At 63.0% G+C, this 54,243-nt stretch carries 61 protein-coding genes and 2 pseudogenes (1 of these 63 only partly in view); 32 read left to right on the top strand and 31 right to left on the bottom strand.

All coding sequences use genetic code 11. The annotated features are described in order from the left end of the window. The 4 genes from chrA to K288_RS0126905 all read right to left on the bottom strand — a co-directional run. Positions 1–69: the beginning of a chromate efflux transporter gene (gene chrA / locus K288_RS0126920; protein ID WP_051334739.1), read on the bottom strand. Its footprint begins 1,164 nt before the window's first position; 69 of the gene's 1,233 nt are visible here — the first part of the coding sequence; it begins with the start codon at positions 67–69; its stop codon lies off the left edge, out of view. A gap of 384 nt (positions 70–453) precedes the next feature. Then, positions 454–1,002, bottom strand: a complete 549-nt coding sequence (locus tag K288_RS0126915; protein ID WP_244443265.1) for a nucleoside deaminase — start codon at positions 1,000–1,002, stop codon at positions 454–456. A 337-nt stretch (positions 1,003–1,339) separates the two neighbouring features. Beyond that, entirely contained in the window at positions 1,340–1,543 is a 204-nt protein-coding gene (locus K288_RS46645) for a hypothetical protein (protein WP_043160778.1), read from the bottom strand. Positions 1,544–1,695: 152 nt separating this feature from the next. Beyond that, the gene (locus K288_RS0126905; RefSeq protein WP_027582363.1) at positions 1,696–3,174 is read right to left on the bottom strand and encodes a YdiU family protein; all 1,479 of its coding nucleotides are present in this window, start codon (positions 3,172–3,174) and stop codon (positions 1,696–1,698) included. Between the two features lie 191 nt (positions 3,175–3,365). Here K288_RS0126905 and aspS point away from each other — a divergent pair, with 191 nt between their 5' ends. After that, the gene (gene aspS / locus K288_RS0126900; RefSeq protein WP_027582362.1) at positions 3,366–5,141 is read left to right on the top strand and encodes an aspartate--tRNA ligase; all 1,776 of its coding nucleotides are present in this window, start codon (positions 3,366–3,368) and stop codon (positions 5,139–5,141) included. A 104-nt stretch (positions 5,142–5,245) separates the two neighbouring features. Here the strand turns inward: aspS and K288_RS0126895 are convergent, their stop codons facing one another. Continuing rightward, entirely contained in the window at positions 5,246–7,222 is a 1,977-nt protein-coding gene (locus tag K288_RS0126895) for a hypothetical protein (RefSeq protein ID WP_027582361.1), read from the bottom strand. A gap of 243 nt (positions 7,223–7,465) precedes the next feature. Between K288_RS0126895 and K288_RS0126890 the strand changes: the two genes are divergently transcribed. Next, the gene (locus K288_RS0126890) at positions 7,466–9,775 is read left to right on the top strand and encodes an NADP-dependent malic enzyme (RefSeq protein ID WP_027582360.1); all 2,310 of its coding nucleotides are present in this window, start codon (positions 7,466–7,468) and stop codon (positions 9,773–9,775) included. 135 nt (positions 9,776–9,910) lie between these two features. After that, positions 9,911–10,363 carry a DoxX family protein gene (locus tag K288_RS0126880; RefSeq protein ID WP_027582359.1) on the top strand — a complete coding sequence of 151 codons (453 nt, stop codon included), beginning with the start codon at positions 9,911–9,913 and terminating at the stop codon, positions 10,361–10,363. Positions 10,364–10,468: 105 nt separating this feature from the next. On the opposite strand, the gene K288_RS0126875 is transcribed toward K288_RS0126880, so the two are convergent. The 4 genes and pseudogenes from K288_RS0126875 to K288_RS0126860 form a co-directional block, all read right to left on the bottom strand. Then, positions 10,469–11,029, bottom strand: a complete 561-nt coding sequence (locus K288_RS0126875; protein WP_027582358.1) for a dihydrofolate reductase — start codon at positions 11,027–11,029, stop codon at positions 10,469–10,471. Positions 11,030–11,043: 14 nt separating this feature from the next. Next, positions 11,044–12,045, bottom strand: coding sequence for a polysaccharide deacetylase family protein (locus K288_RS0126870; protein WP_027582357.1), 1,002 nt, complete (start codon positions 12,043–12,045; stop codon positions 11,044–11,046). A gap of 146 nt (positions 12,046–12,191) precedes the next feature. Then, a pseudogene (locus tag K288_RS46640) lies at positions 12,192–12,783 on the bottom strand (glutathione peroxidase). 85 nt (positions 12,784–12,868) lie between these two features. Next, complete coding sequence (locus K288_RS0126860; protein WP_051334738.1) at positions 12,869–14,575, bottom strand: L,D-transpeptidase family protein; 1,707 nt, start codon at positions 14,573–14,575, stop codon at positions 12,869–12,871. A 229-nt stretch (positions 14,576–14,804) separates the two neighbouring features. On the opposite strand from K288_RS0126860, the gene K288_RS0126855 reads away from it, so the two are divergent. Then, entirely contained in the window at positions 14,805–15,353 is a 549-nt protein-coding gene (locus K288_RS0126855; RefSeq protein ID WP_043160776.1) for a CreA family protein, read from the top strand. 12 nt (positions 15,354–15,365) lie between these two features. Here the strand turns inward: K288_RS0126855 and K288_RS46635 are convergent, their stop codons facing one another. After that, a complete protein-coding gene (locus tag K288_RS46635) occupies positions 15,366–15,581 on the bottom strand; it encodes a hypothetical protein (RefSeq protein ID WP_043160774.1) in 216 nt (71 codons plus the stop codon). Positions 15,582–16,032: 451 nt separating this feature from the next. Here K288_RS46635 and K288_RS54225 point away from each other — a divergent pair, with 451 nt between their 5' ends. Then, positions 16,033–16,194, top strand: coding sequence for a hypothetical protein (locus K288_RS54225; protein WP_201449727.1), 162 nt, complete (start codon positions 16,033–16,035; stop codon positions 16,192–16,194). Between the two features lie 36 nt (positions 16,195–16,230). Beyond that, positions 16,231–16,644, top strand: coding sequence for a hypothetical protein (locus K288_RS0126840; protein WP_051334736.1), 414 nt, complete (start codon positions 16,231–16,233; stop codon positions 16,642–16,644). A gap of 6 nt (positions 16,645–16,650) precedes the next feature. Here the strand turns inward: K288_RS0126840 and K288_RS0126835 are convergent, their stop codons facing one another. The 3 genes and pseudogenes from K288_RS0126835 to K288_RS46630 all read right to left on the bottom strand — a co-directional run bounded on the left by K288_RS0126835 (position 16,651) and on the right by K288_RS46630 (position 18,629). Further along, positions 16,651–16,902: a DUF6719 family protein gene (locus K288_RS0126835; protein WP_043160790.1), complete on the bottom strand. Its 252-nt coding sequence runs from the start codon at positions 16,900–16,902 to the stop codon at positions 16,651–16,653. A 19-nt stretch (positions 16,903–16,921) separates the two neighbouring features. Continuing rightward, positions 16,922–17,074, bottom strand: coding sequence for a hypothetical protein (locus tag K288_RS54220; RefSeq protein WP_201449726.1), 153 nt, complete (start codon positions 17,072–17,074; stop codon positions 16,922–16,924). A 56-nt stretch (positions 17,075–17,130) separates the two neighbouring features. Continuing rightward, positions 17,131–18,629 (bottom strand): annotated as a pseudogene (locus K288_RS46630) (PLP-dependent aminotransferase family protein). 75 nt (positions 18,630–18,704) lie between these two features. Between K288_RS46630 and K288_RS0126820 the strand changes: the two are divergent. Both K288_RS0126820 and K288_RS0126815 read left to right on the top strand, forming a co-directional pair. After that, positions 18,705–19,427, top strand: coding sequence for a pyridoxamine 5'-phosphate oxidase family protein (locus K288_RS0126820; protein ID WP_027582352.1), 723 nt, complete (start codon positions 18,705–18,707; stop codon positions 19,425–19,427). Positions 19,428–19,498: 71 nt separating this feature from the next. Continuing rightward, the gene (locus K288_RS0126815) at positions 19,499–20,776 is read left to right on the top strand and encodes an ArgE/DapE family deacylase (protein WP_027582351.1); all 1,278 of its coding nucleotides are present in this window, start codon (positions 19,499–19,501) and stop codon (positions 20,774–20,776) included. An 88-nt stretch (positions 20,777–20,864) separates the two neighbouring features. Here the strand turns inward: K288_RS0126815 and K288_RS0126810 are convergent, their stop codons facing one another. Further along, positions 20,865–21,653, bottom strand: coding sequence for a cobalamin-binding protein (locus K288_RS0126810; RefSeq protein WP_027582350.1), 789 nt, complete (start codon positions 21,651–21,653; stop codon positions 20,865–20,867). Positions 21,654–21,773: 120 nt separating this feature from the next. Here K288_RS0126810 and K288_RS0126805 point away from each other — a divergent pair, with 120 nt between their 5' ends. Beyond that, entirely contained in the window at positions 21,774–22,172 is a 399-nt protein-coding gene (locus tag K288_RS0126805; protein WP_027582349.1) for a PaaI family thioesterase, read from the top strand. A gap of 158 nt (positions 22,173–22,330) precedes the next feature. Further along, positions 22,331–22,945, top strand: coding sequence for a GNAT family N-acetyltransferase (locus tag K288_RS0126800; RefSeq protein ID WP_027582348.1), 615 nt, complete (start codon positions 22,331–22,333; stop codon positions 22,943–22,945). A gap of 38 nt (positions 22,946–22,983) precedes the next feature. On the opposite strand, the gene K288_RS0126795 is transcribed toward K288_RS0126800, so the two are convergent. Together K288_RS0126795 and K288_RS0126790 are read right to left on the bottom strand one after the other, a co-directional pair. Further along, the gene (locus tag K288_RS0126795; RefSeq protein WP_027582347.1) at positions 22,984–23,286 is read right to left on the bottom strand and encodes a hypothetical protein; all 303 of its coding nucleotides are present in this window, start codon (positions 23,284–23,286) and stop codon (positions 22,984–22,986) included. A 277-nt stretch (positions 23,287–23,563) separates the two neighbouring features. Beyond that, entirely contained in the window at positions 23,564–24,259 is a 696-nt protein-coding gene (locus tag K288_RS0126790) for a DUF2161 family putative PD-(D/E)XK-type phosphodiesterase (RefSeq protein ID WP_027582346.1), read from the bottom strand. A 191-nt stretch (positions 24,260–24,450) separates the two neighbouring features. On the opposite strand from K288_RS0126790, the gene K288_RS0126785 reads away from it, so the two are divergent. Then, positions 24,451–25,158: a hypothetical protein gene (locus K288_RS0126785; RefSeq protein ID WP_027582345.1), complete on the top strand. Its 708-nt coding sequence runs from the start codon at positions 24,451–24,453 to the stop codon at positions 25,156–25,158. A gap of 115 nt (positions 25,159–25,273) precedes the next feature. Here K288_RS0126785 and fabG read toward each other — a convergent pair whose 3' ends face one another. Continuing rightward, positions 25,274–25,954: a 3-oxoacyl-ACP reductase FabG gene (gene fabG / locus K288_RS0126780; RefSeq protein WP_027582344.1), complete on the bottom strand. Its 681-nt coding sequence runs from the start codon at positions 25,952–25,954 to the stop codon at positions 25,274–25,276. Positions 25,955–26,117: 163 nt separating this feature from the next. Here fabG and K288_RS0126775 point away from each other — a divergent pair, with 163 nt between their 5' ends. Both K288_RS0126775 and K288_RS0126770 read left to right on the top strand, forming a co-directional pair. Further along, positions 26,118–26,792 carry an SGNH/GDSL hydrolase family protein gene (locus K288_RS0126775; RefSeq protein WP_244443264.1) on the top strand — a complete coding sequence of 225 codons (675 nt, stop codon included), beginning with the start codon at positions 26,118–26,120 and terminating at the stop codon, positions 26,790–26,792. Positions 26,793–26,898: 106 nt separating this feature from the next. Then, the gene (locus K288_RS0126770; RefSeq protein WP_027582342.1) at positions 26,899–27,096 is read left to right on the top strand and encodes a hypothetical protein; all 198 of its coding nucleotides are present in this window, start codon (positions 26,899–26,901) and stop codon (positions 27,094–27,096) included. Positions 27,097–27,191: 95 nt separating this feature from the next. Here the strand turns inward: K288_RS0126770 and K288_RS0126765 are convergent, their stop codons facing one another. Beyond that, on the bottom strand, positions 27,192–27,941 hold the full coding sequence (locus K288_RS0126765; RefSeq protein WP_027582341.1) for a tyrosine-protein phosphatase: 750 nt from the start codon (positions 27,939–27,941) through the stop codon (positions 27,192–27,194). 100 nt (positions 27,942–28,041) lie between these two features. On the opposite strand from K288_RS0126765, the gene K288_RS0126760 reads away from it, so the two are divergent. Then, complete coding sequence (locus K288_RS0126760; protein WP_027582340.1) at positions 28,042–28,356, top strand: MliC family protein; 315 nt, start codon at positions 28,042–28,044, stop codon at positions 28,354–28,356. Positions 28,357–28,446: 90 nt separating this feature from the next. Here K288_RS0126760 and K288_RS0126755 read toward each other — a convergent pair whose 3' ends face one another. Beyond that, positions 28,447–28,647 carry a DUF2735 domain-containing protein gene (locus tag K288_RS0126755; RefSeq protein ID WP_027582339.1) on the bottom strand — a complete coding sequence of 67 codons (201 nt, stop codon included), beginning with the start codon at positions 28,645–28,647 and terminating at the stop codon, positions 28,447–28,449. Positions 28,648–29,195: 548 nt separating this feature from the next. Between K288_RS0126755 and K288_RS0126750 the strand changes: the two genes are divergently transcribed. The 6 genes from K288_RS0126750 to K288_RS0126725 all read left to right on the top strand — a co-directional run bounded on the left by K288_RS0126750 (position 29,196) and on the right by K288_RS0126725 (position 35,230). Next, positions 29,196–30,230, top strand: coding sequence for a glutamine synthetase beta-grasp domain-containing protein (locus K288_RS0126750; protein WP_027582338.1), 1,035 nt, complete (start codon positions 29,196–29,198; stop codon positions 30,228–30,230). A gap of 266 nt (positions 30,231–30,496) precedes the next feature. Further along, entirely contained in the window at positions 30,497–31,141 is a 645-nt protein-coding gene (locus K288_RS0126745) for a GrlR family regulatory protein (RefSeq protein WP_051334741.1), read from the top strand. A 5-nt stretch (positions 31,142–31,146) separates the two neighbouring features. Continuing rightward, complete coding sequence (locus K288_RS0126740; protein ID WP_027582336.1) at positions 31,147–31,824, top strand: substrate-binding domain-containing protein; 678 nt, start codon at positions 31,147–31,149, stop codon at positions 31,822–31,824. A gap of 32 nt (positions 31,825–31,856) precedes the next feature. Beyond that, positions 31,857–32,681, top strand: a complete 825-nt coding sequence (locus K288_RS0126735; protein WP_027582335.1) for a tetratricopeptide repeat protein — start codon at positions 31,857–31,859, stop codon at positions 32,679–32,681. Positions 32,682–32,844: 163 nt separating this feature from the next. Next, positions 32,845–33,321 (top strand): hypothetical protein, encoded by a 477-nt coding sequence (locus K288_RS0126730; protein WP_027582334.1) that lies wholly within the window; start codon positions 32,845–32,847, stop codon positions 33,319–33,321. Between the two features lie 286 nt (positions 33,322–33,607). Beyond that, positions 33,608–35,230, top strand: a complete 1,623-nt coding sequence (locus tag K288_RS0126725; protein ID WP_027582333.1) for an ABC-F family ATP-binding cassette domain-containing protein — start codon at positions 33,608–33,610, stop codon at positions 35,228–35,230. 22 nt (positions 35,231–35,252) lie between these two features. On the opposite strand, the gene K288_RS0126720 is transcribed toward K288_RS0126725, so the two are convergent. Genes K288_RS0126720 through K288_RS0126705 form a run of 4 tightly spaced genes read right to left on the bottom strand, consistent with a single transcriptional unit; the run spans position 35,253 to position 37,899 of the window. Then, complete coding sequence (locus tag K288_RS0126720; RefSeq protein WP_027582332.1) at positions 35,253–36,302, bottom strand: HD domain-containing phosphohydrolase; 1,050 nt, start codon at positions 36,300–36,302, stop codon at positions 35,253–35,255. Positions 36,303–36,326: 24 nt separating this feature from the next. After that, complete coding sequence (locus K288_RS0126715; RefSeq protein ID WP_027582331.1) at positions 36,327–36,518, bottom strand: hypothetical protein; 192 nt, start codon at positions 36,516–36,518, stop codon at positions 36,327–36,329. A 38-nt stretch (positions 36,519–36,556) separates the two neighbouring features. Then, the gene (locus tag K288_RS0126710; RefSeq protein WP_027582330.1) at positions 36,557–36,859 is read right to left on the bottom strand and encodes a PilZ domain-containing protein; all 303 of its coding nucleotides are present in this window, start codon (positions 36,857–36,859) and stop codon (positions 36,557–36,559) included. After that, a complete protein-coding gene (locus tag K288_RS0126705; protein WP_160169002.1) occupies positions 36,859–37,899 on the bottom strand; it encodes a DUF2336 domain-containing protein in 1,041 nt (346 codons plus the stop codon). The genes K288_RS0126710 and K288_RS0126705 overlap by 1 nt, the downstream gene beginning before the upstream one ends. 395 nt (positions 37,900–38,294) lie before the next feature. Here K288_RS0126705 and K288_RS0126700 point away from each other — a divergent pair, with 395 nt between their 5' ends. Further along, the gene (locus K288_RS0126700) at positions 38,295–39,239 is read left to right on the top strand and encodes an AraC family transcriptional regulator (RefSeq protein ID WP_027582328.1); all 945 of its coding nucleotides are present in this window, start codon (positions 38,295–38,297) and stop codon (positions 39,237–39,239) included. An 18-nt stretch (positions 39,240–39,257) separates the two neighbouring features. On the opposite strand, the gene K288_RS0126695 is transcribed toward K288_RS0126700, so the two are convergent. Together K288_RS0126695 and K288_RS0126690 are read right to left on the bottom strand one after the other, a co-directional pair. Further along, on the bottom strand, positions 39,258–39,506 hold the full coding sequence (locus K288_RS0126695; protein ID WP_027582327.1) for a hypothetical protein: 249 nt from the start codon (positions 39,504–39,506) through the stop codon (positions 39,258–39,260). Between the two features lie 111 nt (positions 39,507–39,617). Further along, a complete protein-coding gene (locus tag K288_RS0126690) occupies positions 39,618–41,702 on the bottom strand; it encodes a methyl-accepting chemotaxis protein (RefSeq protein WP_027582326.1) in 2,085 nt (694 codons plus the stop codon). A 98-nt stretch (positions 41,703–41,800) separates the two neighbouring features. Here K288_RS0126690 and K288_RS0126685 point away from each other — a divergent pair, with 98 nt between their 5' ends. After that, complete coding sequence (locus K288_RS0126685) at positions 41,801–42,391, top strand: NAD(P)H-dependent oxidoreductase (protein WP_027582325.1); 591 nt, start codon at positions 41,801–41,803, stop codon at positions 42,389–42,391. Between the two features lie 28 nt (positions 42,392–42,419). Here the strand turns inward: K288_RS0126685 and K288_RS0126680 are convergent, their stop codons facing one another. Continuing rightward, positions 42,420–42,674 (bottom strand): hypothetical protein, encoded by a 255-nt coding sequence (locus K288_RS0126680; RefSeq protein ID WP_027582324.1) that lies wholly within the window; start codon positions 42,672–42,674, stop codon positions 42,420–42,422. A gap of 208 nt (positions 42,675–42,882) precedes the next feature. Here K288_RS0126680 and K288_RS0126675 point away from each other — a divergent pair, with 208 nt between their 5' ends. Further along, the gene (locus K288_RS0126675; RefSeq protein ID WP_027582323.1) at positions 42,883–43,068 is read left to right on the top strand and encodes a hypothetical protein; all 186 of its coding nucleotides are present in this window, start codon (positions 42,883–42,885) and stop codon (positions 43,066–43,068) included. A 4-nt stretch (positions 43,069–43,072) separates the two neighbouring features. Here K288_RS0126675 and K288_RS0126670 read toward each other — a convergent pair whose 3' ends face one another. Both K288_RS0126670 and K288_RS0126665 read right to left on the bottom strand, forming a co-directional pair. Beyond that, on the bottom strand, positions 43,073–44,056 hold the full coding sequence (locus K288_RS0126670; RefSeq protein ID WP_027582322.1) for a hypothetical protein: 984 nt from the start codon (positions 44,054–44,056) through the stop codon (positions 43,073–43,075). Between the two features lie 198 nt (positions 44,057–44,254). Next, positions 44,255–44,635: a hypothetical protein gene (locus K288_RS0126665; RefSeq protein WP_027582321.1), complete on the bottom strand. Its 381-nt coding sequence runs from the start codon at positions 44,633–44,635 to the stop codon at positions 44,255–44,257. Between the two features lie 174 nt (positions 44,636–44,809). Here K288_RS0126665 and K288_RS0126660 point away from each other — a divergent pair, with 174 nt between their 5' ends. Next, positions 44,810–45,466, top strand: coding sequence for a L,D-transpeptidase (locus K288_RS0126660; RefSeq protein ID WP_051334735.1), 657 nt, complete (start codon positions 44,810–44,812; stop codon positions 45,464–45,466). A gap of 287 nt (positions 45,467–45,753) precedes the next feature. Continuing rightward, positions 45,754–46,335, top strand: coding sequence for a septal ring lytic transglycosylase RlpA family protein (locus K288_RS0126655; protein ID WP_051334734.1), 582 nt, complete (start codon positions 45,754–45,756; stop codon positions 46,333–46,335). Positions 46,336–46,775: 440 nt separating this feature from the next. Here K288_RS0126655 and K288_RS0126650 read toward each other — a convergent pair whose 3' ends face one another. Beyond that, the gene (locus K288_RS0126650) at positions 46,776–47,027 is read right to left on the bottom strand and encodes a hypothetical protein (protein WP_027582318.1); all 252 of its coding nucleotides are present in this window, start codon (positions 47,025–47,027) and stop codon (positions 46,776–46,778) included. Between the two features lie 27 nt (positions 47,028–47,054). Between K288_RS0126650 and K288_RS46625 the strand changes: the two genes are divergently transcribed. The 4 genes from K288_RS46625 (at position 47,055) to K288_RS0126620 (ending at position 49,985) form a co-directional block, all read left to right on the top strand. Continuing rightward, positions 47,055–48,200 carry a PepSY-associated TM helix domain-containing protein gene (locus K288_RS46625; protein ID WP_051334733.1) on the top strand — a complete coding sequence of 382 codons (1,146 nt, stop codon included), beginning with the start codon at positions 47,055–47,057 and terminating at the stop codon, positions 48,198–48,200. Between the two features lie 122 nt (positions 48,201–48,322). Further along, positions 48,323–48,682, top strand: a complete 360-nt coding sequence (locus tag K288_RS46620) for a hypothetical protein (RefSeq protein WP_051334732.1) — start codon at positions 48,323–48,325, stop codon at positions 48,680–48,682. A 304-nt stretch (positions 48,683–48,986) separates the two neighbouring features. Then, positions 48,987–49,154 (top strand): hypothetical protein, encoded by a 168-nt coding sequence (locus K288_RS54215; RefSeq protein ID WP_201449725.1) that lies wholly within the window; start codon positions 48,987–48,989, stop codon positions 49,152–49,154. A 591-nt stretch (positions 49,155–49,745) separates the two neighbouring features. Continuing rightward, entirely contained in the window at positions 49,746–49,985 is a 240-nt protein-coding gene (locus K288_RS0126620; protein ID WP_027582316.1) for a hypothetical protein, read from the top strand. Positions 49,986–50,125: 140 nt separating this feature from the next. On the opposite strand, the gene K288_RS0126615 is transcribed toward K288_RS0126620, so the two are convergent. After that, positions 50,126–50,368, bottom strand: a complete 243-nt coding sequence (locus tag K288_RS0126615) for a hypothetical protein (protein WP_027582315.1) — start codon at positions 50,366–50,368, stop codon at positions 50,126–50,128. A 450-nt stretch (positions 50,369–50,818) separates the two neighbouring features. Beyond that, a complete protein-coding gene (locus tag K288_RS46615) occupies positions 50,819–51,676 on the bottom strand; it encodes a DUF2306 domain-containing protein (protein ID WP_244443263.1) in 858 nt (285 codons plus the stop codon). 210 nt (positions 51,677–51,886) lie between these two features. Between K288_RS46615 and K288_RS0126605 the strand changes: the two genes are divergently transcribed. The 3 genes from K288_RS0126605 (at position 51,887) to K288_RS0126595 (ending at position 54,032) form a co-directional block, all read left to right on the top strand. Beyond that, complete coding sequence (locus tag K288_RS0126605; RefSeq protein WP_244443262.1) at positions 51,887–52,066, top strand: hypothetical protein; 180 nt, start codon at positions 51,887–51,889, stop codon at positions 52,064–52,066. Between the two features lie 174 nt (positions 52,067–52,240). Then, positions 52,241–53,497: a phosphoglycerate dehydrogenase gene (gene serA / locus K288_RS0126600; RefSeq protein WP_027582313.1), complete on the top strand. Its 1,257-nt coding sequence runs from the start codon at positions 52,241–52,243 to the stop codon at positions 53,495–53,497. 256 nt (positions 53,498–53,753) lie between these two features. Further along, positions 53,754–54,032: a hypothetical protein gene (locus K288_RS0126595; RefSeq protein ID WP_027582312.1), complete on the top strand. Its 279-nt coding sequence runs from the start codon at positions 53,754–53,756 to the stop codon at positions 54,030–54,032. Positions 54,033–54,243: the final 211 nt, after the last annotated feature.

The following is a 54,243-nucleotide window of genomic DNA, read 5'->3' as shown; positions in this document are numbered from 1 at the left end:
TTCGAGCGGCGAGCCCGCGCGCGGGCGCGAAGGTCTTGCCTCGCTGTCTGGGATTCGCTCAATGTTCATCGCCCGGAATTCCCATCAGCGGAGCTGAAATTCGCTCGAACCGTATCTGTTGTATCGGAGCATAATCGGACGTGACGCGACAACAAGCTTCCGCGATGTTCAATTCAGCCCGCGGCGAAACGCTTGCCACAGTTGCGTCAGATCAATAGCGCGTGAGCCCGCTGCGCTAAAGTGTGGATGTAGCCGAACAGCTTGGCGGCCAGGTTGTTGAGGTTATGGGGCTCGGACTCCTAGGCACACCGGGCCCCACCTTAAGATTTGATATTTGTGGTTTGCAGGATGGGTAGAGCGAAGCGAAACCCATCGCGGCGGAGCAAGCGGCGCGAATGATGGGTTTCGCTTCGCTCTACCTATTCTACGACTGTCGATGGCGATGGATCTTCGCTACTTGAACAACGCCATCGCCTCGTCTGCCAGCACGCCGCCGGTGATCGAGATTGGAGCAAACGGCGCCTTGGCCGCGACCTCGGCGCTCGACAGCATGATCTGATCGATCTTGGTCGCGAGCTGCATCACCGACGCGGCAAACACCAGTCGCTCGACGTGGCACCAGAGGATCGCGCCCATGCACATCGCACAAGGTTCGCCCGATGTGTAGAGCGTGCTGCCGCGCAGGGCGGCTGGACCGTGCGCCGCGAGGCACTTGCGGATTGCGTCCATCTCGCCGTGCGCGGTTGGATCCTGGTTCGTCCGTCCCAGATTGCGTCCACGCGCCATGACCGCGCCGTCGCGCACGATGACCGCGCCGAATGGAAAATCGGCTAGGCGTGCCTCCTCGATTGCCATCCGCATGAATGTCACGTCCTCGGCGGTAGGCGGGCCCGCCAATTGAGCATTGGCCGCCATCGGCAAGATGGCCGTGCAGGCGAGCCCGGCAATGAAGCAGCGCCGATTGGCAAGCCCGACGGGGGTGCACTCGCATTGGCAGGTCATGGTCACGATCTCCTGTTCGGCCGCCCGATCGAGCCATTACAGAAACGATCGCTTACCGAGCTTGCAGGTGCGCGGCCAGCCTTTTGGCAGGCACCGCCCCGCGCACGAGCGCCAAGTCTGTTTAGCCCCGATAGCGGTGCGAGAGCGGACAATCTGGGACCGCTGCTTTAGGCCAGAGGCGGACATTAGGAGCACCTCCGATGGCATCGCGACAAGCGCAATCGGAGGATCGGTTAAGCAGTCGGCGATCAATCGTTCGTCAGCGGGCCGCGAGGGCCCACCATCAGCTCCTCGCTGGGAATGGTGGGCACGCTGCGCTTTGGACGCTTTGCAGCACTCAGGCGGTATGGCCACCCGGATCGGCGTTCGTCGGCGTCTTCTTGGCCCGTTGGGGCGTCATTCTTGCCGGGTCCGGCTGCCCGGGCACCCCGCGCGGCCCGAATTGCTGCCTTTGAAGATCGTCCTCGGAGAATTCAGGCTCGACGCCGTTCGGCTCGATGCGCTTCAAAGGAGTTCCCGGATCGTGGTTGCGCTCGTTCATGCCATGCTCCCTCGCTGGCAGGTCAGAGTCCGGCCAACGATCGGAGCGGCGAATTGTTGCTAACGCGTAGGGCGGATTACGCCTTGCGCTTGGACGCGTGGAGATAGCGCGAATCGTGAGCGGCTAATCCGCCCTGCGCAGCTACGAACACTTCACGTTCCGCAGAAGGTTTGCAGCACGCGCTGATCGGGCAGCGGCGGATCGGCGTAGGCGGCGTATTGCGGCTGGTCGTCGTAGGGCTTTGACAGCACCGTCAACAGTTCTTCGAACGGTGCGTAGTTGTCGTCATTCGTGGCGGCCGCGATCGCCGCCTCGACGCGGTGATTGCGCGGGACGAAGGCGGGGTTGACGGCGTGCATGGCGGACTGCCGCTCGGACGGCGTTTGCGGCTCGAGGGCGATGCGCTCGCGCCAGCGCTTGGCCCATTCGTCAAAGGCGGTGGGATCCATGAACTGCGCCCGGACGTTCTCGTCGCCTGATGCATCCAGCGCGGCGTCGCCGAGGCGGCGGAAGGTGAGGGTGAAGTCGGCCTGGTTTTTCGCCATGGCATCCAGGAGGCCCTCAATCAGCGCCTCGTCGCCATCGCGTTCGGTGAACAGGCCGATCTTCCGGCGCAGGCCGGCTGCATAGGCCGCGCTGAACTTCTCGGAGAAATCGCCGAGGATGAGTTGCGCCTGTTCGATCGCCTTCTCCTGGTCGTCGGAGAACAGCGGCAGCAGGCATTCGGCCAAGCGCGTCAGGTTCCAGAGCGCGATCCGCGGCTGGTTGCCATAGGCGTAGCGGCCCATCTCGTCGATCGAGGAGTAGACCTGCGCAGGGTTGTAGTCGTCCATGAAGGCGCACGGACCGTAGTCGATGGTCTCGCCTGATATCGAGGTGTTGTCGGTGTTCATCACGCCGTGGATGAAGCCGACCAGGAGCCAGCGTGCGATGAGCTCAGCCTGGCGGGCGACGACGCCTTCGAGCAGCGCGTGATAGGGGCGGTCAGCTTTTGCGATGTCCGGATAGTGCCTGTTGATCACATGATCAGCCAGCGCACGCACGCCATCGGTATCGCCCCGGGCGGCGAAGAACTGGAAGGTGCCGACGCGGACATGGCTCGCCGCCACGCGCGTCAGCACGGCGCCGGGTAGTGCCGTCTCGCGCACCACATGCTCGCCTGTGATGACAGCGGCGAGCGAGCGCGTGGTCGGAATGCCCAGCGCGAACATCGCTTCGCTGACGATATATTCGCGCAGGACCGGGCCGAGCGCCGCCCGGCCGTCGCCGCGGCGGGAGAACGGGGTCGGGCCGGAACCCTTGAGCTGGATGTCGCGGCGCACGCCATCCCGGTCGATGACCTCGCCGAGCAGGATGGCGCGGCCGTCGCCGAGTTGCGGAACGAACTGGCCGAACTGGTGGCCGGCATAGGCCATCGCGATCGGGTCGGCGCCTTCGGGCAGGCGCTTGCCGGCGAGAATTTCGGCCCCTTCCGGGGTCTCCAGCAGGTCCGGATCAAGCCCGAGTTGAACCGCGAGCGGCCGGTTGAGCTTGATCAGGCGCGGGGCGGCAACCGGGGTGGGCGCAACACGGGCGAAAAAGTTCGCCGGCAGCGCCGCATAGGTGTTCTGAAAGGGGAAATGCACCGTCATCGCCTAAAGATAGGCTCAGGCTTCAAATAGGCAAACACTTCGCGCTATCTGGCCGAAAATGTCCGGTTCGGGCGCAAATCAGGGCGTTCCCTTGGTTGCCGCACCTCGCGGCCTCGGGTAAACCCACCGCAAATTCGGGCAGGCCCGTTGGCCGCCCGATTCGAACCCTCCGACATCTGTTTGGGAAGTCCATGCATCGCTACCGGTCACATACATGCGGCGCGCTCCGCGAGAGCCACATTGGCGAGACGGTCCGCCTTTCCGGCTGGGTCCATCGCGTTCGCGACCATGGCGGTGTGCTGTTCATCGACCTGCGCGACCATTACGGCATCACCCAATGCGTGGCGGACCCGGACTCGGCCGCGTTCCACGATGCCGAAAAGCTGCGCTCCGAATGGGTGGTGCGGACGGACGGGAAGGTCCGCCGCCGCCCCGAGGGCACCGACAATCCGGAACTTCCGACCGGGCAGGTCGAGATCTATGTCAGCGAGATCGAGGTGCTCGGCCCCGCCGCCGAGCTGCCGCTGCCGGTATTCGGCGAGCAGGAATATCCTGAAGACATAAGGCTTAAGTACCGTTTCCTCGACTTGCGTCGCGAGAAGCTGCACCAGAACATCATGACCCGCGGCGCGATCGTCGATTCCATGCGCAAGCGGATGAAGGAGCAGGGCTTCTTCGAATTCCAGACGCCGATCCTCACCGCATCCTCGCCGGAGGGCGCGCGCGACTTCCTGGTGCCCTCCCGCATCCATCCCGGCAAATTCTACGCGCTGCCGCAGGCGCCGCAGCAGTACAAGCAATTGATCATGATGTCGGGCTTCGATCGCTATTTCCAGATCGCGCCCTGTTTCCGCGACGAGGACCCGCGCGCCGACCGCCTGCCAGGCGAGTTCTACCAGCTCGACGTCGAAATGAGTTTTGTGACCCAGGACGACGTATTCGCGGCGATGGAGCCGGTGATAACGGGCGTGTTCGAGGATTTTGCCAACGGCAAGCCGGTGACCAAGAACTGGCCGCGGATTCCGTTTGCGGAGGCGATCCGCAAATACGGCACTGACAAGCCGGACCTTCGCAACCCGATCGTGATGCAGGAGGTCTCCGAGCATTTCCGCGGCTCCGGCTTCAAGGTGTTCGCGCGGATGCTGGAGGACCCGAAGAACCAGGTGTGGGCGATCCCGGCCAAGGGCGGCGGCAGCCGTGCCTTCGCCGACCGCATGAACTCCTGGGCCCAGGGCGAGGGGCAGCCGGGTCTCGGCTACATCTTCTGGCGCGAAGGCGGTGAGGGCGCAGGCCCGCTTGCGAACAACATCGGCGCTGAACGGACCGCTGCGGTCCGTGAACAGCTCGGCCTGCAGGAAGGCGATGCCGCGTTCTTCGTCGCCGGTGAGCCCGACAAGTTCTGGAAGTTCTCAGGCCTTGCGCGGACCAAGCTCGGCGAGGAATTGAACCTGATCGACAAGGACCGGTTCGAGCTCGCCTGGATCGTCGATTTCCCGATGTACGAGTACAACGAGGAAGACAAGAAGGTCGACTTCTCGCACAACCCGTTCTCGATGCCGCAGGGTGGATTGGAGGCGCTGCAAACGCAGGACCCCCTGACGATCAAGGCGTTCCAGTACGACATCGCCTGCAACGGCTACGAGATCGCCTCCGGCGGCATTCGTAACCACAAGCCGGAAGCGATGGTGAAGGCGTTCCAGATCGCGGGCTATGGCGAAGAGGACGTGGTCGAGCGCTTCGGCGGCATGTACCGGGCTTTCCAGTACGGCGCGCCGCCGCATGGCGGCATGGCCGCGGGGCTCGATCGCATCGTGATGCTGCTCTGCGGCACGACGAATTTGCGCGAGATCTCGCTGTTCCCGATGAACCAGCAGGCCGTCGATCTCCTGATGGGCGCGCCGTCGGAAGCCACGACGAAGCAGCTCCGCGAGCTCCACATCAGGGTCAACCTGCCGAACAAAGGGTAGGTGCGTAGCCCGGGTGGAGCGCCAGCGTAACCCGGGGCCGCCCGCAAACTCTGACGCAGATGTCCCGGGTTGCGCGTTCCGCTCCACCCGGGCTACGGCGGCACCTACAATCCCGTCGAGGCCTCGACGTGGAATTGCGCGAGCGCGATCAGCGGGTCGGTCTTGAGAAGCTGAACGAGTTGGAGCCCCGGCACCTTGCCGCGCGGCGTCAGCTTGATGATCAGCGTTTGTCCCGGGCTTTCGACAAAGCGGACCACGGCGTCCACCGCGGCGGCGGCATCGGGATTGGCGGCGATGGTTTGGCCAAACGCCTTGATCCGGTCGATGATGGCGCCTCTCGCATCCTCGCGACTGATGTTCTGGGCGCGGGCATATTGCGCAACCGCAACATCGACGCAGCCGCTGTCGCGCAAGGTGAGCTCGACGGCTCCTGCTTCGATCTGGGTTGCCTGGCTCGCTGCTTGCGCCGGATCGGAGGAGAACACGCCGCGGGGCACGTTGGCGAATGCAACCTGGGCCGACGCCTTCAGCAGATTGCCGATTTCGAGGTTTGCGGGCGCGAACACAAAGGCGCCTGACTGTTCGGTCCAGCCCGCGCCGAGATCGATGTCGATGGCCGCCCGGTCGAGGCCTGCCGCAACAAGCGGCTGCATCGCCGGATCAGTCGCATCAATCGGGACATTCAGCTTCGCCACCAGATGCGCCTTGCTTGGGACGGGACCGATGAACTGGCCCCAGCCCAGGCTGATGGTGTCGATGTTGATGAGCTTGTTGGTGTCGCGGAAGGGCGTGGCGGCGCCTTTGACCTCGAGGCCTTCGAACACTCGGAACAGGCCGAAGAGTTCGTCTGGCGTGGCCCTTGGCTCGGCGTTGGCGCGCGCTGCGAAGCGCATCAGTTGCGGGATGTCGAAGGAATTCAACGCAAACCGGTCGAACCTGAACGGCCCCTTTGGCGTCTCGACCTCCAGGCCCTCTAGCGCCAATTGGCCGCGGCCGTTTTCCAGATTGGCGTGGATCGCCGCCAGCTTGAAGGGTCCTTGCGGCGTCCGCATCACGTGTCCGCGCAATTCCGCATTGCCGATGCGAATGCCCTCATAGAAGCCTGCCATCTTCTCCATGATCTCGCGCGCCTTCGCCTGGGTCGGAGGGCCGGCGCCCGGCTGCGGCACCAGCGCAAGGATCGGCGCCAGTTGCAGCTTTGACGGCCGCACTGCGATATCGTCGACCATGATGCTGTCGATCTGCGCCCGCACGCCCTGGTCGGTAGCAAACACATAGGGGCCGGCCGAGACTTGCCGGTAGACGCGGTGATAGGTGTCGTCGCTCGATTTCTCGGGATCGAGCACGGTGCCCGCCGCCGCGGCATCGAAATCATGGGCGACGAGATTGGAGAGAGTGCCGGTCAATTTCTCGCGCTTGCCCGCTTGCGGCGTGTTCACCGTGAAGGTGAACCCGTCCGCCTTGGTGCTGGCGACCTTGCCGTCCCTGATGTCCTGCAGCGCTATGCCCGAATAGGCGAATTCGCCGCCACCAAGCGTCGCCGCGCCGCCATTGATCGTGCCGGTCACCGAGGGGACCGTGACCGATGAGGCCGCAACGGTCGTGAACTGCTGGAGCGCAAAGCGATAGATGTCGAGCAGGGATTCCGAGGCCGGCAGTTGCGCCGGGTTGGAAGGGCCGGAATAATCCTTCACCGTGAAGAGCGGCACCTTGTAGGTAACCTTGGCCTGGACCTTGTCGGTCACCTCGGTTGCCAGCTCGATGTCGGCCAGTTCGATGCTGTCGGCCGCGATGCGGGCACGGTCGGGCTGACGGACGCCGGTGGCGATCAGGCTCGCGATCTTCAGCCGCGCCGGTGGCTGCGCCGCCGATTCGGCCACGATGTCCACGACCGTGACGGTGCGCGCCAGCATGTCCACCGTCACCTTGCCGTGGCTGGCCTTGCCGCCGGCGGCGCGGACCTGCGCGAACGCCGTCTCGATGCCGCTGGTCATGCGATGCTGCACGTAGAGATTGAAGCCGAGCAGGCCGGCGGCGGCGACCACGACCGCAGCGATCAGGCCGATCAAGATCCGTATCATCCACTCAGCTCCGAATTTACGATCATGCGGGGGACAAATTGCCATGTTCTCATGGGCATGACCTGGGACGAAAAGGCCGGTATGGCTTCAAATATTGCGCGGACGGCGGCTGTTGACGGGGGTGCGATCCGATGTTGCATGAAGGGGGCTCGGCGTGCTTCACATCCGGCTCGACCTGCTGGACAACTGGCCTTGTTCGACCCGCACAGAATAAGAGCGTGAGGCCGGAAACGCGAGAGCACGATGTCATCCTCTTCTGAAGATCTCCATTCCGCGGCGCTGGCCTATCACCGGCTGCCGCGACCCGGCAAACTCGAGATACAGGCCATCAAGCCGCTCGCCAACCAGCGCGACCTCGCGCTCGCCTATTCGCCCGGCGTCGCCGCCGCCTGCACCGAGATCGCGAAGAACCCAGCGGAAGCCGCCTCGCTGACGGCGCGCGCGAATCTGGTCGCGGTGGTCAGTAACGGTACCGCAGTGCTTGGGCTTGGCAATATCGGCCCGCTGGCCTCGAAGCCGGTGATGGAAGGCAAGGCGGTGCTGTTCAAGAAGTTCGCCGGCATCGACGTGTTCGACATCGAGATCAAGGCCGACACCATCGAGCGCGTGGTCGAGACGGTGGCGGCGCTGGAGCCGACCTTCGGCGGCATCAATCTGGAGGACATCCGCGGGCCCGAATGCTTCGAGATCGAGGCGCAGCTCAAGGAGCGGATGAAGATCCCGGTCTTCCACGACGACCAGCACGGCACCGCGATCATCGTCGGGGCCGCGATCGTCAACGCGCTGCTGTTGAACGGCAAGAAGCTGTCCGAGGTCAAGATCGTCTGCTCCGGCGCGGGCGCGGCCGCGATCGCCTGCCTCAATCTCTTGGTGTCGATGGGAGCGCAGCGCAAAAATATCTGGGTCTGCGACATCGACGGTGTCGTGCATGAGGGGCGCAACACCTCGATGGACCGCTGGAAGGCAGTCTATGCCCAGAAGACGGATGCGCGGGTGCTGGCTGACGTGATCGGCGGCGCCGACATCTTCCTGGGCCTCTCGGCGCCGAACGTGCTGAAGCCGGAAATGGCAAAGCAGATGGCGGAGCAGCCGCTGATCATGGCGCTCGCCAACCCCGTGCCGGAGATCATGCCGGACGAGGCGCGGAAAGCGCGCCCCGACGCCATGATCTGCACGGGACGTTCGGACTTCCCGAACCAGGTCAACAACGTCCTGTGCTTTCCCTTCATCTTCCGCGGCGCGCTCGACGTCGGCGCGACCGCGATCAACGAGGCGATGAAGCACGCGGCGGTGGACGCGATCGCGCAGCTCGCGCGCGATCCGCCGTCGGACGCGGTCGCGTCGCGCTTCGACTCGGGTGAAACGCAGGGTTTCGGGCCGGGCCAGCTGATCCCAAGCCCGTTCGACCCGCGCCTGATCCTGCGGATCGCACCGGCGGTGGCGAGAGCGGCGATGGAATCGGGCGTGGCGTCGCGCCCGATCAAGAATTTCGACGAATATACCGCGCTGCTCGAGCGCTTCGCCTTCCGCTCCGGCCTCGTCATGAAGCCGATGTTCGCCAAGGCCAAGACGCAGCCGGTGCGCGTGATCTATGCCGAAGGCGAGGACGAGCGTGTGCTGCGCGCGACCCAGGTGGTGCTCGAAGAGAAGCTGGCACGGCCGATCCTGGTCGGGCGGCCCTCGGTGGTCGAAACCCGCATCAAGCGGTTCGGCCTCGCGATCAAGGCCGGCAAGGATTTCGACCTCATCAATCCCGAGGACGATCCGCGCTACCGCTCCTATGTGCAGTCCTATATCGACGTCGCCGGCCGGCGCGGCGTGACGCCGGATGCGGCGCGCACAGTGGTGCGCACCAACAACACCGTGATCGCGGCGCTCGCGGTGGTGCGCGGCGAGGCGGATGCCATGCTGTGCGGCGTCGAGGGCCGCTACATGAGCCATCTGCGCCATGTGCGCGAAATCATCGGCTTCCTGCCTGGAGTCAGCGACTATGCGGCGCTGGCGCTGATGATCTCGACCAAGGGAGCGCATTTCATCGCCGATACGCAGGTGCGGCCGAATCCCAGCCCGGAAGAACTCTCGGAGATGGCGTCGCTCGCGGCGATCCATGTCCAGCGCTTCAACTTCAAGCCCAGGGTCGCGTTCGTGTCGCACTCGGATTTCGGCAGCTACGACACCGAATCCTCGCGCAAGATGCGGCGCGCCACGCAGCTCCTCAAGGAGAAGCATCCGGAGATCGAAGCCGACGGCGAGATGCAGGGCGACACCGCGCTCTCGCGGGCGGTGCGCGACCTGGTGCTGCCGGGCTCGAAGCTGGAAGGCGAGGCCAACATCCTGATCATGCCGAATCTCGATGCGGCCAACATCGCCTACCAGATGATCAAGGCGTTGGGCGACGCGCTTCCGGTCGGTCCGATCCTGATCGGCCCGGCACGGCCGGCGCACATCCTCACGCCATCGGTGACGGCGCGCGGTGTGCTCAACATGACGGCGGTCGCAGCCGTCGAGGCGCAGGAGCGTGCAGGCCGCGCGCAGCCGACCTTGTTCGGCTAGAGCATGATCCGGAAAAGCGGAGGCCGGTTCATCGGATCATGATCTTGGCGGAGCCGGATTCGATTTGCTCGCGGCAGGCGGAACGACCATAATCGTTCCGCGCTTGGTTCATGACTGCGATCAATGGGGACGACCATGCCGGGGTTCATTGCTTTCGGGCGAGTCTTGTTCGCCGTGCTGTTCATCTATTCGGGAGCAAGCAAGCTGGTGGCGATCCAGGCGACCGCGGATTCCTTCGCAGCCAAGATCACCATTCCCGAGATTGCGGCGCCCTATGCGCACCAGCTCGAGACCATGGCGGCAATGCCGATCATGCAATTGATCGCGATTTCGGTCGGCGTGTTCGAAATCCTTGCCGGCGTGATGATCGCGCTGAACTGGCTGGTGCGCTTCTTCTCGATCCTGCTCATCATCCTCGTGGTCGGCGCGACCTTCTATTTCCACGATTTCTGGAATCAGCCGGCGCCGGACAACGCCCATACGCTGATGGAGGCGCTGAAGAACCTGTCGATCATCGGCGCGCTGTTCATCTTGGCGGGCTACGGGCGCACGCCGCGGAGCGCGGACGCTGCCTACGGCGATGCGTGAGAGACTTGTAGCCCGGGTGGAGCGGAACGCGTAACCCGGGACGGCGGTATCCGTATTTGCGAGCGGCCCCGGGTTACGCTGGCGCTTCACCCGGCTACGGCAGCCTCACGCTGTGGCGCGCCGCCACGGCGTGACGGTGACATCCTGATCCGGCTCCAGCAGCTTTGGCTCGCCGGGCTTCAATCCGTGGGATGCGAGGATCTGCTGCGGTGAGCGGGCAGGGACGCCGGGAAAACAAGGCTCCCCGTCCGGCAGCTTCACCCGCGACGCCTGTGACAGCCAGAACGTGTCATAGCGATCCATGAACATGTCGAACACCGAAGGACCGCCGATGATCGCGACGGTGCCGGAGGTGACCCCGGCTTCCGCGCTCGCCGTCTCGAACGAGGCGCCGGCGGGATTCCAGAGCGTGGCTTTCGGATTGGCGGGATCGGGCGCGGTGGCATGCACTCTGCGCGTCAGGATGATGCGTTTTCGCTGTGGCGAGTTCGGCTGGTCCTCGTAGGAATTGCGGCCATGCACGATCAGGTCGGCGCGGTCGAGGGCGGCGGAGAAGAATTTCTTGTCGCCCTCGAACTTCAATTCGCTCGGCATCACGTTCTCGGCGTTGGCCAGCCGGCCATCGGCGGAGACGATGACATAGCCTTCAAAACGCAACGCCGGCACGATAACTCGGGACGCTATTCGTTGACCGTCGTGACGACGCTGTTGACTGGCCGTGCGCTCACCGTCGGCAGCTTGGCGTCCTTGGTCAGCTCTTCCTCATATTGCGGCAGCACCTGCACCGGCGCCTTCGCTCGCATCGCCACCACCTTGTAGCCACCGGCCTTCAGCCGGCTCAGCAATTCGGGCAGCGCTTCCGCGGTATGCTTCTGGAAGTCGTGCATCAGGATGATGCCCTTCCCGAGCTTGTCGACCTTCTTCATCACGGTGTCGATCACCGTCTGCGGCTTGCTCGCCTTGAAGTCGAACGAGTCGAGGTCGCAGGAGAAGATGGCGATGTTGCGCGTGCCGAGATAGGTCACCATTTCCGGCGGATGCTGCAGCGCCGGGAAGCGGAAGAACGGCGAAGGCGAGACGCCGAGCGCCCACTTGACCGCAGCGAAGCCCTTCTCGATCTCGTCCTTGCGCTGGTCTTCAGTCAGCTTCTTGTTGTTCAGGTTGGCGTGCGACCAGGTGTGCGCGCCCACGGTGTGGCCGGCGTTGTAAACCTGCTTGAGAATCTCGGGATGGTAGGTCGCGTGCTTGCCGATCGGGAAGAAGATGCCGGTGGTGCATTCGTCCGCCAGCGCCTTTAGCACGGCGGGCGTATTGTTCGGCCACGGACCGTCGTCGAAGGTGAGGACCACCTCGTGGTCGCGCAGGAAGTCGAGCTGCTTGAAATGCTCGAATCCGAAGCCGGGTCCGCCTGTGGTGTCGATCTCGACCGTGCGTCCGACGCCGAGCGCGCTCGGATTGTTGCAGGCGGCACGCGCAGGCTGCGGTGGCTGTGCAGGAGCGGCGGCAGGAACCGGCGCGGGTGCCGCTTGCGGAGCAGCTGTCTGCTGCGCGGGCGCCGGAGCGGCGTTCGCGCCCTTGGCGACGGGAGCACCTTTGGCGGGAGGCGGAGTCTGCGACCAAGCCGCGGTGGATGAGAGTAGCGAAACCACGCCCGCAAAAATCAAACCTGCCGCAATGCGCATGGCTATGTTCCCTAGAGCTATCGTGCGGATGAAGGTATCCAGTACCCGCCCGAAACCGCCTCCTACCCCAACTAATAGTAGCCTAGATGGTCAGCCCCCGCCAATGCAACGGAGACCGGTATCCTGCACAGGTTTAATTGCTGACATCAGGCTGCCGCCAGTGCCCGGGCGATGGTGGTCTTGACCCTCGTGTCCTCCGGCGGAACCGACTCGGCGAAGACGTCAGCGATGTAGCCGTCGCGGCCGATCAGATATTTGTGGAAGTTCCAGCGCGGGACATCCTTCGGGCGCGCGTCGGCGGCCCATCGGTAGAAGGGATGCGCATTGGGGCCCTTCACCACGGCTTTGGCCGCCATTGGGAAGGTGACTCCATATTGGTGATGCGCGATATTGGTGATGCGCGGTCTCGGCGATCTCGGTTGCCCCGCCGGGCTCCTGGCTGCCGAAATCGTTGGAGGGGACGCCGATGATGACAAGGCCGCGGTCGCGGAACTCCATCCACAGGGCTTGCAGCCCCGCATATTGCGGGGTGAAGCCGCACAGCGAGGCGGTGTTGACGATCAGAAGGGGATGGCCGGCATGCTCGGCGAGGCGGATGTCACTGCCCTGCAGCGCCGGAAACGAGAAGGCATAGGCAGTAACCCGGCTCATCGCCGGCTCCGCCTGCAAGGTCCGGGAGCACGAAGGTTCGGCCAGTATCGCCACCGCGCCCGCGACAAAAAACCTGCGGCTGATCATAGCCATTTCCCTTGAGCATGAAGATTCCTGGAACAATAGCCCGACCGGATGGGAGCCAGCCTTCAACAAGCCGTTACGGGGATGCTCAGCGCAGCGGGATGATGAAGTCCGTGCCTTCGCCGGTTTCGCCCTGGTTGATGCCCTGGTCGGACACGATGATCGAACCGCCTGACGTGAGCGCCTCGTTGACGCGCGCCATCGCATCCTGCGGGATGGTGATGCGGTCGAGCGCTTCCGCCGGGCTGTTGGCGAGCGGCTGCGGCTTCACCTCGGCGGATGCAGCGCGGCGGCGCCGCGCCGGATAGGCATCCTCATCCAGACGCGCGGCTGTGCGGGCAGTCGGCAGCGAGACCACCGACCAGCGCAGGAGGTTGGGATCGCTCCTGTCCGCCTGGGCGGTGAAAACATGCGTGCCAAGCGGCCGGTCGCCAGGTGCGATCGCGATGGGCACCTCGAACAGCGGCGCAAAGTTCTGCCGCACGTAGAGCTTGGAATCCTTGCGGCTGATCAGGACGGCGATCTGGCCGGTCCGCTTCGGCTGATCGAGCTTTGCGGTGCCCGGCAAACGTGAAGTGTCCTTCTTGGCGTCGGCATCGGATGCATCGGCCGGCTTGGCGGGCTCGGTCGATTTCTCGGCAGCCGGCTCGGTCGATTTTATTGCGTCGGCCTTGGGCGCATCCTGCTTGACTGCTTCGGCGCTGGTCTCACCCTTCACGCGTTCACCGACGGGGGCTTCGGCTTTCGAAGCTTCCGTACTGGCGGTGGTCTCGGCCGAATTCTGTTCGGCGTCGGCGGATTTCGCTTCGCCGACCCTGCTGTCGTCCACACTGACGTCGGCAGCGCGAGCCGCGGCGAGCTTGGTAGACGCAGTTTCGGTTTCTGCCGTCGCTCCGTTCGTCACGACCTCGTCAGTTTTCGCGATGGTCGCGCCGGACAATGTGAGGGAGGGGCGGGTGGTCGGCACTGCACCACTGGCGTCCGCGGTATGGGTCTGCTCGTGCAGGGACGTTTGCAACTCGGCATGGCCCACAGTCGCGCGCAGCTCGATGCCGTTTTCGTTGACGGGCGTGATCTCAGCGCCCTTGTCACCCTTGACGCCGATCGGAGCATCCACCTTCGGCTCTTCCGCGACCGGCTGCGGGGCCACCTTTTGCGTGGCCAGCAGCGGATGCGAAAAAGCAGCGGGCGTGATCTCGCCAGGCGTGATGATGACGCGCGCGCCCATCTTGGTCCAATTCCACATCTTGATCGCGAATGCCATCGGCATCCGGATGCAGCCGTGCGACGCAGGATAGCCGGGCAGCACGCCGGCATGCATCGCGACACCTGACCAGGTGATCCGCTGCATGTAGGGCATCGGCGCGCCGCTATAGATGTTGGAGTGATGGAATTTGTGTTTCTGGATGACGCTGAAGACACCCATCGGGGTGGAGTGGCCCTTCATGCCGGTCGAGACCGGGCTCTCGGCAAACAGCCCGTTCGCGTCAAAGACGCGCATCTTTTGGTCGTGGATCGAGATCGTGATGATGAGGGGCGCCTGCGGCTTGGCGCCGGTCTCCTTTTCGGGGGCTGCGGCCTTTGCGGCGGGCTTGCGCGGCTTTTGTCGCCGCGGCTGAATCTGAATCTGGGGCTCGGGCCGATAGTAGGTGGGGTCGTTGTCACGCCAATAGTAGAGCGCGGCATCGGCCCGCGGCGCGGCGCCGAGCGTGCCCAGCGTCGCCAGAACAGCAATCTTCCAAACCCGTTCACTTGCAGCATGCAAAGTCGAAATCTGACGCTTAGTCACGCGCATAGTCCTTAAGAGCCCCAGTCCAATATTGGTTGGTTGTCGCAGACACGAAATACGTTCACCAGCGCAGGCCACTTTAACCGTTCTGTGATCGCAGTGCTTTTCGTCAAAAGCGTAGCAAAAAAGCCTCACAATAGGTTAAACCGTCCATCGCGCCTCTCATTGCGTGCAGTCTTTCCCCTGCAGCCTTTCGCCATACATAGGCCGCGCCAACATCGTTGCGGAGCCATTCATGCACGCCAAAGCCATCACTTTTCCTCAACTGCCTTGGAAGAGGCTGGCTTTGGCCACAGTCGTTCTGGCGCTGGGACTGGTGCAGGCGGCGGTCGCTGCCGACGAGCCCGACCTGATCTTCCGCCGCTCCACCGTGTTCAAATGGATTTCGCCCAACGACAAGCTGGCGACCTATGGCGTCGATGACCCCGAGGTCGAGGGCGTGGCCTGTCATTTCACAGTGCCGGAGAAGGGCGGCTTCAAGGGCTGGCTGGGAGTGGCGGAGGAAGTCTCAGACATTTCGCTGGCGTGCCGGCAGATCGGGCCGATCCGCTTCAAGGACAAGATGGGCCAGGGCGACGACATGTTCCGCCAGCGCCGGTCGCTGTTCTTCAAGAAGATGCAAATCGTTCGCGGGTGCGATGCCAAGCGAAACGTGCTCGTCTACATGGTCTATTCGGACAAGCTGATCGAAGGTTCGCCGAAGAACTCCACCTCTTCGGTGCCGATCATGCCGTGGGGCGCAGGCGATGCCGCTGTGCAGAAGTGCGGCGACTTCATCCAGTAATCGAAGAAAAAGCTAGAACTGCTGCTTTTTCAACTCGGATCCTCGCATGCTGGCCTGGAGGCGGGCTTGGGGATCGCGACAGCCCACGAGGCGCACGAGCTTCTGCGGCGCGCACTCATTGTCGCCCATGACGTGAGTGTCCTGCTGCGACATCGCTCCCGCCATCTGCTGCTGGCCGGGTTTGCGGGTCGCGGTTTCCTTGCCAACGTCGATGTTGCCATTACCCACGACTGCGATCCTTCGTTGGATTGGGAAAAAAGTTAACGCGCGACCATCAACAAAGGTTGCGAGATGTTCGACTGAGTCGGCGGAGCAAGTTGTTGGGTTCAGTTTGTTGCAGCGCTCCTAATGGCTAAAGATTAAGAACTCGCGATCTTTGATTGGGCGCGGTGGTTAACCTAGCGCCAAACCGAGCTTGCCGGCGTTGATCTATGTCATTCGCGCTGTGAATCATTTCTTCGCTGGTGGCGAGGCAGCGCCAGGGCGTGCTGGTGTACCAGAATTACGGTTACTGAAATCATTGAGTTTTTCGTCCCAATGTTTCGTCGTGCGGAGCCGACGAAACAATTCAACAGTGGAACGAAACCATTTTGAGCTTTTGGCGCAGATGTCCGGAAACAGGGCTTCGTTATCAACCGCAACGGGACGGCGGGGACGCTGGTAGACCGGAGACAGTCAAATGCGGACGATCAGCTTCATCCTCGCCTTTGCCTTTGTTCTGGCTGGACCCTTCATCGCCGGGACCTCCGCGAGTGACCTTCCGGGTATCGGCACCTTCTCGTATATCGGCTCGCTGATCGCAGGGACCGCGAGTCAGCCTATCGTCGTTGCCGCCAACTGAACGTCTTAAGGAAGTCTGCAAGAAAGCCGACGGTAAATGAACTGCAACCTCTTGCACACCTGTCTCGCCGTCATCGCAGCATCGATCGTTTCTGCCAGTTCGGCGCACGCGCAGGTGCCGACAACCCTTCAGACCCAGCCGGTGCAATTCCGCACCCTGTTCAAGGTGCTGCCGGACCCACGCGGTGAATTCGTGCGGCAGTGCGCGCCCCATATGCTCGGCCGCTGGGCGCATCCGGAAGCCGTCTGCGGCTGCCTACACGATTATGCCGCCGCCACCGTCGAGGACCCCGACCTGCGCGAAGCCCTGTTGCGCGGGATCAGCGAGACCGGCGTGCCGACGATCGAAACCGACTGGGTGCCGCCGTCAAAGCAATCCGAGATCGGTCCGACCTTCACCAAGATCGCCAAGCCGACGCTGCAGTGCATGTTCGATCCGGCGACGGAGTAAGCAGCGTCAACGCTTCTTGGTGCCGAGACGCGGGATGCATTTGCGCACGCGCGTCACGCCATGGCTCGTCATCTGCGAGCCTGAGACTTCCTTGATCTGGCCCGCGGGGCACGATCCGTCGTCGACCAGCACGCGCTGGCCCAGTCGCAAATCGACGATGTCCTGCTCGCGTCCCATCACCTGGGCTGACGCTGACAGTGGGGATGCAAGCCAGCCGAGCAGCGCGATGCAGCCGATGCGCAGGAGTTTTCTCGACATCATCAGCATCACTTGAAAATCACTTGCCTTGGATTTTCAGCCCGTCCGGGCCGACATTGATCTGGAAACCTTCAGGCTGCTTCTTGGCCTGGTAGAGCTGGTAGCCGAGCACGCCGACAACGACGACCAGCGCACCGATGATCAGATACAGGACGTTGCGATTGCCGGGCATCCGGTATCTCCGCCATGACGACTTTCGTTTTCAGCTTAATGAGACGCCTGCGATTCTCATAGAGCGGCGCGCGACATCGGCGCTTTGGTGATGCGGGATTTCGGCTTGCGGCTCTCGCGCATGGCGGCGAGCGAAGCCTTCGCCAGTCGTTCGGCCGATGCTTTCAGTTGCGGAAGGTCATGGCCGGCAAATCCCAACACGAAGCCGGGCAGGGGCGCGCGCGATGATAGGTCTCGGCGAGCAGCCAGCCGTCGACGCCGGCCGCGCTCCTGGCCTGCGACGCGACGAATGGTTCGGTCGACGGATCGAAGCGCGCCACCAGATGCAGACCCTGCGAGGGCACCGGCACCGACAGTTCTCCGTCTGATGCCGCCGACAGCGTCGAGGCCAGCACGTCGCGGGCTTCGCGGTAGAGCCTTCGCACCTTCTTCAGGTTGGCGGCGAAGGCGCCGGAGTTCAGCATGTCGGCGACGGCGCCTTCCATCAGCGTGCCGGGAAAGCGGTCGAGCGCGGCGCGCGCCGCTGTCACCGGACCGATCAGTTTCTCAGGCAGCGCGCAGTAGCCGATGCGCAATCCCGGAAACAGCGTCTTGGCAAACGTGCCCATGTAGATGACGCGGCGGAGATGATCGATGCCGGCGAGCGACAGCAGGGGAGCGCCGTCATATCGGAACTCGCTGTCGTAATCATCCTCGAACACGAAGGCATCGGCCGACTTGGCCCAGTCGAGCAGTTCCAGCCGGCGCGGCATCGACATCTGTACGCCGAGCGGAAACTGGTGCGACGGTGTCACATAGGCCGCACGCGCCGCCGGCGCGCGAGTCCCGCCGTTCGCCACGACCATGCCTGATCCATCGACCGGAACGGAAACCGCGCGATAGCCGCAATGCTCGATGGTTCGGCGGGCGATCGGATAGCCCGGGTCCTCGCACCAGACCTGGTCGCCCGGCTTCAGGATCGCGCTCGACACGATGCGCAACCCGTGCAGCGTTCCAGACGTCAGCATGATTTGCTCGGGGTCGCAGCGCAGGCCGCGCGCCGACAACAAGTGGTCGGCGATTGCGGCGCGCAGCTCGCGGCTGCCCCTGGGATCGCCGTAATGGAAATGCTCGGCGCTGAAGGCGCGCATCCGTCGGCCGACAAAGGCGCGGAAGCGCTGCAGGGCGCGGCTATCGATATGGGTGCAGCCAAGCGCCAGCGCGCCTCGCTGGGGCGCGTCGATGGTGATCTTCGGCTTCGGCGTCTCGCGGGCGCGCGCGGGGATCCGCGCCGCGACGAATGTCCCGGAGCCTGTGGTCGCCGCTGCGAACCCGTCGGCGATCAAACGCTCATAGGCGGTGACGACCGCGTTGCGGCGAAAGCCGGTCTGTCGTGCGAGCGTGCGCGAAGGCGGCAGCGGCTCGCCCGGCTTGACGATGCCGCCGAGGATGGCGTGGCAAAGCGCCTGATAGAGGCGCTGCTGGGCGGAGGCGCCTGGTGTGACGTGCGGTCCGGAAAGGTCGAGCGGCAGCTCGGCCTTGCGCGGCGATGCGGAATTGGTCGAAATTTTTCGCATGGAATTGGCACTATCGCAGACCAAATCCGGCGCTACAACTGCTTTGAAACGTTCAAAACCCCAACAGGAGCTGCCGTGAGCGAAGGTGCCGCCGCCTCATATCCGCTGTCACCGCGAAACCAGGTGAAGCGCCGCCACGATCGCGGCTTCTACGATCATGACACCGTTCACCGCATCCTTGACTCATCGATGCTGTGCCACGTCTCCTATGCGATCAACGGCCAGCCCTATTGCACGCCGACCTTCTTCTGGCGCGAGGGGACGAAGCTGTACTGGCACGGCAGCAGCGCGAGCCGCATGCTGAGGAACCAGTCCGCGGGCCAGAGGGTCTGTCTCACGGTCGCACATCTCGACAGCCTGGTGCTTGCGCGCTGCGGCTTCAATCATTCGGCCGACTATCGCGCCGTGATGGCATTCGGCGGCGCCTATCTCGTTACCGATCCGGACGAGAAGCAGCGGGCGCTGGTCGCGATGGTCGACCGCTTCTTTCCCGATCGGACCGCGAGCCTGCGGCAGAGCAATACGCAGGAGATCAAGGCGACCTCCTTCATCGCGATGGAGATCGAGGAGGCTTCGGCCAAGGTCCGCGCCAAAGGCGTCGCTGACGACGACGAGGATTACGAACTGCCGATCTATGCCGAGCGTATTCCGGTACGCACCGTGCTTGGCGCGCCGGAACCTTGCTCGCGGCTGCTCGACGGCGTGACGCGGCCGGCGTCACTCGATGGCTATTCGGAAGGCCGTCTGCTCGAAGAAGCGTTGCGAGATGCCTATTTTGTGCAGTACCCCGGTGGCTGAGATCACGCTATAGCGGTGCGGACCGAGCGCCCATATGCTTGATGATCGAACCTGGAGTCGGAGCCCGCCGCATGAATGCTGATACGCAACAAAGGATCCTGGACGCCGTTGATGCCGGCTTCGATGCGCAGCTTGCGACCACGAAGGAATTCGTCGCGATCCCGTCGACGCGCGGGGCGGAAGGTCCGTGCCAGGACATGATCGGCGATCTCCTGCGCGGACGCGGCTACGAGGTCGACGACTGGCATATCAATGTCGACGATCTGAAGGACCTGCGCGGCTTCGGCCCGATCGAGCATGATTTCTCCCGGGCGCGCACGGTGGTCGGCACCTACCGGCCGCCCAGCAACGGGGGCAAATCGCTGATCCTGCAGGGGCACTGCGACGTGGTGCCGACCGGCCCGCTCGATATGTGGGAGACGCCGCCATTCTCGCCCACCGTCAAGGACGGGCGGATGTATGGACGCGGCGCCTGCGACATGAAGTCGGGCACGATCGGCGCGCTCTATGCGCTGGATGCGATCAAGGCGGCAGGCTTGCGTCCGACGGGGCGGATCCACTTCCAGTCGGTGATCGAGGAGGAGAGCACCGGCGTCGGCGCGCTCTCGACCTTGCAGCGCGGCTATCGTGCCGATGCCTGCTTCATCCCGGAGCCCACCAATGGCCACATGATCCGCTCGCAGGTCGGTGTGATCTGGTTTCGCCTGAAGGTGCGCGGCTTCCCGGTGCATGTGTTCGAGGCCGGCGCCGGCTCGAACGCGATCGTGGCCGCGTATCATTTGATCCACGCTTTGGAGAAGCTCGAAGTCGAATGGAACGAGCGCGCCAAGGCCGACCGCCACTTCAAGGACGTCGTGCATCCCATCAACTTCAATCCCGGTATCATCAAGGGCGGCGACTGGGCCTCCAGCGTGCCGGCCTGGTGCGATGTCGATTGCCGCATCGCGGTGCTGCCGGGCTGGTCGATCGCGGAGTGCCAGAATGAGATTTTGGCCTGCGTCTCTGCGGCGGCGCGCGATCATCGCTTTCTCTCCAACAATCCGCCAGAGGTGCAGTGGTCGGGCTTCCTGTCGGAGGGCTATGAACTGGCCAATGCAGCCGAGCCGGAGGCGGCGTTCGCGCAGGCGTTTGGCGCGGTCTATGGCGGCACCGTGGAAGACCGTGCCTTCACCGCGCTCACCGATACCCGCTTCTATGGATTGAACTACAACATCCCGAGCCTGTGCTTTGGCGCCAGCGGCGCGGCGATGCACGGCTTCAACGAATATGTCGACCTGGAGTCGCTGCGCAAATCCACCAAGGCCACCGCACTGTTCATCGCGGAATGGTGCGGGGTGGAGAAGGTGTAAGGCGCCGTCGGCTGGCTGGGCAAAGCGCAGCGTGCCCACCTTCTCTTGCACCGGCCGTGAATGGTGGGCACGCTTCGCTTTGCCTACCCTACGAATTGGGCGGCCACAGCGCTGCGACGATCGCATCGAGCCCATCGGTGAGCGCGGCCGGGCCCGGCTGCAAAATGATCGTCGACTTGATCTCGACGATGCGGTCGTTGCGCACGGCGGGAATCTCGCTCCAGCCGGGGCGGTTGCGGATACGATCGGGTACGACCTTCTTGCCGCACCAGGACGCGAGGATCACGTCGGGCGCGGCGTCACGCACGATGTCGGGCGCGATGATGCGGTCTTTCGCCGCCTTCCGTAGCCGCAAGCCCGGCAGCGCGTCTTCGCCGCCGGCGATCTCGATCAGCTCAGAGACCCAGCCGATGCCTGAGATCAGGGGATCGTCCCATTCCTCGAAATAGACTTTTGGCTTCGGCTGGAAACGCGGCGCAGCAGCGATCGCCGCGAGGCGCTGTTCGAAGCCCGTCGCAAGCTGGTCGGCGCGTTCGGCGGCGCCGACCATGGCGCCGAGGGTACGGATCATCGCTATGATGCCGGCAACGTCGCGCTGGTTGAAGACGTGGACGTCGACACCGGCCCGCACGAGATCGGCGACGATGTCAGCCTGGATGTCGGAAAAGGCGAGCACGAGGTCCGGCTCGAGCGCCAGGATCTTCGGGATGTCCGCCGAGATGAACGCCGCGACGCGCGGCTTCTCGCGCCGAACCTGCGGCGGCCGTACCGCATAGCCGGAGACACCGACGATGCGATCCTGCTCGCCGAGCAAATACAGCGTCTCCACGGTCTCCTCGGTGAGGCAGACGATCCGGCGGGGAGGGAAGTGGCGCATCGGAAATCTCTGTCGTCGGCCGCGTTGTCGCGCCGGCCATTACCTCCGACGTCATTGCCTGATTTACCGGCCCCGTCCATTCTCTGCCGCTGCCGCGCCGACAACAAAACGGGAGGACGCATGACGCCGCTGGAAAAGATCCAATCAATGAAGATGCCGTTTGCGGAACTGAAGGGCGTCACCTTTACCGAAGCCGACCAGGATCGCGTGGTGGCGAAGATGCTGGTGCGGCCGGAGCTCTGCACGCTGCATCACACCATTCACGGCGGCGCGGTGATGGCATTTGCGGACTCGGTCGGGGCGGCGGCGACCGTGATCAATCTGCCAGAGGATGCCAAAGGGACCACCACGATCGAGAGCAAGACCAACTTCATCGGCGGCGCCAAGGAGGGGACCACGGTGATCGCTACCACCACGCCTGTCCATCGCGGGCGGCGCACGCAGGTTTGGCAGACCCGGTTGGAAACCGAGGACGGCAAGCTGGTTGCCATCGTGACGCAGACCCAGATGGTGCTTTAGGGGCTCATAAATTCGCCAATAAATTCAATATGAAAGATCAAGTGAATCCAAATGCGAGATTCGGTGAATCTACGTACTTGAATTTCATGCTGCGACGCACAATATTGGGCGTCTAGGGATTCGACGCCTCCTCGAGGGCTGCCACGAGGAGCTTTGGAATGAATTATGATTCTACCCGTTCGACGCTGGCCGAGGGCACCGTTCGGACGCTGAGCCAGTCGGAATTGCCGCTTCTGCGGGATCACCTGCTGAGGCTGGACCGGACCAGCCGCTATGATCGCTTCCATGGCTTCATGGATGACGGCTTCATCAAGCGCTACGCCGAGAAATGCGCCAGTGACGGCACCGTCATCATCGCCTATTTCGAAGACGGCGCGGTGCGCGGCGCGGCCGAACTGCATCCGCCGGAGCGATCGCCGGACGGCGAGCCTGAGACCGCCTTCAGCGTGGAGCGCTCCGCGCGCCGCAAGGGCGTCGGCAGCATCCTGTTCCGCAAGCTGATCACAGAGGCGCAGGAGAGGGGCTATCGCTCGCTCCGGATCACCACGGGCGTGCAGAACCAGGCGATGCGGGCGCTCGCGAGCAAGTTTGGAGCGAAGCTGACCTTCCGCCACGGCGAGTCCACCGGCAGCATCGATCTCGCTCGGCACCGCCAGCCGGAACCAGTCCGCGCGGCGGTTGCGCCGCTGGAGGCGGCGCGCGCGATCGCCAATCTCAACCGCGCCTATTGGCAGATGGTGTTCAAGATGTACGGCTGGGGTCGCGCCGCCTGACCGGCGCGCCTATCTGGCCCCGCCCTCAATCGCGATGTTCAGGTGCCGGTGCGCTTGTCGTTGCCGAAGCGCCGGACCACGCGTCGCTCGACCACGACCGCGCGCTGCGCGCCTTGCTCGCCCGTGATCACGCGGGTGGCCGACCTTGCGGTGGTGCGCGCTGTCTTCTTCACCTCGGCCAGCACGTCCTCGTAAGGAAGGCCCATCAAGGCGGACGCGATCTCGGCCTGCTGCTCGAGGTCGTCGGTGATGCCGACGGCGGCGAAGATCGCTTCCTCGAGCGTCGGCGGGTCACGCCTCACGCGCCGGGGACCATATTTCGTTTGCCAGTCTTCGCTCATCGGGGCCTCGCTGCGAGCGCGACGACAGTTCCTTGAATCGTCGTCCGCTTGCTTCTTCGTTCGAGCATGATCCCCGCGTAAACCCTTCGTGTCGGTCGCGAGGAAAAGCCGGTAGCTACTTTTTCCGGATCATGCGTTGGGCCGGATACCTAGGCGGCATATTGTTGCATTGCAATATGAAATTGACATGGCAATCCAGCCATGCACGGTAGACTTTCTCCAGTTTGCGTGCCTCATCGCGCGATCGTTACCGGTTATGCACCGCAATCGCGCGTCGCTACGCAGTCGTCATCGAGACCGTTTCGATAGCTGCGGAGTCAACCGGCGGCTGCGGCCAGCGTTTCAACGCGGCACGGCCTGCGTCGGTCAGCAAATAAATCCCGCGCTCGGCGCGGTCGAACCAGCCGTAAACATTATGCAGCAGGATCTTGCCGGCGTCCGGAATATCGACCCGGAGCTCGCGCACGCGCCGTGGTCCATTCGCGAGTGCCGACGCGCAGGCGAGCGCCTGCTGGCGGTAGGCGGTCATGATCGGCGAGCGTGTGCTGCCGCCCATCACGGGATCGCCCTTGCGGCGATTGTGCTCGGCAACCAGACGCGAGCGCTTCTTCGGATGGCGGCGCGGCGCCGTGGTCGGCGGCTTCACCAGCACCTCGACCTCGCCGGCGCTGGTCACTCCCAGCATGCCGAAGCCGAGGCGGCGGCAGAGATTGCGGTAGCGCGCATCGCTTTCGCGGCCCTTGCCGCGCGCCGACAATTTGGCGGCGATCCAGATCTCGTCGCAGGCGCCGGCGCGATTGACCGCCTGCAGGATCAGTTCCAGGTTGAAGGTGAGCTTCAACTCACCGACCACGACGAGCGGCGGATCGTCGCCGTTGAGCGCGACCAGGTCGCAGCCGCCGATCTCGCCCTTCACCGTGAAGCCGAGCTTTTCGAGGAACCGTTTGACGGGCAGATAGAGCGAGGTTTCCACGCGTAAAACTCCAGCCGCGGAATGCCGCGACTCAATTTCGATGAGTCTACCGCAAAGCGTTTGCCGGGACGGTGGCAAAACGGTTAGTCTTCGTGCGGGACGACTAGATCAAATGGCGATCGGTGAGCCTGCGCGAGCAAACGGCCCGCGCGGGAGATGATGTATTTGTCGCGTGAGAAGCAGGCGCCAGGGTGCTGCAGGGACTGTACAAATTCTCGTTCAGGACGGTGCGGGGCACTGGTTGCGGCGTGATGTTCGCAACCGCCTCCGGCAAGCTCTATGGAGGCAACTCCGGTTCGTCCTTCATCGGCAGTTACACGGAGGAGGGCGGGATCATCTCTTGCGAGTTAAAGACGTCGCGCCACAACTACGATCCGGACTATGCGCCGATGTTCGCGGTCGACAACGTCGTCATGACATTCAAGGGTGCGCACAGAGGCGACGAGGTTCACTTCGAAGGCGAGACCGCCGCCTTGCCCGGCATCGTCTTCACGGCGATCCTGACCCCGATCAACGACAAGGACGCGCCGGCGCCCGGCAGGGTCGGACCCGACGGCATCGGCAACGGGCTCTATTCCATCCACATTCGCATGCTCGACGGGCTCGACGGCGGCAATACCGGCGTGATGATGCTGCATGACGGCCGCATCCGCGGCGGCGATGCGTATTTCGATTACATCGGCGCCTACACCGCCGCGAATGGCCGGTGGAAGGGCGAGATCGTCAATCGCGAGCATACGCCGAGCCTGGGCGAGCGGCCGCTGTTCGGCGGCCACGAAGTCGGCATCGGCTTCTCCGGCACCTACGATTCCGAAGGCGCTGAAGCCGAGGCCACAGCGCTCGCGGGCAAGCGCTGCATCCGCTTCAAGGCGGTGCTGACGAAGCTGGTGGAGGCGTGAGCCGTCGTCATATCCCGCATATGCGGGATGTCGAGTAAGCGACGGCTCGTCGACCTAACTCGGTACTCTGGAATACTGGATCATCCGCTCTCGCGGATGATGACGGCGAGAGAACTCAGACCCTTCCGTTCACCGGCAACAGCGCGCCGGTGACTGTGCTGGCTGCGTCGCTGGCGAGGAACAGGATGACGTCGGCGAGTTCCTTTGGCGTCACCCATCTTGAGACATCCGCCTTCGGCATGCTCGAGCGGTTGGCGGCGGTGTCGATGATCGAAGGCAACACGGCGTTGACGGTGATCTTGCCCTTGTGCTCGGCGGCGAGCGCTTCGGTCAGGCGGTGCACGCCGGATTTCGAAGCCGCATAAGCGCCCATGCCGGCGCCGGCCTGCAGTGCACCGAGCGCGCCGATATTGATGATACGCGCGGCGCGGGACGCGAGAAGATGCGGGATCGCCGCGCGCGAGGCGTTCAGCGCCGTCGTGACGTTGAGCGCGTACATCCGCTGCCAGGTTGCGGGATCTCCGTCCGCCACCGTCTCGAAGGCAAAGCCGCCGGCGATGTTGATGAGCGCGTCGAGCCGGCCGAAATGTGTCGCGGCGGCGTCAATCGCCTTCTTCGCCTGGGCTGCGTCGGTCAGGTCGACGCTACCAAACTCGATCCGGTTCGATGTCGGCGAAAGCGATGACGGTGCGTGATCGACGCCAGCCACGCGTGCGCCGCGCGCCAGGGCCTCCTCCACGACCACCTTGCCGAGCGCGCCGGACGCGCCGGTGATGACAATCACTTTTCCGTTCATGAGACAGGCTCCGCACTAACCGGGCGGACAGACTAAACTCAGCAGAATTTCATTTGCAATGCCCCGAAATTCGTCGCGAAATGGGCATTCAACGTTAGATAGTATCAATTTATGAGGCTCCAAAATGATTGACAATTTTGCAGATGCCGAGTTGCCCGACCAGTTGATCGCCTTCAAATATCCGCTGCCACGACTGGCGGCCGCACTGCGCGCCGGCGGCCCCGTCAAGATTGTCGCCATGGGATCATCGTCGACTGCGGGCAGGGGAGACGTCGTGCCCTATCCACATCGACTTGAGATGCATTTGCGGACCGAGACCGGCAATCCCATGATTGACGTGCTCAATCGCGGGAGAGGCGGCGAAGAGGCGGACAAGCAATTACCCCGATTTGATACCGAAATCTTTGCCGAAAAGCCGTCGCTGGTGATTTGGCAAGTCGGAACCAATGCTGTCTTCCACAAGGACGACTACAACATCAATGACGTCGCGGCGAAGATTGCAGAGGGTGTAGCACGGGTTCGCGCCCATGCGGACGAAATGGACGTCCTGCTGATCGATCCGCAATATGTCACCGCGATGTTGCGCGATGAGAAAGCTGAGCTTTCAGAGCGCATGGTCGCGTTGATCGCTGAAGTGGCGAGGCAGGCGCGCGTGAATATGTTTCGCCGCTGGGCGCTGATGCGGCACTGGCACATCCACAATAATATCGGGTTCGATCGCATGCTCGACCCGACCGACGATGACCTATTGCATCACAGCGATGGGAGCATGCTTCGAGTATCCAAGGGGCTTGCCGATGCGATCCGGAACGCTCCCGTAGCCCCGCCATCCACGTAAGGCTACGGCCTTCCCGTTGATCGGTAAAATTTGCGCGACTTCCGTAAGTCGATTGCAGAACCCTTTCGCTTACAAGCTGGGTCCCATCAAGGCAGGGGATCAGACCATGGGAAACCTACCCGATCACGGTTTACCGCTCGTTCAGCTTAAGGAGCAGCGGCGGGACTTGATCGTCGCACTGCAGAACCGCACCGGTCCGGTCGGCGGCTGGGAGTTGATGCAGATCGCGGCCGTACAGCAGGCGATCTCGGCCTTCGAGGAAGTCATCGCCGACCTCGATGCCGAGCTGGAAGCGGCTGCTTAGACCTTCGGTTCTGATTCAATCAGAACCGAAGCTCTCGCTTCTTGTTTGACGCGTTTTCTTCACGCGAACCGGTATCTACTTCGCTTGAAAACGCTCTAGACTTTCTCGAGATAGAGCGCGGCAAGCTGCGCGCGCTCTGCCCCGCCGATGCCGAGGCCATCGCGGATGTAATTGTCGAGGCTGCCGTAATCGGCGCTGATGGCCTCGAACGAGGTGGCCAGGAACGCCGCCCGCACCGTGCCGATCACCTGCAGGACAACGTCAGGCAGGTCGCTGGTCACGGAGGGATCGCGCCGATAGAAGCGGTTGGTCAGCAGATAGTCCTCGGAGATCACTTCATCGGGAACGCCGAGCGTGTGCAGGATCAGCGCGCAGGCGAAGCCGGTGCGGTCCTTGCCGGCGCTGCAATGCATGACGAGCGGCGCGCGGTCCTCCAACAAATGTGCAAACAGCGTGCGAAAGCGCGGCGTGTTCTCCTGCACATAGCTGCGGTAGGAATCTCGCATTACTTCGATGGCGTCGTTCTCTGTCGGCGGACTGCCGCTGGCGGCGATGGCGCGCAGCGCGGCGATCACCGTCGGTTCGACCGGCAGCGAATGCACGGTGATATCGGCCATGCCGCACAGGCCCTCCGCGCGCTCTTCGCGTCCACGGAAATCGAAGGCGCTGCGGACGCCGAGGCCGCGGACCACCGCGACATCATCGTCGGTGAGCCGGCCGAGATGGTTGGAGCGAAAGAGCTGGCGCCAGCGGATGCTGCGGCCGTCGCGCGTGGGGTAGCCGCCGAGGTCACGGAAATTGCTGGCGCCGGCGAGATTGAAGTGTCGGGCAAGGGAGTCTGTCATCGGCTGACTTAAGCAACCTTCTGCGGCACACAGATGACCGGATAAGAGATGGTGCGCATCCCGCGCTCGTCTATACTCAAGCCAGCTCCGGGGGCGAAGCATGAATCATCGGCAGGTAGCGATTTTCGCGGTGATCTTGGTGGCGGGAACCCTCGCCGGCAGGGCGCAGGCGTCGGCCCAGAGCAGATTCCAGAATTATCGCTGTGCCGACGGCACGCAGTTCATCGTCGGATTTTTCCAGTACGATTCGCGCGCCCATCTGCAGCTCGACGGCAAGGCGGTGACGCTGTTGAAGCGGCTGACGCTGTCAGGCTCGCGCTACTCCGGCAGCGGCGTTACGCTGAGGATCACCAAGGCCGGTCTCGCCACGCTCAAGCATGCCAAGCGGCCCACCACGGCCTGCGAGCTGGCATGAAAAAGGGCCGAAACGCGCTCGTTTCGACCCTTTTCTAAACTACCGATCCCCGACATTTCCGTCGGGAGGCGATCCAATATCTGCATGGCATTAGTGGTCACGCGCCGGTTTGGATTCCTCGATAGCCGCTTCGTGGTACCAGCTACCGCTGCAATCGGCCTTGTTCACCTGCGATGCGGCAATCTCGAGCGCCGACCTGGTCTCACCGTAGCGGCGTCCCGCGATAGAGGCCCGGCCGCCGACCGGGAATTGGTAGATCTTGGCAGATCCCTGATTCAAACCCGAATTCATATGATTCTCTCCTCTGATCGGAGCCGCGATCCTCCATGGTGCGCCCGACTCGTTCTCGTGTGGTTACTCGGACTTGCGATATCAGCCGTGCCCGGCTCGGATGCAAGATGATCAAAAAAAGTCACTAGATGATCATTCTGTAGGCAATTTCGGCTTTGCTTCGTGTGAGGCACTCAGCAGGTGGCTAACTCGTGAGCCGCGCCGAAGGTTGCGAACGCGGCGCAACGCATCCAACGAATACTGCCTGGGCGTGCCAAGGTTTTAATCGGACAGTGGGTACCTAGCCGGAATTGCCGGAGAATCAGGCGCTGGCGGTGCCTTCCCAGTCTCGTTTGGCCGCCTGACACGCATGCCAGACGCGCTTCTATGTCGCAGCCAAAATGGCGTCGCGCCGTCTGGACTTTTCCACAGAGGCTCGCTCCCGCACTGCAGCGATTGGCATTCAAATTGCTTGCTAAATGCTCGGCCTATGGTGGCCGGGTACGCGTGGGGCAAGACCGACTGGCTTTTCGGCCCCTCGCGTTTTGCATCATCAACAGAGAGGCTCAATGACCAAGTACAAGCTCGAGTATATTTGGCTCGACGGGTATACGCCGACACCGAACTTGCGCGGCAAGACTCAGATCAAGGAATTCGCGTCGTTCCCGACGCTCGAGCAGCTTCCGCTCTGGGGCTTCGATGGCTCCTCCACCATGCAGGCCGAAGGCCACAGCTCCGATTGCGTACTGAAGCCGGTTGCCGTCTATCCGGACGCCGCGCGCACCAACGGCGCGCTCGTGATGTGCGAAGTCATGATGCCCGATGGCGTCACCCCGCATCCGTCCAACAAGCGCGCCACCATCCTCGACGACGCTGGTGCCTGGTTCGGGTTCGAGCAGGAATATTTCTTCTACAAGGACGGCCGTCCGCTGGGCTTCCCGACCGCCGGCTATCCGGCGCCGCAGGGTCCGTACTACACGGGCGTCGGCTACAAGAACGTCGGCGATGTCGCCCGCAAGATCGTGGAAGAGCATCTCGACCTCTGCCTCGCCGCCGGCATCAACCACGAAGGCATCAATGCCGAAGTGGCGAAGGGCCAGTGGGAATTCCAGATCTTCGGCAAGGGCTCCAAGACCGCTGCTGACCAGATGTGGATGGCACGCTACCTGATGCTGCGCCTCACCGAGAGCTATGGCATCGACATCGAGTTCCACTGCAAGCCGCTCGGCGATACCGATTGGAACGGCTCCGGCATGCACGCCAACTTCTCGACCCAGTACATGCGCGAAGCCGGCGGCAAGGAGTACTTCGAGGCGCTGATGGAAGCCTTCAAGGCCAATCGCGCTGACCACATCGCGGTCTACGGTCCGGACAACCACATGCGCCTGACCGGCAAGCACGAGACGGCTTCGATCGATACCTTCTCTTACGGCGTGGCCGACCGCGGCGCTTCGATCCGCGTTCCGCATTCTTTCGTGAACAACGGCTACAAGGGCTATCTGGAAGACCGACGTCCGAACTCCCAGGGCGACCCCTACCAGATCGCTTCGCAGATCCTGAAGACCGTCTCTCAGGTCCCGACCGGCAAGAAGGCTGCGGCCTAAGACGATCTCGACCCGGGCTGGGGGCGCCCGGGGTCGCAATCAAGTCCGCCAGAGCTGCGCGCTTTGGCGGACTTTCGCATTTTAATGAGATTGGACTCGTTGCGCTTCCGAACCATCGACACGCTTTGTTCAGCACAAGCTGGTATCGACCTCGTCGAAAGCGCGCTACACTTGGTCCAGACGCGCGCAGGCCGGGGACCGAAGTGGGTTTCGGAGGCTTCTACAAGGTCAGGTTTCAGCTCAACGATGCGGTCGGCCGCAGCGTGATGTATGCGCGCGACGGCAAGATGCTCGGCGGCAACTCGGCCTTCGCCCATATCGGCACCTATGAGGAAAGCGGCGATCAGGTCTCGGTCGTGGTCAGGACCGTGCGCCACAATCCGGATCCCAACTATCCCGCCATGGCCGGCACCGACGATGCGACGCTGGTGGCGCGGGGGCGGCCCGATGGCGACGCCTATCGCGTCGAGGGAGGGTTGCAGGAGGTGCCGGGCGTTCCTTTTCAGGCAGTGTTGACGCCGATTGAGGAACAGGAAATCCCGATCGCCGGCGGCGTCGGTGAGGACGGGATCGCCAACGGCCTCTATTCCATCCATCTCCGCCTGCTGGATGGCGTCTCAGGCGGCCTGACCGGCGTGATGCTGCTCAAGGACGGTCGCATCGTCGGCGGTGACGCGTGCTTCTATTATCTCGGCACCTACTTCTCGGAGAATGGCCGCTGGAAAGGCCAGATCCTCAACCAGGAGCACACGCCGGCCAAGGGTGAGAATCCGATCTTCGGCGGCCACGAAGTGGGTATCGGCTTTTCCGGCACCTGTGATGAAGAGGGAGCGGTGCTGGAAGCAACTGCGCTCGCCGGCAAACGCAGCCTGCGATTGGCGGCGGTGCTGAAGCTGATGCGCCGCCTGTAAACGCAATGCCCGACACCATTCGTCTGCTCTCCACATTGGCGCTGAAAGGCGCCGTTGCCAATCTTGCCGGACAGTATGAGGCCTCCAGCGGCGTGCGGATCGACGCCGACTTCGCGCCGACGCTGGCGCTGCTCGACCGGATCAGGCGCGGCGAGGGCGCCGACATCCTTATCCTGACGCAAGAAGGGCTCGCCGAGCTCGTGCGAGAAGGATGCGTGGCGGCGGAGAGTTGCGTCGATCTCGCGCGCTCCTATGTCGGCATCGCCGTGAAGGGCGGAGCCATTCATCCCGACATCGCCAGCGAGGCGGCGTTGCGCGCGACGCTCCTCGGCGCGCGCTCGGTGGCTTATTCGAGGATCGGCGCCAGCGGCATTCTCTTTGCGCAACTGATCGAGCGCTTAGGCATCGCGGCCGAGGTCAACGCGCGCGCAACCATTATCCCGTCCGGCTTCACCGCGGAACGGCTCATCACCGATGAGGCCGATCTCGCCGTACAGCAGATCAGTGAATTGAAGCAGGTTGCGGGCATCGAGGTCGTCGGACCAATTCCGCATGAATTGCAGACGCCGGCGGTGTTCTCCGCCGGCTGCATGACCGGCTCGGAGAAGGCCGCCCCGCTGCTGCGCTATCTCGCTTCCGCAGAGGTCGCGCCGGTGCTGCGCGAGTCAGGACTTGAGCCTTGAATTTGCCGGCCCTTGGACGCAACTTGCCGGCCATGATCAAGCAAACTTATTCAGCCGCCCTCGTTGCAATCATTCTGATCGCGGCGCCGGGCCATGCCCATGCGCAATCGGCCGACCTCGTGCTGTGCGATCGGCTTGCGGCCGATCCCTCCGATCCCGACAAGCCCGCCGACGTCAAGGGCGTGCCGGAGCTCGCTTCGGCCGACATTGCGACCGCGATCAAATACTGCGCTGTCGCCGCGAAATCCTCGCGCCGGGCGATGTATCAGCTTGGGCGCGCTTATGCGGCCAATCGGCAAACGGCGGAAGCGGTCGCGGCCTGGCGCAAGGCGGCAGACAAGGGCTCGACCTCGGCGATGGTCGAGCTCGGCGTGCTCTACGGTACCGGCGCGGGCGTCGCGAAAGACGAGGCGCAGGCGCGCAAATTGTTCGAGCGCGCCGCGCAGGCCGGCAATCCGCGCGGCGTCACCAATCTGGCCGCGCTGGGCGGCTCCTCGGCAGCCGATCCGGCGCGCGCCCGCGAATTGCTTGCGAAGGCCGCCGAGACCAACCCAGAGGCGCAATATCAGCTCGGCATGATGCTTTCCGAAGGCACCGGCGGCGAGAAGGACGACGTCGCGGCCCGCGCGCTGTTCGAGAAGGCAGCGGCGCAAAATCATGCGGGCGCGCTGGAGCGGATGGGCGCCTTCGCGCAATCCGGCCGCGGCGGTCCGAAGGATTCGGATGCCGCGAAAGCCTATTACGAGCGCGCCGCAGCTCTCGGCGACGAGGACGCCAAGAAGGCGCTGGAGCGGGCGCGATGTCCGATGACGATCAAGGACAAGCGCGGCAACGTCGTGACGAATCTCTGCTTCTAGCAGCACGCACTCAATGCGGAATACGTTGTTTCGTCCGGCGGGAGAACGGCTCCGTTCCGCAAGCGGCTTTGATCAAGCGCAAGACTCCCACCACTCTCTTCGCTACGCTGCAAGCAAAGCAATGTTCTGCGCGGTCGCTGCCGCGGGATGAATGGAGTTTGCGATGAAACGGCACGCTGTGGTGGTGGCTCTGCTCCTGTCGACGGCATCGATAACGTTGGCGATGGCGCAGTCGGACCTGAAACGGCCTTCCCCGAGCGACCAATATATCCCACGGCTTGGCGACATCATGAGCGCCGCACAACAGCAACATCAGAAATTGTGGTTGGCCGCCACCGCCCAGAATTGGGAGCTTGCGGCCTATGAACTGGGCCAGCTCGAGTCCACCCTTGCGGGGGCTGCCATGATGTATTCCGGCATCCCGGTCAGCAATGTCACCACGCTGAAGGATCCGTTGCAGTCGGTGTCCGACGCGATCGCCGCGAAGGATGGCCGCAAATTTGCGAAGGCTTATGCCAATCTGACCGAAGGCTGCAATTCCTGTCACACGTCGATGGGCCGAAACTTCATCGCCATCCGTGTTCCCACCGGTCCGCAGCCATTTGGCAACCAGCTATTTCCGCCGCAGCGCAAGCCGTGACGGAACCGAGGTCGCGCACCGCGGTTGGTCGGGCAAAGGAGACCCGACCATGATCCGCAAGCTACGATCCGGCGAATACCGCCTCTATTCGCGGAAGGTCAATCCGAAGACCGGCAAACGCCGCTCGCGCCGCGGCCGAAAAGCACGAGCGCGACGTGCAATATTTCAAGCGCCACTAGCCAGAGGGGAATTCGCGCTGAATCTGGTGCGGGTGGCGTAACATCTTTGCGCTGGCGGGCGAAATCGACTAAGAGCGCCCCGCAAGGATGTCCCACCAGATAGCACAATGATCCGTCTCGATAACGTCAGCAAGCAGGCCGGCCACCAAATCCTCTTCATCGAAGCCTCCGCAGCGCTCAACCGGGGTGAAAAGATCGGCCTCGTCGGGCCGAACGGCGCGGGCAAGTCGACGCTGTTCCGGATGATCGCTGGCCAGGACGTACCCGATGAAGGGCAGGTGGCGGTCGATCGCGGCATTACCATCGGCCATTTCAGCCAGGATGTCGGCGAGATGTCCGGCCGCAGCGCGGTCGCCGAGGTGATGGACGGCGCAGGTCCCGTCAGCATCGTCGCGGCCGAGCTGAAGGAGCTCGAGGCTGCGATGGCCGATCCTGATCGCGCCGACGAGATGGACGACGTCATCGCGCGCTATGGCGAGGTGCAGGGACGCTTCGAGGAGCTCGACGGCTACGCGCTCGAGGGGCGGGCGCGCGAGGCCCTGGCCGGCCTTGGTTTCAGCCAGGAGATGATGGAGGGCGACGTCGGCGCGCTCTCAGGCGGTTGGAAGATGCGGGTTGCGCTGGCGCGCATCCTGCTGATGCGTCCGGATGTGATGCTGCTGGACGAGCCGAGCAACCATCTCGACCTCGAAAGCCTGATCTGGCTCGAGCAATTCCTCAGAGGGTACGAGGGCGCGCTATTGATGACATCGCACGATCGCGCGTTCATCAATCGGGTGATCGGCAAGGTGATCGAGATCGACGGCGGTGCGCTCACCACTTACTCCGGCGATTACGAGTTCTATGAACAGCAGCGCGCGATGGCCGACAAGCAGCAGCAGGCGCAGTTCGAGCGCCAGCAGGCGATGCTGGCGAAGGAGATCAAGTTCATCGAGCGCTTCAAGGCGCGCGCCTCCCACGCGGCCCAGGTGCAGAGCCGCGTCAAGAAGCTCGACAAGATCGAGCGGGTCGAGCCTCCGAGACGCCGCCAAACGGTGGCGTTCGAATTCCAGCAGGCGCCGCGCTCCGGCGAAGACGTGGTCGCGCTGAAGAACGTCGACAAGGGCTATGGCAGCAAGCGGATCTATGAAGGACTGGACTTCATGATCCGCCGGCGCGAGCGCTGGTGCGTGATGGGCATCAATGGCGCCGGAAAGTCGACATTGTTGAAGCTTGTCGCCGGCTCGACTGAGCCGGACAACGGTACGGTCGTGCTCGGCGGCAGCGTCAAGATGGGCTATTTCGCGCAGCACGCGATGGATCTGCTTGACGGCGAGCGTACCGTGTTTCAGTCGCTCGAGGATGCGTTTCCGCAGGCGGGGCAGGGCTCGCTGCGCGCGCTCGCCGGCTGCTTCGGATTCTCCGGCGACGATGTCGAGAAAAGGTGCCGAGTGCTGTCGGGCGGCGAGAGGGCGCGGCTGGTGATGGCGAAGATGCTCTACGACCCGCCGAACTTCCTGGTGCTGGACGAGCCGACCAACCACCTCGATCTCGCCACCAAGGAGATGCTGATCAACGCGCTGTCGGAGTTTGAAGGCACGATGCTGTTCGTCTCGCACGACCGGCATTTTCTCGCCGCGCTCTCCAACCGCGTTCTGGAACTGACGCCGGACGGTATCCACCAATATGGCGGTGGCTACACCGAATACGTCGCCCGCACCGGCCAGGAAGCACCGGGGCTGCGGAGCTAGCTTTCGGCACGGCGAGGGCGGATCAGCGGTTCAGGGCGACGTCCCTGAAGGCCTCGACCAGCGGCCGCTCAAGCTTGCCCTTCATGCCCTGCAGGACTTCGTATGCCGTCGCCCGCGACATCGCCTGCTTGTAGGTCCGCCGCTCGATCAATGCGGAGAAGATGTCGGAGATGGTCAGGATACGGACGATGTCGGAGATGCTTTCGGCGCAAAGCCCGTCCGGATAGCCGCTGCCATCAAGAAACTCATGATGGTGCCGCACGGCATCGAGGATTTCGGCCGAGACGCCAGGCGTTCCCTTCAGCACGGCGTGCCCGGCAGCAGGATGGGTCTCGATCAGCGCACGTTCGTCGGCGTCCAGTCTGCCGGGCTTGTCCAGAACGGCGAGTGGAATTCTTGCCTTGCCGAGGTCGTGAAACATCGCCGCCGCATAGAGCCGCTCGATATCCGCCTTCGCCATGCCGAGGCTGAGGCCGAAATCGACGGCGATGCCGGTCACCAGCAGGCAGTGCTGATAGGTTCCCTCGTGGTGACGGCGAACCGTTGCGAGCCAGTCGGACAGGCCATGCTCGGCGATCGTCTCTGCGATCACATTGCCCGCGTCCTTGGCCTCCGCAACATTGACGGCCCAGCCGCAGGTCACCGCCGAGAACATCGAGGCGAAACTGGCCGCTCCGACCGAAGCCGCCTCCCGGCTGCTCGACGCCGGTTCGCTCGGAACGATCGATGGCGTCTCGCCGGACGCGAGCTTTGCCAGCAACTGGGCCGGCTTGACCGGACTGAGCAACGCATGCGTCGCGCCGAGCGCATAGGCCTGAACCACCGCCAGCCGGGTCCGCTCGTTGACGACGAAGATGCGCTTCGGGATTCGCGAGAATGTGCCCGCCATGGCCTTGAGCGCCGTGATGTTGTCGACGACGCGCAGATCGGCGTTGATGACAACGGCCGCAACGTCATTGCCGCGAATGCTGGCCGCGCCAAGCAGATCCCCCGTGACGGGATGCTTCGGCTCCAGCATGGCGCACAAGGACGAAAGGCTGGCTTGCGTATCGGCTACAACGTAAACAGGCATCGAGATGGCATTGCCGCGATGAGTTCAGATGTCGTCGAAGGCGCGCTGCTGCGCCTCGGTGAGAAAATGGTCGAGATCGCTGCAGAGACTGTGCGCGACATCCTCGTTGAGCTCGAAGCGCAGCGTCTTTCCGGCTGTGTCGATCTCGACGATTCCACGCAGCGGCTCCGCACAATTCGTGGTGATGGAAAAGGCTGCGATCTTGTGGACGGCCATCGGTCGTTCCTCCCTGGAAAATTGCGTCGCGGGCATGCTCATTTTGGAATGATGGCGCGCCCTTTCTTTTTTCGTTCGGCGACAAACTTCACACCGATCTGCATCCCGTCGACCCGGACCAGTTCGCATCGCCGGAACGCAAGTCCTCTCGATGACAGGATCAGGAAGAATTCCTGCGCGCGCAGCACGTCGAGCGGGCCCTCGACCTCGAGCTTGGCGCCGGTCTGCGACACATCGAGAAGAACGCAGCTTCGTTGCCAGGTGCCGTCAACGCCCATCAGGTTGACCGGATAGCGATGCTCGAAGTGAATTCGTTCGGCTTTTCGATTTCCGTAAGCCATCAATGCACTCCCCCAAGTGAAGATGTATCGGCGGACGAGGGTCTCGCGCCGATGTCGCTTGGGGATCCGAAGCGGATGGCGCGCTGCGCGGTGGAAAGCGAAAGCGTGTCAAAGGCCTCCTTGGCCTGTTCGAGTTGTTCTGGTGAAACCGGCTTGACGCCCTTGCGGCTCCTGATGATGGCGACCGCGGTCTGCCAATCGAGCCGCGACGCGCGACAGGTGAGGACCACGCCGTAGCAATCTTCCGTCTCCATCAGCGGCTCGATGGTTTCGATCGGGACGGTTGCCAGCAGCGACAGCGCGGCGATGACACTGGGATGGTCGCGCCGGATCGCAAAACGATTGACGATGGAATCGTTCAACTGACCGGCATTGTTGAGCGCGAGCACCGTCGCTCTTGCCTCGGAATAGTCGATGGAGGTGGGCTTGCGAGCGCGCCCGCGCGCGGCGGTCTCTTCGATCAGGGTTCTGATCGCGACATGCCGCTCGGGCGGGGCGGTCTTGAGCAGGCGGGCCTGCGCGGAGGGGCTGCACTTCGCCACCAACTCGCAAAGCACATCGCGCGGCAGATCCGGCCGCTGCACCAGCGCGTCGGCGACATCGTCGTCGCGCAGGGCCATTTCGACCAGGGTCGCGAAGCCCACGACGGAGAACTGCGCATCAGGATTCCGTGCGAGGATACAGCATGTGGCGGCGTCGCCGCGCATCAGCAGGGCATCCGCGAGGCGGCGGCTCACGGCGCTTCGTCCGGCGATGGCGCCGAGGTGCTTTTCGCCGCGGGTCCTGATGACCTCGATGAGGTCGTCCTCCGAAAGGCATTCGCACTTGCGAAGGATCGGGACGGCGACCGCCGCGTCCTCGTGCTGGGCGAGGCGGCGCACAACCTCCTTCGGCGCCGACTTCAGGTCGGCGAGGGGGGCGCTGAGCTTGGTCAGCGTGCGCGCTTCGACGGCCCCGATCAGACGGACCAGGACGTCATCGAATATTTCGATCTGATGCTCGCTGAACCGGTCGGCGTCCGCGAGGAACAGGCTCGCCACCTGCCGCAATATCCGGATGCGGCGTTCGGGGGAACCTGCCGTTACAACATCTTCGAGTTCCGCAATAAGCTCGGTCGAGGCAATAGCAGTCATGGCGGCACCAATAATCCGCTCCGGAACGTCACTGTCCTGTCGTCGATTTCGCGCCCAGATTGTTAATTACCACTGTAAATTGGTCTTCTAGGGTTGTATCCCCTTCAAGATTCTACCAGAAAACAGTATCGAAATTCGGCAATGGTATTTTGCCGCGTTGTGTTTCCGGGGCGCGGCGTTCCAACTAGGGGAGATAGGAGAAGAGTACGAGACGAGTCGTCGAGCGAAGATCGCCGCTTTTTTGCAGTGCGGCATAATTGCCGCGTCACCGACTGGTGTTGCTCTTACAAGAATTATTTTAAATGAACGATCATTCACCGGCGCCAACGCTGGTGCCGAAAATATTTCGGTTTGACGATATCGACACGTTTCGGAGCTTCATTCGAAATGTGCAGGTCGAGTGTATTCCGCTCGCGCGGGAGATTTCGGCCGAGCAAACCATCCTGAACTTGCCGGGCTGCGACCTGAACTACACGAAGGCGTTTCCGCGGGTCATCGACGTGCAGCTTGCGCCGAACACGACGGCCGTCGGGTTCCCGATGGACGAGGGCGCTGCCATTCGCTTCAATGGTATTGAGCACGATCGTTCGTTGCTGGTGATCGGCAGCGAGGGGGCGGCCTATAGCGCGCTCGAGAGAACCCCCCGGCAGTATGCCTCGATCGTCTTCAAGCCGAAGATCGAGGATCGCGGCTGGCCAAAGACCGGGCTGAGCTTCAATCTTTACGAGACCAGCGAGGCGGCGAAACGGCGGTTGCGCCAACTGGTGCGGGAGATCCTGGCGATCGCGCCGCACCTCGCCGAAGCGCCTGAGGTTCCCGGAGTAGCGGTCGCGATCCGCGAATCCTTGATGGCTGCGATCGATCATGCGTTCGCCGAGGTCGTGCCGACAAAGTGGACGGCGCGGGCGAACTCTGCCCGGCAGTTCAAGGTTTTCAAGGATGTGCAGGCTGTGCTCTCCCACGATATCGCGCAGCCGATCTACAGCAGCGACATTGCCAGGGAGATCGGCGTGTCAGTGCGCACCTTGCACGATGCGGTGCAGCGCTATCGGGGGATGAGCCTGCACCGCTATCTCCGCCTGAGGCGGCTCTGGCTCGTTCGCCAGAACCTCTTAGCCGGCGCCCACAGCGTCAAGGCCTGCGCACTCGCCTGCGGCTTTTGGCACCTCAGCGACTTCTCGAGGATCTACCGGTCGCATTTCGGCGAATCGCCGTCCGAAACCCTTTCGAGGTCGCGCCGATCCTGAATCGGTTGGGCTCCGCAGTCACGCGCCGCTCTGGCACTTCTTCATGAAGCTGGTCTTGGCGGCGCCGGCGAGCTTCTTGCCATCAGACCCGACTGCCTTGGCCTCGCAGGATTCAGTCGTGCATTTCTTCATGAACGAGGTCTTTGCCGCGCCCGACAGCGCTTTGCCGTCCTTGCCGACAGCTTTGCTCTCGCAGGACTCCTGCGCGAATGCCGAACCGATCGCAAAGGTGGTGACGACCGCTGCCAACAATATCCGCTTGAGCATGGGCTTCTCCCTATTTGCCAAAATGGCAGGGCGAATTGGATATCGGAATCCGGCGCCAATCAAGTTGGCAGCGCACGGATTCCCTGCCAAATCGACGACCGACACCCGCCGTTACGCCGCCCGGACTTCCGCGAGGAAGCGGTTGACCTGGCCGGCGAGGTCGCGCGACTGCGCGGAAAGCTGTTCGGCGGCGCCAAGCACCTGGCTGGCGGCGGCGCCGGTGTCGTCGGCAGCGCGCTGCACGCCGGAAATGTTCGAGTTGACTTCCTGCGTGCCACGCGCCGCCTCCTGGACACTTCGCGAGATCTCCTTGGTGGCCGAGCCCTGTTCTTCGATCGCGGCGGCGATCGCGGTGCCGATCTGGTCGATCTCGGTGATGACATCGACGACATTCTGGATCGCTTTCACCGTCTCGTCGCTGGCTGCCTGAATGGCATTAATCTGCTCTGAAATTTCGGTGGTCGCCTTCGCGGTCTGACCGGCCAGCGACTTCACTTCCGAGGCGACCACGGCAAAGCCGCGTCCGGCATCGCCGGCGCGCGCGGCCTCAATCGTCGCGTTGAGCGCCAACAGGTTGGTCTGCGCCGCGATGTTCTGGATCAGCGTGACGACATCGCCGATCTTCTGCGCCCCTTCGGCGAGCGAGCGGGCGGTATCGCCAGTGCGGCGGGCGTTCTCCACGGCGCGCGCCGCGATTTCGGTCGACTGGGTGACCTGACGGCCGATTTCCGAGATCGAGGACGTCAGCTCTTCGGTCGCGCTTGCAACCGTCTGCACATTGGTCGAGGTCTGGTCCGAAGCCGCCGCCACGACAGCGGCCTGCCGGTTGGTGGCAGATGCTGTCGAGGACATCGACTGCGCGGTGTCCTCCATGGTGGCAGAGGCGGTCGAGAGGCCGCCGACGAGCTCGCCGACCTTGTCCTCGAACGCGTGGGTCAGGTTGTCGAGCACTTGCGCGCGGCGCATCTTGACCTGGTTCTCGGCTTCCTTCTCAGCGGCGAGGCGATCGGCCTTGATCATGTTGTCCTTGAAGACGCGCACCGCCTGCGCCATCGCACCGATCTCGTCGCTGCGTTCGGCGCCGGTGATCTCGTCCGCAACGTCACCGGCGGCAAGCCGGGACATCCTGGCGGTCAATTCCACGATCGGCTTGCAGACCCGGCGGCGCACCATGATCACAAGCGCAACGCTCGCTGCGAGCACGGCGATGAGGCCGGTGAGCGCGACCAGGAAGCTGACACGCGCAGAGGAGTAAGCGGAAGAGAGCACCTGCTCGGCATTGTCATAGAAGGCGTCGCGCACCTCGATGATCGAATTGAGCCCGCGCTGCGATTCCACGTAGAAAGCATCGACATCGTGCTCGTACTTGCCGCTGGCTGCGCCTTCCTTCACCAGCTTCAACTCCCTGCCGAACCGATCCACATAGGCCTCGTTCATGCGGTCGAGCGCGGCTGTGACATTGGCGGGCAGGTTGGGATTGCCGCGCAGTTCCTGCAGCGATATCAGCACCTGGTCCGCACGGCCCTGGGCGCGGGCGAGATCGACCTTCTCGGTCTCGGTCGCCGCGCGCCTGGCGCCGACGAGATTCTTGTGCTGGCTTGCATTGAAACCGCCGACGTCGCGCAGCGACCAGGCGATATTGGCATAGACCGCCTGTCGATAGGCGTCGCCGTCGATCAGGGCCATCTTGCGTACCTGGCCGTCGAGCAGGGACGCTGCGGCATTATTGAGGACCGCATTGTCGGCGATGATCTTCTTGGCGGCGTCCTTGCGCGCTTCCGCCGGGCCGTCGATCGCTTTGTCCATCGCCTCGCGCAGCGCGTTGAATTTGGCGTTCACTCCATCGATGCCGGCGCCGATCGCTTCGCCGTCCTCGAGCGAACCGGGCAGCGCTTTGCGCAGGGCCATCATCTTGTCGCGGCCGCGATCGGTCGCGGTGCGCATCTTCTCGTTCAGATCGGCCCGCTGCTTCGGATCGACCACCGCCGGCCCAAACAGGATGTTGGTGGCAAAGCCACGCTCCGAATTGAGATAGCGCGGGATGTCACTGATCGCGCGCGCGATTGCGAGCCGCTCCTGCGCCACCGACACATTTTCCATGGTCTGGTACTTCGAGACCGCGACATAGACGGCCAGTCCACCGCCCACGGCGGACAGCGAGACGATAGCGGTGGTCAGGAGGGTTCCGATTTTCATGTGATTGATGCCATTCTGGACGATAGAGGAGTGTTCAACTCCATGGTAACCAGCGCGGATTAACCCCGCGTTTAAGCGTTCCGATCGGAGTGACCGGCATGGCCCACCGCATCCTCGTCTTCTACGGCTCCTATCGCTCCGACCGCATGGGCATTCGGCTTGCGAGCTTCGTGGTCGAGGGCCTGCGCGCTCGCGGCGAGGACGTCGAATTCATCGACGCCAAGGCGGTCGGATTGCCCATGCTCGACCGCATGTACAAGGAATACCCGAAGGGCGCGGCGCCTGCTGCGCTGGAGAAGCTCGCAGGCCAGATCCGCGGCGCCGACGGTTTCGTGTTCATCACCGGTGAATACAATTGGGGCATTCAGCCGGGGCTGAAGAATCTCACCGATCATTTCCTGGAGGAGTGGTTCTGGCGGCCTGCCGCGATCGCAAGCTATTCCGCCGGACGCCTCTCCGGCGCACGTGCCGCCGCCGCCTGGCATGGCACGCTCTCTGAAATGGGCATGGTGGTGATTTCAAGCACGATCGGCGTCGGGCCGATCGCACAGACGCTGTCGGCGGACGGAACACCGATCGGCGAGGGCGGCAAGGCGCTGGAGCGGGCCTTTCCGCGCTTTGCCGACGACCTCATGTGGTGGGTCGAGGCTGCCAAGGAGCAGCGGGCACGCAAGCAGCCGCCTTATTGAGTTGAGGCGAGGCGAATAGCCGCCCCAGCTAGCGCGTTCGCTGATCCGAATTTCCGGTAGCCGATTTGCGCTTGGTCTCGGCAGGCGCGCCCATCTCCTGGCAGGGCATCGCCTGCCATGAACCGTCCGCTGCCTTTTGATAGGCGCGGCAAGGCGATGTCGACTGATTCTCGTCCGCCTTCTGGGCGTCCGGCTGGGTTTCCGGGTTCTTCGCAAGCACCGGCGTGGCAAAATGCGCAAGCGCGGCCACCGAACCGGCGAAGATCACTGCTGCGATCCGCATCGGAGGTTCTCCTTTTCGATGCAGATTTTTCTAGAGGCAATTATGGAAAATTTTTGCCAAACGGCCCCATACGCCTGACCTTGCTTAATATTTCGAAAATGAGCGATGCCCCCTTGGGGGAACGAGGTTGCCGTTCGGCGGTTTAGAACAAACTGCGGCCCAACCGGCGCGGTGTAGCGGCCGGGGCAAGCAACATCGGGAGAGCGACATGACGTCAGAGACGCAGATTCACGTGATCGCGCGGCAGATGTTGGAGCAGCACGGCTTTGAGGCGATCGCCCGTGCGGCGCAGAAGGCGCAGGCCTGCGAGAGCCAGGGTGAGGCCGACGAGGCCCGCGAATGGCGCCACATCGAAGCCGCCATGAAGATCATGCGCGGCCCCAATCAGAGCTGACGAACTATCGCACCGGCATCGGCGGTCGCACGACGGGTCCGCCATCCTGCGCCCGCGGCTCTGGCGCCGTTTGCACCGGAGCCGGCGCGGGCGGCGGTGGCAGCGGCGGAGCCGCGGCGGCGGTTTGCGCGGGCGGATATGCCGGCGGCTTCGGCCTGCGCGCGGGCGCTGCGACCGGCCGAGGCGGGGGAGCTATCCGCGGCTGCACGGCTTGTGCTGAAACCCTGGCCTCTGAATTTCGGGCCATCTCGCGGGCGATCTGATCCTGACCAGCCTTGAGCTGCGCGATGCTGGCTTTGAGTTGCTCGATCTGTTGGCCCATCGTCGCGAGATCGTGCGCCATCGACTGCAGCAACTGCGAAGAATCAGGTGAAAGGGCGGCGGCCGTCGTCGGCGCGGCGGCTTCCGCGGGCTGAGCCTGAGCCGGCGTGTCCAGCTGAGCGGCCGCCTGATCGGTCGAAGCGGTTTGAACGGCCGGCGCAGCCGGCGGTTGCTCTGTGGCGGTCTGCACAGCGGGTGCGGCCGGCTGCTCCGCTGCCGCCGTCGAGTCTCCCGAAGAAGAAGTCGTGTCTCCCGAAGAAGAAGATGACGATGACAACGACGACAACAGCGAGATCTGCGGTATCCAGTCCGCGAGCATCTGCTTGGCAGTGTCGCCATGATGCTTCCAGGCCGCAGCCCCGAAAGCGCTGAGCAGTGCGAACACAAAGGCCATCGCGGCGCGCCTAGCCCATTTTGCGAACGGCGAAGGTTCGCTCGGGAGCTGGATGTGATCGCTGGCGGTCACGCGAAAGGCAGTATCGAGAGATGGCGCTGAGGCGCTGGATGCCACGTAACTCTGCGGTGCTGGCGACTGGTTCACCTCAGCGGCGCGCGGCGCTGGCGGTGCACGATCTCCGCGCGCGGCGAGAACGACTTCAGGATCGATCACGAACACATCGTGCGGATCGGATTCTCTAGCAGGATTGGTATTCAGCGTGGAAAGCATTGGCGCTCCATCTTCAGTCCAATGCCACCCGCTCAGGAAGCGGCCGGCGGGTTTACATTACGTCAACCATCCTCTGCCCGGCCCCACGACTGCAGCCGGGTGTGACCAAAGCAAGGCGAGAGGAGGGAGAGTCTGGGGCCGCCCACGGCGGATGGCTTCCCGGGAACTCAGGAAACCGGCCGTGGACTAGGCGCGAAGCTAGTTCTTCGGACGTATGAAGCCGGCGAGGTGAGTCTTCTGCGCTTCGCACCAGCCTGTCATTCCCAGCCGCCGCTGGTCGAGATCGGTCGCCTGCGTGGCGACGGCCACTTCGGCCATGAGCTCGTCGTCCTGGCGCTCACCCATCTTGCCGCCGGTGTGCAGGAAAGCGATCGCCTTGCGGACCTTCTCCGTGGTGCCATCGGGCAGCTGCATCTCCTGGGCCTTCTGCACGAGGTCCTGATAGACGAGATCGGTGTTGGGGCATTCGACCTTGGCGGCAAACGCCTGCAGCACGAGCGTGACATAGGCCGAGCGCGGATCGGCTTGCGCGGGCTGACTCGCAAGCAGCAGGCCGGCGATTAACAAAGTATGGCGCATCCTTGGGAACCTCCTGTTTTTGCGGGAGGCTAGCGTCGGCCATGGCAGTGTGCAACTGATGCAACACTGAACGTCCCAACTGAATCACACGGGCGTGTTCCCGCACGCCTTGCCATGATTTCAGCACTATTCAGGCCGCAACTGGGTATTAGGTTAACGCAGGGGAGACGTGCGGTGTCGAGATTGGGGCTCGCGGTTTTGCTGACGGGGGCGGTGTCGCTCGCCGGCTGCATGCAGACGACGCTGTCGCCATCCACAGATGCCAGCATGACGCCGCGCGATCGGCAACTACTAGCCCATCCACCCTACGCGCAGGCTTCCATCCCGGAACAGTTCCAGCGCCACATCGTCGACTATTCGCGCAAGGAACAGCCGGGCTCGATCCTGGTCGATACCGACGCGCGCTATCTCTATTACGTGCTGCCGGGTGGCAAGGCGATACGCTACGGTGTCGCGGTGGGCGAAGAGGCGATGGCCTTCTCCGGTGTCGCCACCGTTGGCCGCATGGCCGAGTGGCCCGACTGGGTTCCGACCAGGGAGATCCAGGAGCGGCTCGGGCCTTATCCGTCGCGCGTCGCCGGCGGTCCGGCTAATCCACTCGGTGCGCGGGCGCTCTATCTCTACCAGGGCAACAAGGACACTCTGTATCGCATCCACGGCACCAATCAGCCGGAATATATCGGGCAGGCGATTTCCTCCGGTTGCATTCGCATGGCCAATTCCGATGTGATCGACCTGTTCGGCCGGGTGAAGCAGGGCGCGACAGTCGTCGTGCTACCGCCTGCCGCCGGCACGGCATCGATCGGGCCATTCAGCCCGCGTCGTAGCTGATTTGATCTGACCCAACTCACCATCCGTCATCCCGAGGCGACGCGTTAGCGTCGCCCATGAATCGATTCGCCTTACGCCTGCCGCTGATTGGATTCCGGCACCAGCCTGCTTGTATTCATCCCGCCCACAATGGCCGCGCCGGCTGTGGCGCAATCACCACACCTTGGGGGAATTGTGTAACGGTAAACGCGCCCCGACGCTTCCTGCCCCGGTTACGCCCGATTGGAGTCCGCCCTTAGCGATGTTGGATTTCGGCTTGGGCTAGGGGCGCGAGTTGGGGATGCAACATGTGCTTCGACGGTGCCGCAAATTCGTACGTCGATATCAGGGGGCGCGCGCAGGTTGATGCGCACCTGGTTTCATCGGGTTCTGTGTGGAGAGCCACGCGGCTGATTGCGGTGGTGCTCGGGGCCGCTTCATTGGCGGCCTGTGCGCAATCAACCGTCGTCAGCCAACGATCGGAACTCGGCGCGAGCCGGCAGGCATCGTATGTGCACACCCGCACTGCGGCGGTAGCGATGAAGAAGCGGGTAGCGGCGATGCGGAAGCACACGCGGCTCGCCTCGCGCAAGGGTGGCGATGCCAAGGTCGCATCCCAGGGTGTCGCGAGCTTCTACAGCGAGGACTCGCAAACCGCGAGCGGAGAGAAGTTCGACAAGAACGAATTGACCGCGGCGCATCCGACCTTGCCATTCGGCACCAAGCTTCGCGTTACCGACGTCAAGAGCGGCCGTTCGGTGACGGTGCGGGTCAACGACCGCGGTCCATATGTGCGGGGACGAGTCGTCGACGTCTCCTATTCCGCCGCGCAAGAACTCGGAATGGTCGGCAAGGGCGTCGCCAACGTCAGGCTTGATGTGCTCCACTAGAGCGATTCGGTTCTGATTGAATCAGAACCGGATCTCCAGATCTCGTTTGGCGCATTTTCCTCGCGCGAACCGGTACCCACTTCGCTCGAAAACGCTTTGGCCGACAGTCTCGCAAGTCGGGAATTTTCAATGCCATCGTCGGGAAAATCTCCCTCGCACTCGGCGCCTTAATCACGTTGCCGGCGCCCGTTGGCGCGATAAGCTTCGAAACGCTACGTCCCGCGCCTTGAACTTCATTGCGTGCGGATTTCTTACCCAATGAACTTCAATCCCCGCCTTCTATCGTGGAGGCGGGGCTTTTCATTTTGCTCAGCGTTCGTCGCGCGTCGTCGGCAGCAATCTTGGCGCTCCCTCCTCTTGATACCTTTGTTCTTGATTGGACTAATTCTAAACGGCTGCATGATCGGCCACAAACTGCGGACCGCGATTTTGAGACCGCTTCAACGTAGCAGTTGCTGGGCAATGCGCGGCACAAGGCGCCGGTTCTGGTTGCACGGCAACTCGCGTCCGTCTATGTGGATTGCGCTATCAAGAACGGCGCGCTCGACCGCTGCGGCTTCGGCGGTGGTATCCGCTATCACTACCGGCATCAACTTGGCACTCAACGTGAAGAACATTACCGACCGCGCCACCACGGTTTGTACCACGAGTGGCGCCTGCCAATACGCGTGCCCGCGCACCGTCGCGGGCATGGTCAGCCATCGCTGGTAGACGCGCCGATGCGACCACAAACGATCAGGCTGTGGTCGCGCATTCACACATGGACCTCGCTTGTCAGCATGGTGTTTCTGCTGATGCTGTGCGTGACTGGCCTGCCGCTGGTTTTCCATGACGAGATCGACGATCTCTTCGAAGAGGAGATCGCGGCGCCTGAGATGCCACCCGATACGCCGCGTGCATCGCTTGACCGGGTGATCGAAGTCGCGCGGCAGCGCTATCCCAGCCAGTTTGTTCTTGTGGCAAGTCTAAAGCAGACGGAGCCGCTGGTGACGGTCGCGATGTCGCCGATCGCCATTCCTGTGCCCGGCCAGTTTCATCGCGTGACCATCGATGCGCGCACAGCCGAGGTGCTCGGCGAGGAGGCGCCGCATCAGGACGTGATGGATATCCTGCTGCGCATCCACAAGGACATGTTCACGGGCTTGCCGGGCGAATTGTTTCTCGGTGTGATGGGGCTTGTCTTCGTCGTGTCACTGATCTCGGGGATCATTGTCTACTGGCCGTTCATGCGGCGGCTGGATTTCGGAACGATCCGACGGAGGTCGTCGCCGCGGCTTAGATGGCTCGATACGCACAATCTGCTCGGCATCGTCACGGTGACCTGGGCCGTGGTGGTCGGCTTGACCGGGACGATCAACACGCTGGCGACGCCGCTGTTCGACCTGTGGCGCGCGCAACTCGTGCCGGTGCTGCTCGCCCCGTATCACGGCAAGCCTGTCGCGGCGATTCCGTCCGTTCAATCCGCGGTCAGCCGCGCGCGCGAAAGATTTCCCGATCGATTGGTGACCTCCGTCACCATGCCGACATCGGCGCGCTTCGGCAGCCCGCGACATGTGATCGTCTGGACCAAGGGCGCAACGCCGTTCACGGCGCGCATGCTGCAGCCGGTGCTGGTCGATGCCAACGACGGCGAGAACATCATCGCGCCGCCGGTGCCCTGGTATCTCAGGGCGCTGCAGGTCTCGCGACCGCTGCATTTCGGCGACTATGGTGGGCTGCCCCTGAAGATCCTCTGGGCGTTGCTCGATCTTGTCACCATCATCGTTCTCGGCAGCGGCATCTATCTATGGTTCGCCAAGCGCCGCGTCGCGCCGGCGGGGGCGAGGTTGCCGAATATGCGGCAGGCCGTGGAAAGCAAGATCTAGCCATATGGCGCGCGCCTGAAGCACGGAGGAACCGGAACTTCACGGCCCGTTGAACGAAAAATGGGAACGGCGTCCGCATTCCATCGTTGCCGCTTTCGAAGGGGCACATTGGAGGAGGAGCGATGAAAAAGCTCGCATTATTGGGCGCCGCTGCGGTGTTGACGACGACGTTCGCTAGCCCGCTGATGGCGCAGGGTGTCACACAAGAACCCGGCTCGATCGGATTCAACTATCCGAATTCGCGCTACGTGACCGGCAGCTATGGCGTTGGCACGCCCTATAATACCGGCCGCTATCCCCGCATGGGTTATCACTATCGACAGGTCTATTACGGACCCGTCTATCAGCGACCCTATTACGGGCCGGGTCCCGGCGAGGTCGCAGCCGGCGTCGTCGGTGGCGCGATCGGTACTGCAGCCGCGATCGCGGCCGCACCGTTCGAGCCGTATGATTCCTACGACTATTACTACGATCCTTATTGAGGAACGTAGTAGAGCGTTTTCGAGCGAAGTGGACACCGGTTCGCGTGAAGAAAACGCGTCAAAACAAGAATCTGGAGCTTCGGTTCTGATTCAATCAGAACCGAGAACGCTTTAGTGACAAGAGAGCGGCCCGACGGGCCGCTTTTTTGTTGTTGCTTCCGCTGTGCGTCCGTCGCAACACGAGAGCGGTGTCCGCGCTGTTCCATCAAATCGTCACGTTCCCGGCGAATTGCGGCCAAAGCCTGTTGGCTACTGGCGCGAACCGGGCACGCACAAACATCGGATAAAGAAATTGCCTTACAAAATGATCGCAGAACGCGACAACGAGAAGGTCAAGGTCGAACGCCAGAGTTCACTGATCATCGTCGCCAAGGCGCGCGTCTTCGCCAGCGCCGGTTGGCAGGTCGTGATCACGGACGAAGAGGGGAAGTCGTACGCCCCGGCGGAATTTGATCAATTGCTAGCGGCTTGATTTTCGCGAGTTACGCAGGGGCGGATTCGTTTGCGGTGGACGACGCGATCATCGCATTAGAGCGTTTTCGAGCGAAGTGGACACCGGTTCGCGTGAAGAAAACGCGTCAAAACAAGAATCTGGAGCTTCGGTTCTGATTCAATCAGAACCGAAAATGCTCTAGATTCGAGAATGAGTTCGCGCGCTTGGCCGATGGAAGCGTGATCGCGCCTGCGGCTCGCAACTCAGCAAAACGTGAACGACCGGTCGATGTCGCGGGACAGGCGCCGGGCTGACTGCGCGGCGTGCGTCAGCGATTGGCGCGCGGGAAGATCATTCTATTCCAGCCCGGATTGAGAGTGTCCCGTTTCGCCGGCGGGGCGACCACAGCGAAGCTTCTTCCAAAGATGGATGCGATCGAGATGCGCCCCCCATTCAAGCGCACGTGTTCGTCGCAGCCGATCACGATCATGTTTTTTGGATGATGAACATCATTCTATTGAACGTGATCGTCCAATCGTTATCTGCGCTTGCGAACGCCACGATGACTTCGAAACGTCGGCGAGCATTCAAACACGATTTGTTTGATCAAGTCGAAAAGGGGAATAGGCAATGACTAGGTTCAAGCTTTTCAGCGCAGTTGCATTGGTATCGGCCGTGATCGTCACTCCGGCGGTTGCGCAGCAGGCGGTCCAGGAGCCTGGCGCGCAAGCGTTCTATCAGAGCCTGGGCGTCGGCTCCCATTCGTATCCGCAGAATGCGCTGGCATCTGTTGGCCGCGTCGACCTGTCGGTTGCGCCTCCGGCACGCCATTCGCGCGCGTCCACGAGGCATCACGTTTCCAGACACTGACGTAGTCCAGGCAGTGACGTAGTGACGCGGCCGGCGAGCAAGATGTAAGCCGCCCGCTTCTTCAGAGACGAAGGCGGATCGCGTTCGCATGCCGTCCGCCTTCAATCAATTGAAGTGCATCGTTTGAAGTGCATCGCTGCTCAAATACGCCTTGCGGAGCGCCACGCCGGAATAGGATCGAGCGGCGTGCGATAGAGTTCGACATTGTCGGTATCGGTAACGCGAACCGCGCAGCCCTTTGCTTTCAACTCGGGCTTCACTTGCGAGAGCTCGTTGGCGAGCTGGTCGGCTCTGTCGGAGGCGACGTGCACGTCCTCGAGAATGATCGAGCCCTGATTCCTGAACTCTTCCCCAACGACGAGATCGAAGCTGTAGCAAGGCATCCGAAGCACTCCTGTTTCGGTATGCACTGCATGGTAGCACTGAGTCGGTGGTTCCCTAAGACAAGCAACGCGCGATGGTTAAGCTCTGAGCACAAACAGTGTGCAGCGATGCGCAAATACATCAGGCAGCTCGTCGCGCGGTGAAAGACCCCGTAGTTTTCCGGTTGCGACTCGCGAGGGAGCGTCGGCTGGCAGGCGCCGTTGCGCGTCGAGTTGCCGTCGGCAACGTGTGATCCAGGCCACGTTCGCTTCGTTAAGACTTTATTAAACTTACTCGGGTCACCTAAGGGCAGAGGAATTTGTGGCGGAACCGGACTCCGGGAGCCGGCAGCCACAAGAGAGGGCCGGCGGCGTAACGCCCGCCGGTCTTTTCTCAAAGGCAAGAGCCGAGTTGCGAACTAAGACAGCACTCCTGCTGCTTCCGGCGGGTGCGCGGCCGCCGCGGCTCCGTCACAAGGTCAAAAGCCTTTCCACAATCCTCGGTCCCCAGTGCAAGGCGGTGAAATAATATGTGCTTACCGCGATGAACGCGGCGGCGGCGCCCATGCAAATCGCTGCTCCTACCTTGACGTAAGCAGCGGAGCGCAGTTGGCGCGCCCGAATGAACGCCTCGGCAACAATCAGATTGGGAATGTAGAAAAAGAAAGCCATGACGACGTCAAATGCCCCGTCGAAGGTCGGCGTGTGACCCATATTGTTGCCGAGCAAAATCCAGAATCCGTAGTCCATCCGGTAGAGGCAAGACCCGATCACCAGTGCAAACAATCGGATTGCCCAGGCACGATGCTGTTCGAAACGCTTTGCCCGCGCGTGCCAGAACGTTGCGGCGGCGGCGATGGCTGTGAGCGCGCCATAGAGGCTGAAACCGATATCCATCGGTATACCGCCGATCGTGCCCTGCACGGCGATAAAAGCGAGCCCGCCCAAGCCGGCCATGAGTGCCGACAATGCATAGAGCCGGCCGACCCACCGATGAAGCGCCGGTGCTCTTTCCCGCACGGCGCTGATCAGTTGCAATGGACCGAGCAGAAGCAGCACCGTGCCGGCCGCAAAATGCAGCCCGATGCCCATTGTTGCCACCAGCGAGCGCGGATCGTGAAGGCGCGGCAGATCACGGTTCCACTGGTCAAGATTTCCATCCGCCAGCGCGCCGAGATAGATTGCCACGATATAGAAGCCGAAGATCGCCGCGCTGATCCAGACGGCGGCCACAAGGGCTATCATCGTCCATCGTAATGCGACCGTGCCGACAGCACTTGTGCCGATCGAGCTGCTCTGCCGCTGATCAAGTTCGAATTGCAAGGACACCGCGACAGCTCGTCCAGTCTACTATACCACTAGTTCGCGCAGCATAACTTTGACGCGCGACGAACAGAATTTGGAGCTGATTGAGGCATTCGGATGACTGCAACGCCCGTAGCCTGGTTACCGATGTAATTTCGAATGCATGTGATCGATCCAACGCAACCTTCGTGCTCTTCAGCGCGTTATCGGCGCATGACAGAAACTCTGCATCCCATGTTGAACTTCGATCCTTCCGAGCCCGCGATCCTGCACGACCGCACCACGGACGAGATTGTCACCTGGATCGGCGACGAAGCCGACGACTTCCGGCGCACCAGCAACGCCCGCGACGACGGGGCGGTCGCGTGGCGGGGGTTCGTGTTCGACGGATGGGGGAATGTGCTGGGCGGGTGAGGGCCGGCGGAGCTGGTGGCGGGCTCGCCCCGCCGATCGCCGTTAGGCCGAACGTGATCGCCGGCCATTTGCACTTCAGCAGTTGCCTCCGGCGGCGAGGGCGGATATCCGTCCGCTGGTCCGGGCCGGCCAAATTCTGACGATCGGTCCGGCCAGACTCCGATCGGACGACCGATGCCACTATCTCTGCCCAAGCAAAAGATCCGCGTTCTGCTGCTGGAAGGCGTGAACGATTCCGCCGTTCGCCTGTTCGACGCCAATGGCTATACCGAGGTCGAGCGCCTGCCGAAGGCGCTGGGCGCCCAGGAACTCAAGCGGGCGCTGTCGGGCGTGCATATGCTGGGCATCCGTTCCAGGACCCAACTCACCGCTGACGTGATCGAGGCGGCCGATCGGCTGATCGTGGTCGGCTGCTTTTCCGTCGGAACCAACCAGGTCGATCTCGACGCGGCGCGGCGGCTCGGGATCCCCGTGTTCAATGCGCCTTATTCCAACACCCGCAGCGTGGCGGAACTCACCATTGCCGAGGTGGTGATGCTGCTCCGAAAGGTGTTCCCGCGCTCGGTCGCGGCGCATGCCGGCGGCTGGGATAAATCCGCGGAAGGCAGCCGCGAGGTGCGCGGCAAGACGCTCGGCATCATCGGCTACGGCAATATCGGCTCGCAATTGTCGAACCTCGCGGAAGCCATGGGCATGCGCGTGATCTTCTTCGACCAGACCGACAAGCTCCGTCATGGCAATACCGAGCCGGTCGAGACGCTGGACGAGTTGCTCAACTCGAGCGACGTCGTCTCCTTGCACGTGCCGGAAACCGCTGCTACCGCCAACATGATCGGCGAGCATGAGCTGCGGCAGATGAAGCAGGGCGCCTATCTCATCAACAACTCGCGCGGCACCGTCGTCGACCTCAGTGCGCTGGCCCGCGTGCTGCGCGAGGGCTGGCTCGCCGGCGCGGCCGTGGACGTCTTTCCCGTGGAGCCGGCCTCGAATGCGGATCGCTTCGTTTCGCCGCTGCAGGGCATTTCCAACGTGATCCTGACGCCGCATATCGGCGGCTCCACCGAGGAAGCCCAGGACCGAATCGGTGGCGAAGTCGCGCGCAAGCTGATCGACTATTCGGATGTCGGCTCAACGTTCGGCGCCGTCAATTTTCCGCAGGTGCAGCTGCCGGCCCGGCCCACCGGCACCCGCTTCATCCACGTGCACCGGAATGTCCCTGGTGTATTGCGCCAGGTGAACGACGCCGTCTCCCGCCATGGCATCAACATCCTCGCGCAATACCTGCAGACCGATCCGGAGGTCGGCTATGTCGTGCTCGAGACCGACGTCGTCGGCGGTGAGGGCGAGGGATTGCTGGCCGATCTGAGGGCTGTCGACGGTACCATCCGCGTGCGGGTGCTGTACGATCAGACCCGGCCGGCGACGCGGTAAGAGCTGGTTTCAGAAAAACGTGATCGGCTCGTCAGGCTGCGCAAGTTGATGACGCGCGCGTGACAGCCAGAAGATCATTCTGCGTCCCTGCGAAATTTCAGCTGCCCAGTTCTATGCCTGCGCGCCGTGCCGAAAACAAATCGCTGCGCGATTCCGCACGCGCAATCATGCATTGTTGCGATGCAACAAAAGCATATGCCGCAATGCAACAAAAACACCTATATCCGGGGTGACGAATCCACCCAGGAGAATTGCAGTGAAGAAGATTTCCTTATCCATCGCAGCCGTGATCGCAATCTCGATCGCAAGCGGTACTTCCGGCTTCGCTGCGGAATTGCCGACCTATGAAGTGAAGGGTCTGCCGATCTCGCCGGTCCAAGTCGGGCTATTGGGAGCCGCGAACGTCCAGGAGCAGCCGCAGGTCGCCCCTTCGGCGGCTTCTCCGCATCAGCTCAGCGTGCTGACGCCGCGACCGAAAGTGAGGGCGGCGACGGCGGCTACGACCGGGACCGGAACCGGTCAAACCTCGCACTAACCGGCACGCGCAAAGCCGCAGATAGTGAAGGGCCCGCGACTCGGTCGCGGGCTTTTTTTATCTTGATGGGGCGGTGTTCACGCTACGAGCCATGCGGACTGCACTTCGCCAGTCCGCCGCCTAGGTCGTGTGGACAATTACCTTAGCCAGAGCAGTGTTGCGGCGATAGCGACGACGGCGAAGTAATTTCGTGCCGTTTTTTCGTAGCGCG

It is taken from the genome of Bradyrhizobium sp. Ai1a-2, assembly GCF_000426245.1.
Taxonomy (GTDB): Bacteria; Pseudomonadota; Alphaproteobacteria; order Rhizobiales; family Xanthobacteraceae; genus Bradyrhizobium.
The sequence above is the reverse complement of the archived record's forward strand: the minus strand, read 5'-3'. Positions and strand labels throughout refer to the sequence as shown.

What these genes read in the sequence shown, in the direction of transcription:
- K288_RS0126915 (WP_244443265.1), bottom strand. Translation starts at nt 1,002, where the DNA reads ATGACCTGCCAATGCGAGTGCACCCCCGTCGGGCTTGCCAATCGGCGC.
- K288_RS46645 (WP_043160778.1), bottom strand. Translation starts at nt 1,543, where the DNA reads ATGAACGAGCGCAACCACGATCCGGGAACTCCTTTGAAGCGCATCGAG.
- K288_RS0126905 (WP_027582363.1), bottom strand. Translation starts at nt 3,174, where the DNA reads ATGACGGTGCATTTCCCCTTTCAGAACACCTATGCGGCGCTGCCGGCG.
- aspS (WP_027582362.1), top strand. Translation starts at nt 3,366, where the DNA reads ATGCATCGCTACCGGTCACATACATGCGGCGCGCTCCGCGAGAGCCAC.
- K288_RS0126895 (WP_027582361.1), bottom strand. Translation starts at nt 7,222, where the DNA reads ATGATACGGATCTTGATCGGCCTGATCGCTGCGGTCGTGGTCGCCGCC.
- K288_RS0126890 (WP_027582360.1), top strand. Translation starts at nt 7,466, where the DNA reads ATGTCATCCTCTTCTGAAGATCTCCATTCCGCGGCGCTGGCCTATCAC.
- K288_RS0126880 (WP_027582359.1), top strand. Translation starts at nt 9,911, where the DNA reads ATGCCGGGGTTCATTGCTTTCGGGCGAGTCTTGTTCGCCGTGCTGTTC.
- K288_RS0126870 (WP_027582357.1), bottom strand. Translation starts at nt 12,045, where the DNA reads ATGCGCATTGCGGCAGGTTTGATTTTTGCGGGCGTGGTTTCGCTACTC.
- K288_RS0126860 (WP_051334738.1), bottom strand. Translation starts at nt 14,575, where the DNA reads ATGCGCGTGACTAAGCGTCAGATTTCGACTTTGCATGCTGCAAGTGAA.
- K288_RS0126855 (WP_043160776.1), top strand. Translation starts at nt 14,805, where the DNA reads ATGCACGCCAAAGCCATCACTTTTCCTCAACTGCCTTGGAAGAGGCTG.
- K288_RS54225 (WP_201449727.1), top strand. Translation starts at nt 16,033, where the DNA reads ATGCGGACGATCAGCTTCATCCTCGCCTTTGCCTTTGTTCTGGCTGGA.
- K288_RS0126840 (WP_051334736.1), top strand. Translation starts at nt 16,231, where the DNA reads ATGAACTGCAACCTCTTGCACACCTGTCTCGCCGTCATCGCAGCATCG.
- K288_RS0126835 (WP_043160790.1), bottom strand. Translation starts at nt 16,902, where the DNA reads ATGTCGAGAAAACTCCTGCGCATCGGCTGCATCGCGCTGCTCGGCTGG.
- K288_RS54220 (WP_201449726.1), bottom strand. Translation starts at nt 17,074, where the DNA reads ATGCCCGGCAATCGCAACGTCCTGTATCTGATCATCGGTGCGCTGGTC.
- K288_RS0126815 (WP_027582351.1), top strand. Translation starts at nt 19,499, where the DNA reads ATGAATGCTGATACGCAACAAAGGATCCTGGACGCCGTTGATGCCGGC.
- K288_RS0126810 (WP_027582350.1), bottom strand. Translation starts at nt 21,653, where the DNA reads ATGCGCCACTTCCCTCCCCGCCGGATCGTCTGCCTCACCGAGGAGACC.
- K288_RS0126805 (WP_027582349.1), top strand. Translation starts at nt 21,774, where the DNA reads ATGACGCCGCTGGAAAAGATCCAATCAATGAAGATGCCGTTTGCGGAA.
- K288_RS0126800 (WP_027582348.1), top strand. Translation starts at nt 22,331, where the DNA reads ATGAATTATGATTCTACCCGTTCGACGCTGGCCGAGGGCACCGTTCGG.
- K288_RS0126795 (WP_027582347.1), bottom strand. Translation starts at nt 23,286, where the DNA reads ATGAGCGAAGACTGGCAAACGAAATATGGTCCCCGGCGCGTGAGGCGT.
- fabG (WP_027582344.1), bottom strand. Translation starts at nt 25,954, where the DNA reads ATGAACGGAAAAGTGATTGTCATCACCGGCGCGTCCGGCGCGCTCGGC.
- K288_RS0126770 (WP_027582342.1), top strand. Translation starts at nt 26,899, where the DNA reads ATGGGAAACCTACCCGATCACGGTTTACCGCTCGTTCAGCTTAAGGAG.
- K288_RS0126765 (WP_027582341.1), bottom strand. Translation starts at nt 27,941, where the DNA reads ATGACAGACTCCCTTGCCCGACACTTCAATCTCGCCGGCGCCAGCAAT.
- K288_RS0126760 (WP_027582340.1), top strand. Translation starts at nt 28,042, where the DNA reads ATGAATCATCGGCAGGTAGCGATTTTCGCGGTGATCTTGGTGGCGGGA.
- K288_RS0126755 (WP_027582339.1), bottom strand. Translation starts at nt 28,647, where the DNA reads ATGAATTCGGGTTTGAATCAGGGATCTGCCAAGATCTACCAATTCCCG.
- K288_RS0126750 (WP_027582338.1), top strand. Translation starts at nt 29,196, where the DNA reads ATGACCAAGTACAAGCTCGAGTATATTTGGCTCGACGGGTATACGCCG.
- K288_RS0126745 (WP_051334741.1), top strand. Translation starts at nt 30,497, where the DNA reads ATGTATGCGCGCGACGGCAAGATGCTCGGCGGCAACTCGGCCTTCGCC.
- K288_RS0126740 (WP_027582336.1), top strand. Translation starts at nt 31,147, where the DNA reads ATGCCCGACACCATTCGTCTGCTCTCCACATTGGCGCTGAAAGGCGCC.
- K288_RS0126735 (WP_027582335.1), top strand. Translation starts at nt 31,857, where the DNA reads ATGATCAAGCAAACTTATTCAGCCGCCCTCGTTGCAATCATTCTGATC.
- K288_RS0126730 (WP_027582334.1), top strand. Translation starts at nt 32,845, where the DNA reads ATGAAACGGCACGCTGTGGTGGTGGCTCTGCTCCTGTCGACGGCATCG.
- K288_RS0126725 (WP_027582333.1), top strand. Translation starts at nt 33,608, where the DNA reads ATGATCCGTCTCGATAACGTCAGCAAGCAGGCCGGCCACCAAATCCTC.
- K288_RS0126720 (WP_027582332.1), bottom strand. Translation starts at nt 36,302, where the DNA reads ATGCCTGTTTACGTTGTAGCCGATACGCAAGCCAGCCTTTCGTCCTTG.
- K288_RS0126715 (WP_027582331.1), bottom strand. Translation starts at nt 36,518, where the DNA reads ATGGCCGTCCACAAGATCGCAGCCTTTTCCATCACCACGAATTGTGCG.
- K288_RS0126710 (WP_027582330.1), bottom strand. Translation starts at nt 36,859, where the DNA reads ATGGCTTACGGAAATCGAAAAGCCGAACGAATTCACTTCGAGCATCGC.
- K288_RS0126700 (WP_027582328.1), top strand. Translation starts at nt 38,295, where the DNA reads ATGAACGATCATTCACCGGCGCCAACGCTGGTGCCGAAAATATTTCGG.
- K288_RS0126695 (WP_027582327.1), bottom strand. Translation starts at nt 39,506, where the DNA reads ATGCTCAAGCGGATATTGTTGGCAGCGGTCGTCACCACCTTTGCGATC.
- K288_RS0126690 (WP_027582326.1), bottom strand. Translation starts at nt 41,702, where the DNA reads ATGAAAATCGGAACCCTCCTGACCACCGCTATCGTCTCGCTGTCCGCC.
- K288_RS0126685 (WP_027582325.1), top strand. Translation starts at nt 41,801, where the DNA reads ATGGCCCACCGCATCCTCGTCTTCTACGGCTCCTATCGCTCCGACCGC.
- K288_RS0126680 (WP_027582324.1), bottom strand. Translation starts at nt 42,674, where the DNA reads ATGCGGATCGCAGCAGTGATCTTCGCCGGTTCGGTGGCCGCGCTTGCG.
- K288_RS0126675 (WP_027582323.1), top strand. Translation starts at nt 42,883, where the DNA reads ATGACGTCAGAGACGCAGATTCACGTGATCGCGCGGCAGATGTTGGAG.
- K288_RS0126670 (WP_027582322.1), bottom strand. Translation starts at nt 44,056, where the DNA reads ATGCTTTCCACGCTGAATACCAATCCTGCTAGAGAATCCGATCCGCAC.
- K288_RS0126665 (WP_027582321.1), bottom strand. Translation starts at nt 44,635, where the DNA reads ATGCGCCATACTTTGTTAATCGCCGGCCTGCTGCTTGCGAGTCAGCCC.
- K288_RS0126655 (WP_051334734.1), top strand. Translation starts at nt 45,754, where the DNA reads ATGTGCTTCGACGGTGCCGCAAATTCGTACGTCGATATCAGGGGGCGC.
- K288_RS0126650 (WP_027582318.1), bottom strand. Translation starts at nt 47,027, where the DNA reads ATGCCCGCGACGGTGCGCGGGCACGCGTATTGGCAGGCGCCACTCGTG.
- K288_RS46625 (WP_051334733.1), top strand. Translation starts at nt 47,055, where the DNA reads ATGCGACCACAAACGATCAGGCTGTGGTCGCGCATTCACACATGGACC.
- K288_RS46620 (WP_051334732.1), top strand. Translation starts at nt 48,323, where the DNA reads ATGAAAAAGCTCGCATTATTGGGCGCCGCTGCGGTGTTGACGACGACG.
- K288_RS54215 (WP_201449725.1), top strand. Translation starts at nt 48,987, where the DNA reads ATGATCGCAGAACGCGACAACGAGAAGGTCAAGGTCGAACGCCAGAGT.
- K288_RS0126620 (WP_027582316.1), top strand. Translation starts at nt 49,746, where the DNA reads ATGACTAGGTTCAAGCTTTTCAGCGCAGTTGCATTGGTATCGGCCGTG.
- K288_RS0126615 (WP_027582315.1), bottom strand. Translation starts at nt 50,368, where the DNA reads ATGCCTTGCTACAGCTTCGATCTCGTCGTTGGGGAAGAGTTCAGGAAT.
- K288_RS0126605 (WP_244443262.1), top strand. Translation starts at nt 51,887, where the DNA reads ATGTTGAACTTCGATCCTTCCGAGCCCGCGATCCTGCACGACCGCACC.
- serA (WP_027582313.1), top strand. Translation starts at nt 52,241, where the DNA reads ATGCCACTATCTCTGCCCAAGCAAAAGATCCGCGTTCTGCTGCTGGAA.